At 72.1% G+C, this 54,864-nt stretch carries 58 protein-coding genes, 1 pseudogene and 1 riboswitch (1 of these 60 only partly in view); of the genes and pseudogenes, 16 read left to right on the forward strand and 43 right to left on the reverse strand.

Annotated elements, in window-relative coordinates:
* The 3 genes and pseudogenes from ACWEOZ_RS14220 to ACWEOZ_RS14230 all read left to right on the forward strand — a co-directional run.
* Positions 1–369 (forward strand): annotated as a pseudogene (locus ACWEOZ_RS14220) (sugar ABC transporter ATP-binding protein); the annotation flags it as partial.
* Positions 366–1,622 carry a sugar ABC transporter permease gene (locus tag ACWEOZ_RS14225; protein ID WP_451911137.1) on the forward strand — a complete coding sequence of 419 codons (1,257 nt, stop codon included), beginning with the start codon at positions 366–368 and terminating at the stop codon, positions 1,620–1,622. The pseudogene ACWEOZ_RS14220 and the gene ACWEOZ_RS14225, both read left to right, overlap by 4 nt.
* Positions 1,623–1,659: 37 nt before the next feature.
* A complete protein-coding gene (locus tag ACWEOZ_RS14230; protein ID WP_451911138.1) occupies positions 1,660–2,835 on the forward strand; it encodes an ROK family transcriptional regulator in 1,176 nt (391 codons plus the stop codon).
* 9 nt (positions 2,836–2,844) lie between these two features.
* On the opposite strand, the gene ACWEOZ_RS14235 is transcribed toward ACWEOZ_RS14230, so the two are convergent.
* The 12 genes from ACWEOZ_RS14235 to ACWEOZ_RS14290 form a co-directional block, all read right to left on the reverse strand.
* On the reverse strand, positions 2,845–4,623 hold the full coding sequence (locus ACWEOZ_RS14235; protein WP_451911139.1) for an ABC transporter ATP-binding protein: 1,779 nt from the start codon (positions 4,621–4,623) through the stop codon (positions 2,845–2,847).
* Complete coding sequence (locus ACWEOZ_RS14240) at positions 4,620–6,317, reverse strand: ABC transporter transmembrane domain-containing protein (protein WP_451911140.1); 1,698 nt, start codon at positions 6,315–6,317, stop codon at positions 4,620–4,622. The genes ACWEOZ_RS14235 and ACWEOZ_RS14240 overlap by 4 nt, the downstream gene beginning before the upstream one ends.
* A gap of 43 nt (positions 6,318–6,360) precedes the next feature.
* Entirely contained in the window at positions 6,361–6,615 is a 255-nt protein-coding gene (locus ACWEOZ_RS14245; protein WP_451911141.1) for a hypothetical protein, read from the reverse strand.
* A gap of 8 nt (positions 6,616–6,623) precedes the next feature.
* Entirely contained in the window at positions 6,624–7,676 is a 1,053-nt protein-coding gene (tsaD, locus tag ACWEOZ_RS14250) for a tRNA (adenosine(37)-N6)-threonylcarbamoyltransferase complex transferase subunit TsaD (RefSeq protein WP_360551905.1), read from the reverse strand.
* Positions 7,669–8,097 carry a ribosomal protein S18-alanine N-acetyltransferase gene (gene rimI / locus ACWEOZ_RS14255; RefSeq protein ID WP_451911142.1) on the reverse strand — a complete coding sequence of 143 codons (429 nt, stop codon included), beginning with the start codon at positions 8,095–8,097 and terminating at the stop codon, positions 7,669–7,671. The genes tsaD and rimI overlap by 8 nt, the downstream gene beginning before the upstream one ends.
* On the reverse strand, positions 8,097–8,753 hold the full coding sequence (tsaB, locus tag ACWEOZ_RS14260) for a tRNA (adenosine(37)-N6)-threonylcarbamoyltransferase complex dimerization subunit type 1 TsaB (RefSeq protein WP_451911143.1): 657 nt from the start codon (positions 8,751–8,753) through the stop codon (positions 8,097–8,099). Before tsaB ends, rimI begins: the two co-directional genes overlap by 1 nt.
* A gap of 127 nt (positions 8,754–8,880) precedes the next feature.
* Positions 8,881–9,543, reverse strand: coding sequence for a uracil-DNA glycosylase (gene ung / locus ACWEOZ_RS14265; protein ID WP_451911286.1), 663 nt, complete (start codon positions 9,541–9,543; stop codon positions 8,881–8,883).
* Positions 9,544–9,554: 11 nt separating this feature from the next.
* Positions 9,555–10,031, reverse strand: a complete 477-nt coding sequence (tsaE, locus tag ACWEOZ_RS14270; RefSeq protein ID WP_451911144.1) for a tRNA (adenosine(37)-N6)-threonylcarbamoyltransferase complex ATPase subunit type 1 TsaE — start codon at positions 10,029–10,031, stop codon at positions 9,555–9,557.
* The gene (locus ACWEOZ_RS14275) at positions 10,028–11,146 is read right to left on the reverse strand and encodes an alpha/beta fold hydrolase (RefSeq protein WP_451911145.1); all 1,119 of its coding nucleotides are present in this window, start codon (positions 11,144–11,146) and stop codon (positions 10,028–10,030) included. The genes tsaE and ACWEOZ_RS14275 overlap by 4 nt, the downstream gene beginning before the upstream one ends.
* Positions 11,143–12,297, reverse strand: a complete 1,155-nt coding sequence (alr, locus tag ACWEOZ_RS14280; RefSeq protein ID WP_451911146.1) for an alanine racemase — start codon at positions 12,295–12,297, stop codon at positions 11,143–11,145. Before alr ends, ACWEOZ_RS14275 begins: the two co-directional genes overlap by 4 nt.
* Positions 12,298–12,334: 37 nt before the next feature.
* Positions 12,335–13,783 carry an NAD(P)H-hydrate dehydratase gene (locus ACWEOZ_RS14285; RefSeq protein WP_451911147.1) on the reverse strand — a complete coding sequence of 483 codons (1,449 nt, stop codon included), beginning with the start codon at positions 13,781–13,783 and terminating at the stop codon, positions 12,335–12,337.
* A 19-nt stretch (positions 13,784–13,802) separates the two neighbouring features.
* Positions 13,803–14,171 carry a holo-ACP synthase gene (locus ACWEOZ_RS14290; RefSeq protein WP_360834870.1) on the reverse strand — a complete coding sequence of 123 codons (369 nt, stop codon included), beginning with the start codon at positions 14,169–14,171 and terminating at the stop codon, positions 13,803–13,805.
* Between the two features lie 159 nt (positions 14,172–14,330).
* Here ACWEOZ_RS14290 and ACWEOZ_RS14295 point away from each other — a divergent pair, with 159 nt between their 5' ends.
* Positions 14,331–14,609 carry a hypothetical protein gene (locus tag ACWEOZ_RS14295; RefSeq protein WP_451911148.1) on the forward strand — a complete coding sequence of 93 codons (279 nt, stop codon included), beginning with the start codon at positions 14,331–14,333 and terminating at the stop codon, positions 14,607–14,609.
* The gene (locus ACWEOZ_RS14300; protein ID WP_451911149.1) at positions 14,606–16,084 is read left to right on the forward strand and encodes an alpha/beta hydrolase; all 1,479 of its coding nucleotides are present in this window, start codon (positions 14,606–14,608) and stop codon (positions 16,082–16,084) included. Before ACWEOZ_RS14295 ends, ACWEOZ_RS14300 begins: the two co-directional genes overlap by 4 nt.
* Here the strand turns inward: ACWEOZ_RS14300 and glmS are convergent.
* The gene (gene glmS / locus ACWEOZ_RS14305; protein WP_360551889.1) at positions 16,071–17,954 is read right to left on the reverse strand and encodes a glutamine--fructose-6-phosphate transaminase (isomerizing); all 1,884 of its coding nucleotides are present in this window, start codon (positions 17,952–17,954) and stop codon (positions 16,071–16,073) included. The two genes, ACWEOZ_RS14300 and glmS, sit on opposite strands and share 14 nt — an antisense overlap.
* A gap of 564 nt (positions 17,955–18,518) precedes the next feature.
* A complete protein-coding gene (locus ACWEOZ_RS14310; protein WP_451911150.1) occupies positions 18,519–18,689 on the reverse strand; it encodes a hypothetical protein in 171 nt (56 codons plus the stop codon).
* 63 nt (positions 18,690–18,752) lie between these two features.
* Here ACWEOZ_RS14310 and ACWEOZ_RS14315 point away from each other — a divergent pair, with 63 nt between their 5' ends.
* Positions 18,753–19,265 carry an MmpS family transport accessory protein gene (locus ACWEOZ_RS14315; protein ID WP_451911151.1) on the forward strand — a complete coding sequence of 171 codons (513 nt, stop codon included), beginning with the start codon at positions 18,753–18,755 and terminating at the stop codon, positions 19,263–19,265.
* A gap of 47 nt (positions 19,266–19,312) precedes the next feature.
* Entirely contained in the window at positions 19,313–20,500 is a 1,188-nt protein-coding gene (locus ACWEOZ_RS14320; protein ID WP_451911152.1) for a pyridoxal phosphate-dependent aminotransferase, read from the forward strand.
* A 37-nt stretch (positions 20,501–20,537) separates the two neighbouring features.
* Here ACWEOZ_RS14320 and glmM read toward each other — a convergent pair whose 3' ends face one another.
* The 3 genes from glmM to rplM form a co-directional block, all read right to left on the reverse strand.
* Positions 20,538–21,890, reverse strand: coding sequence for a phosphoglucosamine mutase (glmM, locus tag ACWEOZ_RS14325; RefSeq protein ID WP_360551883.1), 1,353 nt, complete (start codon positions 21,888–21,890; stop codon positions 20,538–20,540).
* 149 nt (positions 21,891–22,039) lie between these two features.
* A complete protein-coding gene (rpsI, locus tag ACWEOZ_RS14330; RefSeq protein ID WP_451911287.1) occupies positions 22,040–22,474 on the reverse strand; it encodes a 30S ribosomal protein S9 in 435 nt (144 codons plus the stop codon).
* A 170-nt stretch (positions 22,475–22,644) separates the two neighbouring features.
* Positions 22,645–23,088 carry a 50S ribosomal protein L13 gene (gene rplM / locus ACWEOZ_RS14335; protein ID WP_203776528.1) on the reverse strand — a complete coding sequence of 148 codons (444 nt, stop codon included), beginning with the start codon at positions 23,086–23,088 and terminating at the stop codon, positions 22,645–22,647.
* 650 nt (positions 23,089–23,738) lie between these two features.
* On the opposite strand from rplM, the gene ACWEOZ_RS14340 reads away from it, so the two are divergent.
* Positions 23,739–24,884 carry a uroporphyrinogen-III synthase gene (locus ACWEOZ_RS14340; protein WP_451911153.1) on the forward strand — a complete coding sequence of 382 codons (1,146 nt, stop codon included), beginning with the start codon at positions 23,739–23,741 and terminating at the stop codon, positions 24,882–24,884.
* 120 nt (positions 24,885–25,004) lie between these two features.
* On the opposite strand, the gene ACWEOZ_RS14345 is transcribed toward ACWEOZ_RS14340, so the two are convergent.
* The 4 genes from ACWEOZ_RS14345 to ACWEOZ_RS14360 are packed head-to-tail and all read right to left on the reverse strand — an operon-like array spanning position 25,005 to position 29,677.
* Positions 25,005–25,625, reverse strand: coding sequence for a GTP-binding protein (locus ACWEOZ_RS14345; protein ID WP_203776533.1), 621 nt, complete (start codon positions 25,623–25,625; stop codon positions 25,005–25,007).
* Positions 25,606–25,968 carry a DUF742 domain-containing protein gene (locus ACWEOZ_RS14350; RefSeq protein WP_360551876.1) on the reverse strand — a complete coding sequence of 121 codons (363 nt, stop codon included), beginning with the start codon at positions 25,966–25,968 and terminating at the stop codon, positions 25,606–25,608. The genes ACWEOZ_RS14345 and ACWEOZ_RS14350 overlap by 20 nt, the downstream gene beginning before the upstream one ends.
* A gap of 53 nt (positions 25,969–26,021) precedes the next feature.
* Positions 26,022–26,435, reverse strand: coding sequence for a roadblock/LC7 domain-containing protein (locus ACWEOZ_RS14355; RefSeq protein ID WP_199515804.1), 414 nt, complete (start codon positions 26,433–26,435; stop codon positions 26,022–26,024).
* A 2-nt stretch (positions 26,436–26,437) separates the two neighbouring features.
* Positions 26,438–29,677, reverse strand: coding sequence for a nitrate- and nitrite sensing domain-containing protein (locus ACWEOZ_RS14360; protein WP_451911288.1), 3,240 nt, complete (start codon positions 29,675–29,677; stop codon positions 26,438–26,440).
* A 532-nt stretch (positions 29,678–30,209) separates the two neighbouring features.
* Here ACWEOZ_RS14360 and ACWEOZ_RS14365 point away from each other — a divergent pair.
* Positions 30,210–31,373, forward strand: coding sequence for an ABC transporter substrate-binding protein (locus ACWEOZ_RS14365; protein ID WP_451911154.1), 1,164 nt, complete (start codon positions 30,210–30,212; stop codon positions 31,371–31,373).
* Positions 31,374–31,438: 65 nt separating this feature from the next.
* On the opposite strand, the gene ACWEOZ_RS14370 is transcribed toward ACWEOZ_RS14365, so the two are convergent.
* Complete coding sequence (locus tag ACWEOZ_RS14370) at positions 31,439–32,263, reverse strand: ABC transporter permease (RefSeq protein WP_451911155.1); 825 nt, start codon at positions 32,261–32,263, stop codon at positions 31,439–31,441.
* Positions 32,264–32,332: 69 nt separating this feature from the next.
* Positions 32,333–33,325 carry an ABC transporter substrate-binding protein gene (locus ACWEOZ_RS14375; protein ID WP_451911289.1) on the reverse strand — a complete coding sequence of 331 codons (993 nt, stop codon included), beginning with the start codon at positions 33,323–33,325 and terminating at the stop codon, positions 32,333–32,335.
* Positions 33,326–33,598: 273 nt separating this feature from the next.
* Here ACWEOZ_RS14375 and ACWEOZ_RS14380 point away from each other — a divergent pair, with 273 nt between their 5' ends.
* The 5 genes from ACWEOZ_RS14380 to ACWEOZ_RS14400 all read left to right on the forward strand — a co-directional run bounded on the left by ACWEOZ_RS14380 (position 33,599) and on the right by ACWEOZ_RS14400 (position 38,218).
* Positions 33,599–34,348, forward strand: a complete 750-nt coding sequence (locus tag ACWEOZ_RS14380; RefSeq protein ID WP_451911156.1) for an ABC transporter ATP-binding protein — start codon at positions 33,599–33,601, stop codon at positions 34,346–34,348.
* 11 nt (positions 34,349–34,359) lie between these two features.
* Positions 34,360–35,289, forward strand: coding sequence for an LLM class F420-dependent oxidoreductase (locus tag ACWEOZ_RS14385; RefSeq protein WP_451911157.1), 930 nt, complete (start codon positions 34,360–34,362; stop codon positions 35,287–35,289).
* Positions 35,286–35,600 carry a cupin gene (locus ACWEOZ_RS14390; protein WP_451911158.1) on the forward strand — a complete coding sequence of 105 codons (315 nt, stop codon included), beginning with the start codon at positions 35,286–35,288 and terminating at the stop codon, positions 35,598–35,600. Before ACWEOZ_RS14385 ends, ACWEOZ_RS14390 begins: the two co-directional genes overlap by 4 nt.
* Positions 35,601–35,674: 74 nt before the next feature.
* A complete protein-coding gene (locus ACWEOZ_RS14395) occupies positions 35,675–37,642 on the forward strand; it encodes a hypothetical protein (RefSeq protein WP_451911159.1) in 1,968 nt (655 codons plus the stop codon).
* Between the two features lie 135 nt (positions 37,643–37,777).
* The gene (locus ACWEOZ_RS14400) at positions 37,778–38,218 is read left to right on the forward strand and encodes a ribonuclease domain-containing protein (RefSeq protein WP_451911160.1); all 441 of its coding nucleotides are present in this window, start codon (positions 37,778–37,780) and stop codon (positions 38,216–38,218) included.
* Here the strand turns inward: ACWEOZ_RS14400 and thiC are convergent.
* The 7 genes from thiC to thiE form a co-directional block, all read right to left on the reverse strand.
* Entirely contained in the window at positions 38,206–39,792 is a 1,587-nt protein-coding gene (gene thiC, locus ACWEOZ_RS14405; protein WP_451911161.1) for a phosphomethylpyrimidine synthase ThiC, read from the reverse strand. The genes ACWEOZ_RS14400 and thiC overlap by 13 nt on opposite strands.
* A gap of 82 nt (positions 39,793–39,874) precedes the next feature.
* A complete protein-coding gene (gene thiD / locus ACWEOZ_RS14410) occupies positions 39,875–40,642 on the reverse strand; it encodes a bifunctional hydroxymethylpyrimidine kinase/phosphomethylpyrimidine kinase (protein ID WP_451911162.1) in 768 nt (255 codons plus the stop codon).
* Entirely contained in the window at positions 40,639–41,223 is a 585-nt protein-coding gene (locus tag ACWEOZ_RS14415; protein ID WP_451911163.1) for a thiamine phosphate synthase, read from the reverse strand. Before ACWEOZ_RS14415 ends, thiD begins: the two co-directional genes overlap by 4 nt.
* Positions 41,217–41,957: a thiazole synthase gene (locus ACWEOZ_RS14420; RefSeq protein WP_451911164.1), complete on the reverse strand. Its 741-nt coding sequence runs from the start codon at positions 41,955–41,957 to the stop codon at positions 41,217–41,219. Before ACWEOZ_RS14420 ends, ACWEOZ_RS14415 begins: the two co-directional genes overlap by 7 nt.
* Position 41,958: 1 nt before the next feature.
* The gene (gene thiS / locus ACWEOZ_RS14425; protein WP_451911165.1) at positions 41,959–42,156 is read right to left on the reverse strand and encodes a sulfur carrier protein ThiS; all 198 of its coding nucleotides are present in this window, start codon (positions 42,154–42,156) and stop codon (positions 41,959–41,961) included.
* A complete protein-coding gene (gene thiO, locus ACWEOZ_RS14430) occupies positions 42,153–43,190 on the reverse strand; it encodes a glycine oxidase ThiO (protein ID WP_451911166.1) in 1,038 nt (345 codons plus the stop codon). The genes thiS and thiO overlap by 4 nt, the downstream gene beginning before the upstream one ends.
* On the reverse strand, positions 43,187–43,810 hold the full coding sequence (gene thiE, locus ACWEOZ_RS14435) for a thiamine phosphate synthase (protein WP_451911290.1): 624 nt from the start codon (positions 43,808–43,810) through the stop codon (positions 43,187–43,189). Before thiE ends, thiO begins: the two co-directional genes overlap by 4 nt.
* Before the next feature lie 14 nt (positions 43,811–43,824).
* Positions 43,825–43,936, reverse strand: a riboswitch (TPP riboswitch).
* Positions 43,937–44,089: 153 nt separating this feature from the next.
* Here thiE and ACWEOZ_RS14440 point away from each other — a divergent pair.
* The gene (locus ACWEOZ_RS14440) at positions 44,090–44,593 is read left to right on the forward strand and encodes a DinB family protein (RefSeq protein ID WP_451911167.1); all 504 of its coding nucleotides are present in this window, start codon (positions 44,090–44,092) and stop codon (positions 44,591–44,593) included.
* Between the two features lie 10 nt (positions 44,594–44,603).
* Here the strand turns inward: ACWEOZ_RS14440 and ACWEOZ_RS14445 are convergent, their stop codons facing one another.
* Both ACWEOZ_RS14445 and ACWEOZ_RS14450 read right to left on the reverse strand, forming a co-directional pair.
* Positions 44,604–46,259, reverse strand: coding sequence for an ABC-F family ATP-binding cassette domain-containing protein (locus ACWEOZ_RS14445; RefSeq protein WP_451911168.1), 1,656 nt, complete (start codon positions 46,257–46,259; stop codon positions 44,604–44,606).
* Positions 46,260–46,290: 31 nt separating this feature from the next.
* Positions 46,291–46,905 (reverse strand): class I SAM-dependent methyltransferase, encoded by a 615-nt coding sequence (locus ACWEOZ_RS14450; protein WP_451911169.1) that lies wholly within the window; start codon positions 46,903–46,905, stop codon positions 46,291–46,293.
* A gap of 108 nt (positions 46,906–47,013) precedes the next feature.
* Between ACWEOZ_RS14450 and ACWEOZ_RS14455 the strand changes: the two genes are divergently transcribed.
* Positions 47,014–48,417, forward strand: a complete 1,404-nt coding sequence (locus ACWEOZ_RS14455; protein ID WP_451911170.1) for a hypothetical protein — start codon at positions 47,014–47,016, stop codon at positions 48,415–48,417.
* Here ACWEOZ_RS14455 and truA read toward each other — a convergent pair.
* From truA to map, 11 genes are all read right to left on the reverse strand, one after another.
* On the reverse strand, positions 48,406–49,221 hold the full coding sequence (gene truA / locus ACWEOZ_RS14460) for a tRNA pseudouridine(38-40) synthase TruA (RefSeq protein ID WP_433724882.1): 816 nt from the start codon (positions 49,219–49,221) through the stop codon (positions 48,406–48,408). The two genes, ACWEOZ_RS14455 and truA, sit on opposite strands and share 12 nt — an antisense overlap.
* Before the next feature lie 102 nt (positions 49,222–49,323).
* Positions 49,324–49,929: a 50S ribosomal protein L17 gene (gene rplQ / locus ACWEOZ_RS14465; RefSeq protein WP_451911171.1), complete on the reverse strand. Its 606-nt coding sequence runs from the start codon at positions 49,927–49,929 to the stop codon at positions 49,324–49,326.
* Between the two features lie 65 nt (positions 49,930–49,994).
* Complete coding sequence (locus tag ACWEOZ_RS14470) at positions 49,995–51,017, reverse strand: DNA-directed RNA polymerase subunit alpha (RefSeq protein ID WP_023358222.1); 1,023 nt, start codon at positions 51,015–51,017, stop codon at positions 49,995–49,997.
* A gap of 96 nt (positions 51,018–51,113) precedes the next feature.
* Positions 51,114–51,740, reverse strand: coding sequence for a 30S ribosomal protein S4 (gene rpsD / locus ACWEOZ_RS14475; protein ID WP_203776576.1), 627 nt, complete (start codon positions 51,738–51,740; stop codon positions 51,114–51,116).
* A gap of 15 nt (positions 51,741–51,755) precedes the next feature.
* Positions 51,756–52,163: a 30S ribosomal protein S11 gene (gene rpsK, locus ACWEOZ_RS14480; protein ID WP_015619020.1), complete on the reverse strand. Its 408-nt coding sequence runs from the start codon at positions 52,161–52,163 to the stop codon at positions 51,756–51,758.
* Between the two features lie 17 nt (positions 52,164–52,180).
* Positions 52,181–52,561, reverse strand: coding sequence for a 30S ribosomal protein S13 (gene rpsM / locus ACWEOZ_RS14485; protein ID WP_203776578.1), 381 nt, complete (start codon positions 52,559–52,561; stop codon positions 52,181–52,183).
* 169 nt (positions 52,562–52,730) lie between these two features.
* Entirely contained in the window at positions 52,731–52,847 is a 117-nt protein-coding gene (rpmJ, locus tag ACWEOZ_RS14490) for a 50S ribosomal protein L36 (RefSeq protein WP_015619018.1), read from the reverse strand.
* Positions 52,848–52,899: 52 nt separating this feature from the next.
* A complete protein-coding gene (gene infA / locus ACWEOZ_RS14495) occupies positions 52,900–53,121 on the reverse strand; it encodes a translation initiation factor IF-1 (RefSeq protein WP_007073013.1) in 222 nt (73 codons plus the stop codon).
* A gap of 217 nt (positions 53,122–53,338) precedes the next feature.
* Complete coding sequence (locus tag ACWEOZ_RS14500; RefSeq protein WP_451911172.1) at positions 53,339–53,914, reverse strand: DUF1707 SHOCT-like domain-containing protein; 576 nt, start codon at positions 53,912–53,914, stop codon at positions 53,339–53,341.
* 38 nt (positions 53,915–53,952) lie between these two features.
* On the reverse strand, positions 53,953–54,363 hold the full coding sequence (locus ACWEOZ_RS14505; protein WP_451911291.1) for a DUF1707 SHOCT-like domain-containing protein: 411 nt from the start codon (positions 54,361–54,363) through the stop codon (positions 53,953–53,955).
* A 22-nt stretch (positions 54,364–54,385) separates the two neighbouring features.
* A protein-coding gene (gene map / locus ACWEOZ_RS14510) for a type I methionyl aminopeptidase (RefSeq protein ID WP_451911173.1) crosses the window boundary here: on the reverse strand, positions 54,386–54,864 show its 3' portion. The gene runs 376 nt beyond the window's last position; only the last 479 of its 855 coding nucleotides appear in the window; its start codon lies beyond the right edge, outside the window; the stop codon is at positions 54,386–54,388.

Here is a 54,864-nt window from a genome sequence, read left to right on the forward strand (position 1 = left end):
CGCCAGACCGTCGCCATCGCCAAAGCCGTCCTCTGGAACAGCCGCGTGGTCATCCTCGACGAACCCACCGCCGCCCTCGGCGTCGCCCAGACCGCACAAGTCCTCGAACTCGTCCGCCGCCTCGCCGACAACGGCCTCGGCGTCGTCCTCATCTCCCACAACATGAACGACGTCTTCGCCGTCTCCGACCGCGTCGCCGCCCTCTACCTCGGCCGCACCGCCGCCCAGGTCAAAACCACCGACGTCACCCACTCCCAGATCGTCGAACTCATCACCTCCGGACGCAGCGGCAACCTCGGCCTGCCGCCCGAGAAGCCGGCCGCCTCCGGCTTCGCCGACATCACGCCTGCGGGAGAAGCGGACCGATGACAACAACCACCACCACGAGTGCCGGCGTCCAGGTGGTCAAGCCCACGGTCGCCAGCCACCTGCACGACTACTGGGGCCGCGTACGCGGCGGCGACATCGGCAGCCTGCCGGCCATCCTCGGCCTGATCGTGCTGTGCCTGATCTTCGGTATCGCCCGTCCCACGTTCTTCAGCGCGGTCAACTTCGCCAACCTGTTCTCGCAAGGCGCGGCGGTCATCTTCATCGCCATGGGCCTGGTCTTCGTGCTGCTGCTGGGCGAGATCGACCTGTCGGCCGGCTTCGCCAGCGGCGTCTGCGGCGCGGTCATGGCCATCCTGCTGACCACCCACGGCTGGCACTGGGCCCCCGCGATCCTCGTCTCCCTGGTCACCGGGCTGGCCATCGGCTTCGTACTGGGCTTCCTGGTGTCGAAGGTCGGCATCCCGTCCTTCGTCGTCACGCTGGCGGCGTTCCTGGCCTTCCAGGGCATCCTGCTGGTGCTGCTCAGCGGCGGCAAGAACATCTCCATCCGGGAGACGTTCGTGCTCTCGCTGGCCAACAAGAACATGTCGGTCGTGGTGAGCTGGGCGCTCGCGATCCTGGCCGTGGCCGGGTACGCCGCCCTGCAGTTCGCCCGGCTCCGCGGGCGCGCCGTCCGCGGCCTGGTCACCGACCCGGTGGGCATCGTGCTGGGCCGGATCATCGCGCTGGCGGTCATCCTGTTCGCCGCCGTCGCGGTGCTGACCACTGAGCGCAGCATCAACCCGCTGATCAGCGGGTCGGTCAAGGGCGTGCCGATCGTGGCCCCGATCATCGCGGTCTTCCTGATCATCTGGACCTTCGTGCTGGGCCGGACGGCCTACGGCCGGCACGTGTACGCCGTGGGCGGCAACACCGAGGCGGCCCGGCGCGCCGGCATCCCGGTCGACCGGATCCGCATCTCGGTCTTCGTGATCGGCTCGTTCATGGCCTCGATCGGCGGCATCATCGCCGCCAGCCGGGCCAACTCGGTCGACCCGAACTCCGGTGGCAGCAACGTGCTGCTGTACGCGGTCGGCGCGGCCGTCATCGGCGGCACGAGCCTCTTCGGCGGCAAGGGCCGGGTGCTCGACGCGGTCATCGGCGGGGCCGTCATCGCGGTGATCGACAACGGCATGGGCCTGATGGGGTACAGCGCCGGTACCAAGTTCGTCGTCACAGGTCTTATCCTGCTTCTGGCCGCCAGCGTGGACGCGTTGTCGCGGCGGAGAGCGGCAGCCACCGGGAACCGATGAGCGAGCCTCACGGTCACGGTAAGGGGGCAGCCACCTGATGCGAGCGGGCCCCAGCCAGGAGGAGGTACGCCGGCACAACCTGGGGACGTTGCTGCGGTACGTCCACATTCACGGCGCTACGTCCCGAGCGGAGCTGACCACCAAGCTCGGCCTGAACCGCAGCACCATCGGCGCGCTGACCACCGATCTGGCCGCCGCCGGGCTGGTCACCGAGCGCCCGCCGCAGCAGACCCGCCGGGCCGGACGACCTTCGCTGGTCGTCCGGCCCGAGTCGTCCCAGGTCTACGCGTACGCGCTGGCGATCGAGGTGGACCGGCTGCGGGCCGCCCGGGTCGGGCTGGGCGGCAAGATCCTGGACCGGCGCGAGACCGACCGTCCGCGCGGCATGCAGGTCATCGACGCGATCCAGCCGCTGGCCGGCTTCATCCACGAGATGCGGCTGGACGTCCCCGAGGGCGCCCGTTACGTGGGCGGTGGCCTGGCCGTGGCCGGCATGGTCCGCCGCGACGACGGCATGGTCCGGCTGGCCCCGACCATCGGCTGGGTCGAGGAACCGGTCGGTGAGGCCCTGAGCGAGGAGATCGGTGACGTCGGCCCGCTGATCGTCGGCAACATCGCCGACGTCTCGGCGCTGGTCGAGCACAGCCGGGGCGCGGCGGCGGGCCGCGACAATGTCATCTACCTGTACGGCGACGTGGGCGTCGGCGGCGGCATCATCGCGGGCGGCCGGCGCGTCACCGGCCACGGCGGCTACGGCGGCGAGGTCGGCCACATGGTCGTCAACCCGAAGGGCCGGCCGTGCAGTTGCGGGTCGCGGGGCTGCTGGGAGACCGAGATCGGCGAGTTCGCGCTGCTGGAGCTGGCCGGGCGCGGTCACCTGAGCGGGCGCGAGGCGGTGCTGGACGTGGTGGACGCGGCGATGCGCGGTGACTGGGAGGCCCAGCAGGCGGTCCGGCACGTCGGCGACTGGATCGGACTCGGCGTGGGCAACCTGATCAACATCTTCAACCCGGAGGCGGTGATCTTCGGTGGCACCCTGCGCGACGTCTACCTGGTCGCCGCGGCCCAGATCCGCAGCCGCCTCAACGAGGTCGCCCTGCCCGCCTGCCGCGAGCACGTCCGGCTGCGCACCCCCGAGCTGGGCACGGACGCGGCCCTGATCGGCGCGGCCGAACTCGCCTTCGAACGGCTGCTGGCCGATCCACTGTTGTGAGCTGTCTGATCACCCTGGCGCTGCCCGGGGTGGCGCTGCGGTGACCGGTGGCGCGCCGTGCCACGAGGCCCACAGCGCCGCGTAGGAGCCACCCGCCGCCACCAGGTCGTCGTGCGAGCCCAGCTCGGTGATCCGGCCGTCCTCCACCACCGCCACCCGGTCCGCGTCGTGGGCCGAGAAGAGCCGGTGCGCGATCGCCACCACCGTACGGCCGCGCAGCACCGCGGCCAGCGACCGTTCCAGGTCGCGGGCGGCCCGCGGGTCCAGCAGTGACGTCGCCTCGTCGAGCACCAGCGTGTGCGGGTCGGCCAGGACCAGCCGGGCCAGCGCCACCTGCTGCTCCTGCGCCGCCGACAGCGTCACCCCGCCGGTGCCGACCTCCGTGTCCAGCCCCGCCGGCAGAGCGTCGGCCCAGCTCAGCGCGTGCACGGCGGCGAGCGCGTCGCGGACCTCGTGCGGCCGGCAACCGGGCCGGACCATGGCGACGTTGTCGCGCAGCGTACCCATGAAGACGTGGTGTTCCTGGCTGACCAGCGCGACCTCGGTGCGCAGCCGGTGCAGCGGCAGGCCGGCGAGCGGCACGCCGCCGACCGTGATCGAGCCGGCGCCGGGCGCGTAGACACCGGCCAGCAACCGGCCCAGGGTCGACTTGCCGGCGCCGGACGGTCCGACGATCGCCAGCCGCTCCCCCGGCTCGATGGTCAACGAGATGCCGTGCAGCACCTCCCGCCCCGCGACGTAGGAGAACCGCACGTCGTCGGCGACGATCCGGGCGCCGCGCGGAACCGCGTCCTCCTCCGGTGCCGCTCCCGGTGTCTCGGCCACACCGAGCAGGCGGGCCAGCGAGGCGGCGCCGACCTGCAGCTCGTCCAGCCAGCCGAGGAAGCGGTCGAGCGGGTCGATCAGCAGCTGGGCGTAGAGCACGGCCGCGGTGACCTGGCCCAGGCTGACCCAGCCCCGCAGGCAGAACCAGCCGCCGATGAGCAGCGTGCCGACGACCGGCAGCACGTATCCGGTCTCCACGATGGGCGACCAGACAGTGCGCAGGAACAGCGTGTACTTCTCGGTGCGGAAGGAGCGGCGCAGGTCGGCGTCCGTACGCCGGATCCGATCGTCCTGCCGCCGCAGCGCGTCCACCGTCCGGGCACCCTCGACGGTCTCCGCGAGACCGTCGGTCACCTGCGAATACGCGGCATTCTGACGCAGGTAGCCCGGACCGGCCCGGCGCAGGTACCAGCGGGCGGAGAGCCCGATCACCGGTACGGCGGTCAGCAGCGGCAGCGCCAGCAACGGGCTCACCACAATGAGCGCGCCCACGGTCAGCACCGTGGTGAGCAGCGCGATCATCGTCTCCGGCACCGCCAGCCGCACACACCGCGACAGCGCGTCGACGTCCCGCGACGTACGGGTCAGCAGGTCACCGGTCCCCGCCCGCTCCACGGTGGACAGCGGCACGGCCAGCACCCGGTCCACGAACTCCTCCCGCAGCTCGGCCAGCACCCCCTCGCCGAGCCGGGCCGAGGCCAGGTACGCGAACCGGACCAGCACCGCCTGCACCACGATGAACCCGGCGATGGTCAGCGCGATCCGGTCGACGGTGCCGACGCCGGCGCCGTGCTGCAACGACTCGACCAGCTCACCGAGCAGCCGCGGCCCGGCCAGTCCGGCGATCGCGGCGACGGCGTGCAGCGACACGGCGAGCAGCAGGGGGCGTGGGTGCCGGCGAAACAGGGTGCGGGCGTACCGGCGGACCTGGCGGGTGTCCGCCACGGGCAGCGCGTTGCTCACTCCCGCAACACCGTCCTCGCGTAGCCGGGGTGGCCGGCCAGCAGCTCCCGGTGGGTGCCCTCGGCGACCACCACCCCGTCCTCGACGTACAGGACGACGTCGGCCCGGTCCAGCACCAGCGGGCTGGTGGAGCAGACGACCGTGGTGCGCCCGCGGCGGGCGGGTCCGAGCCGGGCGGCGATCCGGGCCTCGGTGTGCGCGTCGACCGCGCTGGTCGGTTCGACCAGCACCAGCACCTCGGGGTCGGCGATCAGCGCGCGGGCCAGCCGCAGCCGCTGCTGCTGGCCACCGGAGAAGGTGCGGCCCCGTTCGGCGACCTCGGTGCGCAGCCCGGCGGGCAGCGCGGCGACGATCTCGTCCGCGCCGGCCGCCGCCAGTGCGTCGGCCAGCGGCGCGGTGCCGGTCGGATCCAGATCGTCCCGGAGCGGCCCGGAGAACAGGCGGGCTTCGTTGTCGGCCACCAGGATCCGTTCGCGCACGGTCGCCAGATCAAGATCATTGAGCGGTACGCCGGCCAGCGTCGCCGCCGCACCCGGTGCACTGCCGACGTAGCGGCCGAGCCGATCGGTGATGGCGACGGCGTCGGCCGGCACGGCCGCGGCGATCGCGGTGACCGTTCCCGGCCGCACCACCACCCCGGACACGCTGTCGACCAGCTCTCCCGGGCCCGGCGCGGGTGCCGGGCGTACGGGGTCGGGCAGGTCGGTGCGGGCCCGCAGCATCCGCACCACGCGCCGGCCGGAGACGTGACCGCGGGCGAGCTTGTCCAGCGTCTCGGTGAGCTGCCGCAGTGGCGCGACGAGGAACGCCGCGTACCCGTAGAAGGAGACCAGCTGCCCGAGGGTGATCTGCCCGGACAGGGCGAAGCGGGCCCCCAGCCAGGTCACCAGCACCAGGAAGATGCCCGGGAGCAGCACCTGGGCCGCCTCCAGCAACGCCTCCACGGACGCCACCCGCAGGCCCGCCGCCCGGAGCCGCTGCGACTCGGTCCGGTAGCGGCCGGACATGACCGGCTCGCCGCCGACCCCGCGCAGCACCCGCAGCCCACCGACCAGGTCGCCGGCCCGGCCGGTCAGCCGGCCCTGCTGCTCCCGGTACGCCTGCTGGCGGTGGTGCAGTGGCCGGATGAGCAGGCCGACCACTGCCATCAGCAGCGGCACCCCGAGCACCACGACCAGCCCCAGCGGCAGCGAGGTGGACAGCAGGATCACCGTCACGGTGATGATTGCCACGAGGGAGCCGGCCCCGCGGGCGGTGATGTCCAACGCTCCGCCGATGTGGCTGATGTCGGCCGTGCCGATGGCGACGACCTCGCCCGCCTGCAGCCGGCGCGGCAGGGCCGACCCGAGCCGGTTCGATTGCCGGACAGCCACCTGGACGGTGCGGTAGGCGCCGGCCAGCCAGTTGAAGACGGCCAGCCGGTGCCGGGTGACGCCGGTGGCGGCCTGCACCACGCCGATGCCGAGCAGCAGCAGGCTCCAGGTGAGCAGGGCGTCGCCGTCCCGGTGGGTCAGCCCGGCGTCGATGGCCCGGCCGATGACCGCCGGGACCAGCGCCTGGCAGGTCATCCAGATGATGCCGAAGATCGCGCCCCCGGTGGTGGATGGCCAGGTGCGCCGGGCGAGCCAGCCCAGGTAGCGGGTGGCGGACCGGTCGTCGGGAATGCCGGGGTCGGCAGGCGGCAGCTCGCGCATTCTCCCCTGACGGTACGAAACTGCGCCGTCACGGGGAAGCACGTTATCTATCGACGGGCGTGAAATCCCAGGCGTGCGGTGCGCGGGCGGTCAGGTGCGCCGGCGGCGTGGGCAGGTCGGCCGGGGTGTGCCGCCAGCGGGAGATGACCACGATGCGGTGGTCGGTCGACGAGTAGACCTCGCTCGACACGTGCGACGGCAGGACCTCGACCTGCGGCAGGGCCACGTCGCAGACCCAGCTGAGCAGCTCGTCGAAGCCGCTGCCCAGGGCCCGTACCTCCCACATGCGAGCAATCATGCTGATTCCTACCCCGCCACAGTGACCGAGGTCAATGACATGGCGGAATCGGCCGGCAGGTCGAGCCGGCTGGGCGCGACACCGGCGGCGACGAGATGCGAACCGAGGGCGGCGACCATGGCGCCGTTGTCGGTGCACAGGCCGGGGCGCGGCACCCGCACCCGGATGCCGAGCTTCGCGGCGCGCTCCTCGGCCAGCACCCGCAGCCGCGAGTTGGCGGCGACTCCACCGCCGATGATCAGCGTCTCGACGCCGTGCTCCCGGCAGGCGTCCAGGGCCTTGCTGGTCAGCACGTCACAGACGGCGTCCTGGAAGCTGGCCGCGACGTCGGCGACCGGCACCGGCTCACCGCTGCGCTCGCGGGCCTCGACCCAGCGCGCCACGGCGGTCTTCAGCCCGGAGAAGGAGAAGTCGAACCGGTGCTTGAGCTGGTCCTTGGGCGACGTGAGGCCGCGCGGGAAGGCGATCGCGGCGGGGTCGCCGTCGCGGGCCGTCCGGTCGATCACCGGGCCGCCGGGGAAACCCATCCCGAGCAGCCGGGCAACCTTGTCGAAGGCCTCCCCCGCGGCGTCGTCGATGGTCGCGCCGAGCGGCGTGACCCCGGCGGTGAGATCGTCGACCAGCAGCAGCGACGAGTGGCCGCCGGAGACGAGCATGGCGATGGCCGGCTCGGGCAGCGGTCCGTGCTCGAGGGTGTCGACGGCGACGTGGGCCGCGAGGTGGTTGACGCCGTAGATGGGCTTGTCGGCGGCCAGCGCGTACCCCTTGGCGGCGGCGACCCCGACGAGCAGTGCCCCCGCGAGACCGGGACCGGCGGTCACGGCGATCGCGTCGATGTCGGCCAGGGTGACCCCGGCGTCGTCGAGCGCCCGCTGCATGGTCGGCACCATCGCCTCGAGATGGGCCCGGCTGGCGACCTCGGGCACCACCCCGCCGAAGCGGGCATGCTGGTCGACGCTGGAGGCGAGCGCATCGGCGAGCAGGGTGTGCCCGCGGACGATGCCGACGCCGGTCTCGTCGCAGGAGGTCTCGATCCCGAGAACAAGGGGCTCGTCAGGCATTGCGCATCATCACCACGGCGTCGGTGTTGCTGGGCTGGTAGTAGCCGCGCCGCAGACCGACGGGCTCGAAGTCATAGCCGGCATAAAGCCGCTGAGCAGGCGCATTGTCGACGGCGACCTCCAGCAGCACCTTGCGCTGACCGGCCTCGGCGAGCAGCGCCTCCAGCAGCTGCCGCCCGATGCCACCACGCTGGGCCCGCCGGTCGACGGCGATGTTCTGCACCCAGCACTCCTGCTGGTCGACGATGGCGAGACCGGCATAACCGGCGACCTTCTCGTCCTCCTCGGCGACAAGATAGAAATGCCGCTGCGCCAGCTCGTTCCAGAACATGGCAGCCGACCACTTCTCGGCGCCGAACAGGTCCTCCTCGATGGGCAGCACCTCGGCGATGTGCCACCACCGGAACCGGGTGAGACGCATCAGGGCAGCACAGCCTTGCGCACGGAGGGCTCGACGGCATCCGGCCGGCGAAGGTAGAGAGGGGTCAGCGGATCCCCCGGCGCCCCCTGCCGGACCTGCTCCGCGGCCAAGGCGATAAGCGCCTCCCCGGAGGGAAAAAGAAGCCGGTCGTCGATCGGGATCCCGAAGATCTCGCTGTACTTGAGAGCGCCCTCACCGACGGCCCGATCGGCCGCGACCAGGACGTCAGCGGGCTTGGCAACATCAGGACCGGTGACCCGGACGCCGTCGGCATAGGTGGCGAAATACACCTCGCGGCGGCGGGCGTCGGTGGCGACCAGGACCCGGCCCGGCCCGGCGGCCCGGCCGAGAGCATCCAAGGAGCAGATCCCGTACGTGGGGATGCCCAGCGCCTGCCCCATGGCGGCGGCGGTCGCCAGCCCCACCCGCAGGCCGGTGAACGGGCCGGGGCCGACACCGGCGACGATGGCGACAAGCTCACGCGGCCGGACACCGGCGTCGTCGAGCACCAGCTGGATCTGGGGGGCGAGGCGCTCACCGTGGGCCCGGGGGTCGACGGTGCGGCGCTCGGCGATCCCCTTCATGCCACTGTCGGAAACCTCCCCGAGAGCGGCGGTGACCGCGGGGGTGGAGGTGTCCAGAGCGAGTACGAGCACCTGAGAACCCTAACTGCCTGGGACGGCATGAGCGGAGCCGGGCGCGGCCCGGCACGCCAGCTGCCGCCCGGCCCGGCACGCCGGCCGGCGCACCGGTGAGCGCATCGACGGCCGGACGGACGGCGGGTCAGGCTCGGGGGTTCCAGTCGATGAGCGGGCGGCCCGCGTCGGCCAGCGCTTTGTTCGCCGCGCTGAAGGGACGGGAGCCGCGGAAGCCCTTCGGGTTCAGCGGGCTCGGGTGACCCGCCTCCAGCACCACGTGCGCGGGGTTGCTGACCAGCGCCGCCTTCTTCCGGGCATAGCTGCCCCAGAGCAGGAACACCACCCGCTCGTCGCGGGCGTTCAGCGCCTGGATCGTCGCGTCGGTGAACGCCTCCCAGCCCTTGTTCGCGTGGGACGCCGCCGCTCCCGCGCGTACGGTCAGAACCGCGTTGAGCAGCAGCACCCCCTGCCGCGCCCAGCCGGTGAGGTCGCCGCTGGTGGCCGGCGGCACGGCGACGTCCTCGGCCAGCTCCTTGAACACGTTGCGCAGCGACGGCGGGATCCGCACCCCTTCCCGGACGCTGAAGCTGAGGCCGTGCGCCTGCCCCGGCCCGTGATAGGGGTCCTGACCGAGGATCAGCACCTTGGCCTGCTCGGGCGGGCACAGGCGGTACGCCGCGAAAAGGTCCTCGACAGGCGGATAGACCGTGTTGGTCGCGTACTGCTCGCCGACGTAGGCGCCGAGCGCTGCCGTGGCCGTTTCGTCGAGGAACGGCCGGAGCTCCGTACGCCAGGCGGGCGGGAGCATGTCGGGCAGGTTCACATCTTCTCCAGTCGGGCGGCCCAGTCGCCGCCGTGGGGGACGAGGTCGATGACCCGGGTGTCGTCGTCGAGCCGGTCGATCCGGACGGCCAGGTATTCGTCGTTGAGCTGCTCCACCAGGCCGGCACCCCACTCGACCACCGTGACGGCGTCGTCGGCCGACGCGTCCAGGTCGAGGTCGTCGATCTCGGCGCGCGGATCGGTCGCGTCACCCAGCCTGTACGCGTCCGCGTGCACCAGCGGAACCGAACCGCCCCGCGCAGGCTCGGGCCGGTGCACCCGAGCGATGACGAACGTCGGCGACGTGATGGCCCCATGCACGCCGAGCCCCGCGCCGATGCCCTGCACCAACGCGGTCTTGCCCGCGCCGAGGGGGCCGGTGAGCAGCAGCAGATCCCCGGGGCGCAGCACCGCGGCGAGACGGCGCCCGAAGGCCTGGGTGTCCTCCACTGTGGTCAGCCGGGTCGCCGTCACGAGATCTTCTCCAGGAAGGGGATCAGCGCGGCGTTGACCTCGGCGGCCTTCTCCAGCATGACCACGTGCCCACTGTTTTCGATCTTCACCAGCGATGCCTCGGGCAGGTGCCGCAGGATCTCCTCGGAGTGGGCCACCGGGGTCAGGTAGTCCTTGGTGCCCACCAGCACCAGCACTGGCACGCCCCGCAACGCGGACAGCGCCGGGAAGCGGTTGTGCGAGTAGAGCGTGTGCAGATATTTGGTGAGGGTCTCGACGGAGGTCTTCGAGTTCATCTGCTCCACGAAGGTCACCAGCGCCGGGCTGGGCCGGGCGTCGCCGAAGCCGTACCGGCGGGTGAGCAGCCAGGCCAGGTCACCGACCGCGATCCGGGCCTTGTCGATGGCGCCGCCGCCGATGCGGGCGGCCCCGCCCCAGATCGGGAAGAATGGGGCACTGGCCCGTGCGACCAGCGACGGAATGCCGAGCTTGCTCTTGTCGATCAGGCCGGCCGAGGTGGACATCAGCACGACACCGGTGACCCGCTCACCGAACCACTCCGGATACTGCTCCGCGAACGCCATGATCGTCATGCCGCCCATCGAGTGTCCGACGAGGATGATGTGCCCGTCCGGCACGGTCTCGTCGAGCACGGCGGCGAGCGACTTGCCCAGCGCGGCGATGTCGTAGTCACCGGACTGCAGCCGGCTGGACCGGCCGTGCCCGGGCTGGTCGTAGAAGACGAGCCTGTTCTCACCCAGCTCGGTCAGCGCCTGCCGCTGGAAGTAGAAGGTGCCCATGTCGAGCGCGAAGCCGTGCACGAAGACGACGGTGGGCTTGGCCCCGGCGACCTTGGGCTCGACGATCTCGACGTGCAGATCGGTGCCGTCGGCGGCGGTGACGATGAGCTGACGGTCGAACGGCTGGTCGCCGAACTCCTCCTCGGAGTGGGGGTCCCCGGGAGCGTTCAGCGACTTGCGCACGAGGGCGCGCTCGATGGCGAAGGCGGTGGCGAGACCGGCCGCGGCGAGACCGATGGCGGCCCCGACGATCCCGACCTGCTTGGCGCGTCGCCGCGGAGCGACCTTCCCGGACGGCTTTGCGGACGGCTTCGCCGACGGCTTTGCGGGACTCACGCACCCTCCCCTGTCTCGCCGGCCGTCGGGACGCCGGCCGTGCCGTCGTAGACGCGAGGAACACGCGTGCCGCCGAAGCGGGTCACGATCTCATAGTTGATCGTGCCGATCGCCTCGGCCCAGTCAGTGGCTGTGGGCATGCCGTCATCTCCGGGCCCGAACAGCACCGCCACGTCACCCGCCGCCACCGGGTCGTCCCCGCAGTCCAGGATGATCTGGTCCATGCACACCCGGCCGGCGATCGTACGAGTGCGCCCACCCAGCGAAACCGGCCCCACATTGGACGCATGCCGGGGCACCCCGTCGCCGTAGCCGAGCGGCACCAGAGCCAGCGTCGTCTCCTTCGACGTGTGGTACGCGTGCCCGTACGAGACGCCCTGCCCCGCCGGCACCCGCTTGGTCAGCGTGACCCGGGCCCGAGCAGTCATCGCCGGACGCAGTCCCGTCTCGTGCTCGGGCGGCAACGGCGACAGCCCATAGATCGCCACCCCCGGCCGGACCAGGTCGTAGTGCGCGTCGGGCCGGGTCAGCGTGGCCGCCGAGTTGGCGATGTGCCGGTATCGGGGCTCGATGCCGTACTGCTCCGCGGTTGCCAGGCCCTCGGCGAACACAGCGAGCTGATGATCAACGGTCTCGTGGCCGGGAGCGTCCGCGTACACGAAGTGGCTCCAGACGCCGACGATCTCCACCTCGCCGTCGGCCTGCGCTTTCGCCGCCGCCTCCAGGAGGGCGGGCCACTCTGCCGGAGTGGCACCGCCGCGCGCGAGCCCGGTGTCGAGCTTGAGGTGCACCCGGGCCGGTCGCTGCGCCCGCCGGGCCGCCGTGACCAACTCGTCGAGCTGACCCAGGCTGCCCGCGTTGAGGTCGACATCAGCCGAAACGCCGTCGTGCAGCGGCAGCCCGGGAGCCAGCAGCCAGGCCAGCACCGGCACGGTCAGCCCGGCCCGGCGCAGCGTCAACGCCTCGTCCAGGGTGGCGACGCCCAGCCACGTCGCCCCGCCCGCCAGCGCGGCCCGGGCCACCGGCAGCATCCCGTGGCCGTAGCCGTCGGCTTTGACCACGGCCATGACCTCGGCGGTGGTGCCGGCGCGCAGCGTCGCGACGTTGTCCCGGATAGCGTCCAGATCAACCCGGACCTCGGCCTGCCACATGTTCACCAGCCTACTGAGCGGTATGACAAAACCTGTGTCACAGGAGGTCCGCCAGGACCGGCCGCAGTGCCGCGGCCACATCCTGCGACGTCACGGGGCCCTCGCGCTCGGCCCGGCGCCCGGCCAGCCCGTGCACGTACGCCGCCATGATCGCCGCTCGTTCCGCGGGCAGACCGGCGGCGAGCAGCGAGCCGAGCAGACCGGCCAGCACGTCTCCGCTGCCGGCGGTGGCCAGCGCCGCCGTGCCGGTCGGGTTGGCCCAGGCCTCGCCGGCCGGCGTGGCCACGATCGTCCGGTCGCCCTTGAGCAGCACCACGGCGTTCGTCCAGGACGCCAGCCGGCAGGCTGCCGCGATCCGGTCGGCTCCGGGGCGTTCGCCGGCCAGCCGCGCGAACTCGCCGTCGTGCGGTGTGAGCACAAGCGGCGCGTCCCGGCGCAGGTCAGCCGCGTGCTGGCCGTCGACGAGCAGGGTCAACGCGTCGGCGTCCAACAGGACCGGCAGGGAGGTGGCGAGCACACTGCGCAGCTCTGTGCGGGCCGCGTCGTCGGTGCCCAGGCCGGATCCGCAGACCCAGGCCTGCACCCGGCCCGCCTCGGCCACCCGCTTGGCGGCCACCACGGACGGGTGCTGGCGCAGGACTTCCCGGTCGGCGCTGCCCGCGTAACGCACCATGCCGGTCGGGCCGGCGAGGGCACCGGTGACGGACAGCACAGCAGCCCCCGGGTACGTCGCAGAACCGGTGGCCACCCCCACGACACCCCGGCTGTACTTGTCGGAGGTGGCGTTCGGCCTGGGCCACCAGGCGGCGATGTCAGCGGCGTCGGGCACCCGTACCGCCGGGTCGGCGTGCAGCGTCGCACCCAGGCCGATGTCGACCAGCTCGACCTGACCCGCCAGGGTCGCGGCCGGGCCGACGACGTGCGCGGGCTTCAGGCAGCCGAAAGTGACGGTGACGTCGGCGTGCACGGCGTCACCGGGCACGTCACCGGTGTCGACCGCGACCCCGCTGGGCACGTCCACGGCGACGACCGGCGGCCGCACCCCGTCCCGGCCGCGCAGCTCGGGCAGGCGCTCGACCAGCGCGGTCGCCTCCGGCCGCAGACCGCCGCTGGCGCCGATGCCGACGATGCCGTCGACCACCAGATCCACCCGGCCGGGCAGGTCGGTGACCGTGACGCCACCCGCGCGGCGCAGGGCGGCGAGGCCGGCGAGGTGCACCCGGTCGGGCCGCAGCAGCACGGCTCGGACACCCGCACCGCGCGCGGCGAGCGTGGCACCCGCGTAGAGCGCGTCGCCGCCGTTGTCACCACTGCCGACCAGCAGCAGCACCGTGGCGCCGTAGACCCCGCCGGACTCCTGCAGCAGCAGGGCACACCGGCGGGCCAGACCGGCCGCCGCGCGCTGCATGAGCGTGCCCGACGGCAGAGTCGCCATCAGGGCTTTCTCCGCCGCGCGGACGTCTGCCACGCGCCAGGCCTGCCGCATGCTCCAACCCCCAGGTAAGTCAGGCCTCCGCGACGACCATCGCGGAAGCGATGCCGCCGTCGTGCGACAGCGACAAGTGCCAGCGGCTGACGCCCCGTTCGGCCGCCACCGCCGCGACCGTACCGGAGACGGTCAGCCAGGGCCGTCCGTCGGGATCGGTGACCACTTCACAGTCGTGCCAGCGCAGCCCGGCCGGCGCACCGAGCGCCTTGGCGACGGCCTCCTTGGCCGCGAACCGCGCCGCCAGCGACTCGGGCGACCGCGGGTTGCCGGAGGACGTCATGCGCTCCGAGTCGGTGAAGAGCCGGTCGGCGAGCAGCGGCGTGCGCTCCAGCGCCTTGGCGAACCGGTCCACCAGCACGACGTCGATCCCCACAGACACGATCACACGAGCAACCCTATCGGCCCGCGATCCCCGGCGGCCGGTCGTGCGCCAGGCCTGTGGACAACCCGGGTACGCCGCGACGGCTTGTCCACAGGGGCGAATCCGAGGGGCCGAACTCCCCTAACGTCGTCGGCCGTACCCGTTGCGATCTGGAGGTTGCCGATGACGTCCGAGCTCGAGGTTGATGCCGCCGCGGTCCGCGCCTGGGCCCGGGCGCTGTCCGCGACAGCCGCGCGGATCAGTACTGATCGGCCCCCACCGCCGACCGGTCCGCCCTGGTCAGCCACCGAAGCCGCAGCGGCCGCCGCCGACGCCGCTCAGGTGCAGCTCAGGGCGCTCGCGGACGACATCTCGGCGGCGGCCCGGCAGGCAGCCGCGGCAGCGGACGACTACGACGACGCGGACGACCGGGGCGCGGCGCGACTCCGAGCCGTCCGATGACCGTGACCTTTCCCCAGCTGCGGGCCACCGATCCCGGTCGCTGGCGCGACACAGCCACCGCGTGGCGGGCCTGGGCCGCGACGGCCGGGCGCTGGGCCGCCGAACTGCGCGCCCACGCCACCTGCCTGCGCACGATCTGGGCCGGCTCGGCCGCCGACGCCGCCACGGCGCACCTCGCCACGCTGATCCGCCGGCTGAACCTGTTCCGGCTGGGTTGCTGGGTCGCCGACCAGGCGCTGAGCGAGTTCGCCGCGGCTCTGGCCAGGAGCAGGTCAATGCTGGAAGGCATCCCGGCGGGCGTCACGGTCGCCGACAACGGCACGGTGAGCGGAGATCCAGCATCAGCCGTACGCGACACCGCGGCGGCCATCACCACGGCGCTGGCCATCGCGGCGGAGGCGGACGGCGCAGCCACGAGCAGGCTCACTGAGCTGGACACGAGCGGGACAGCAAGCCCGCCGACGGGTGATCCGCCGTCCTGCACCGCCACGCCGGCCCAGGTGCGGCAGTGGTGGGAGGCGCTGACTCCGGCGCAGCGCCGTTGGCTGCTCGCCACCGAGCCGGGCCGGCTGGGTCCGCTGGACGGCATACCGGCCGGCCTCCGGGACCTGGCGAACAGGCTGACCCTCGACGAGCTGCCGCCCCGAATCCCCGGCCTCGATGCGCTACGGGACCGGCTCGCCGATGGCGACGGGCCGCGCGCCTATCTCCTGCAGATCGATCCGGCGGGCGAGGGCCGGGCCGTGGTCGCGCTGGGCGATCCGGACCGGGCCCGGCACGTGCTGACCCAGGTGCCCGGCATGACCGCCGACCTGGCCTCGTACGGCGGTGAGCTGGCCCGCGCCGAGCGGATCGCCACCCGCGCGACCGAAGTGGCCCCGCAGAACGCCACCAGCACCGTCATGTGGCTGGGCTACGACGCTCCGGACTTCGTGCACGAGGCCGCGAGCCGGTCCCAGGCCACCGCCGGGGCCATCGGGCTACGACAGTTCCAGGACGGGTTGCGGGCCACTCACCTCGGCGCACCGGCGCACCAGACCGTGCTCGGGCACAGCTACGGATCGCTGGTCGTGGGCACCGCGGCAGCGCAGCCCGGCCTGGCCACCGACGACGTGGTCTTCGTCGGCTCACCCGGCGTGGGCGTGGACTCCGCGGCTGAGCTGGGAGTGCCGGCGGACCGGGTGTGGTCCTCGACCTCGCGTTCCGACGTCATCCAATGGGCCGCCGTCTCCCCGCGGAGCCTGGTCGAGGACCTGACCCTCAGCCAGGCCGTGCCGGGTGGCGCCTTGCTGGCCTTCACCCGGCCGGAGGACGACCTGTTCTTCGGCACCAATCCGAGCGACCCGGCGTTCGGCGCCCGCGTGTTCGCGAGCGAGCCGGACGCCGGGCACCTCGGCTACTGGGAGCCCGGCAGCGCGGCGCTGGACGCGCTCGCGGGCATCGCGGTGGGGCGGGGCGATGTCATTCCACGGTGACGGACTTGGCCAGGTTGCGGGGCTGGTCGACGTCGTGACCGCGGGCCGCGGCGATCTCGCAGGCGAGGATCTGCAACGGCACGGTGGTCATGAGCGGGGCCAGCAGGGTGGGCGTACGCGGCACGGTGATGAGGTGGTCGGCGTAGGCACCCACCGCGTCGTCGCCCTCTTCGGCGATGACGATGGTGCGGGCACCGCGGGCGCGTACCTCCTGGATGTTGGAGACGACCTTGTCCCGCAGCACGCCGCGGCCGGCCGGCGACGGCACCACGCACACCACCGGGGTGCCGTCGTCGATCAGCGAGATCGGGCCGTGCTTGAGCTCACCGGCGGCGAAGCCCTCGGCGTGCATGTACGCCAGCTCCTTGAGCTTCAGCGCCCCCTCCAGGGCGACCGGGAAGCCCACGTGCCGGCCGATGAACAGGATCGTCGGAGCGGCCTTGAGCTCACGGGCCAGCGCCCGCACGTCCTCCATGTCGGCGAGCAGCTCCCGCAGGTTGTCCGGGGTGCGGCGCAGCCGGGAGACGACCGCCGCGACCTCGTCGGCGTACATCACGCCGCGGACCTGGGCCAGGTGCAGCCCGATCAGGTAGCAGGCGACCAGCTGGGTCAGGAACGCCTTGGTCGAGGCGACGGCGATCTCGGGGCCACCGTGGGTGTAGAGCACCGCGTCGGACTCGCGGGGGATGGTCGAGCCGTTGGTGTTGCAGATGGCCAGCACCCGGGCCTTCTGCTCCTTCGCGTGGCGCAGGGCCATCAGCGTGTCCATCGTCTCGCCCGACTGGCTGATCACGATCACCAGCGTGGAGCGGTCCAGGATCGGGTCGCGGTAGCGGAACTCGCTGGCCAGCTCTACCTCGCAGGGCAGCCGGGTCCAGTGCTCAATGGCGTACTTGGCGACCATGCCCGCGTGGTACGACGTGCCGCACGCGATGACGAAGACCTTGTCCACGTCGCGCAGGTCCTGGTCGGTGAGGCGGACCTCGTCCAGGACGATCTCGCCGCGCTCGGAGAGCCGGCCGAGCAGGGTGTCCGCGATCGCCTGGGGCTGCTCGGCGATCTCCTTGAGCATGAAGTAGTCGTAGCCGCCCTTCTCCGCGGCGGAGGCGTCCCAGTCGATGTGGAATTCCTTGCCGGTCGCGGGGGCACCGGCGAAGTCGGTGATCTCGATGCCGGCCGGCGTGATCAGCACGACCTGGTCCTGGCCCAGCTCCACGGCCTCGCGGGTGTGCTCGATGAACGCGGACACGTCGCTGGCCAGGAAGTTCTCCCCGTCGCCGCGGCCGACGACCAGCGGCGAGTTACGCCGGGCGGCGACGACCGCGTCGGGCACGTCGACGTCCATCGCGAGCAGGGTGAAGGCACCCTCGAGCCGGCGGACGACGCGGCGCATGCCCTCGGCGAGCAGCTGCGGGCCCTCCTCGGCACCGGCGGCGCGCAGGGCCCGCATCTCGGCGGCGAGCATGTGCGCGGCGCACTCGGTGTCGGTGTCGCTGACGAACTCGACGCCGGTCGCCTCGAGCTCGGCCCGCAGGCGGGCGAAGTTCTCGATGATGCCGTTGTGGATCACCGCGACCCGGCCGTCGGCCGACAGGTGCGGGTGGGCGTTGCGATCGGTGGGGCCACCGTGGGTGGCCCAGCGGGTGTGCCCAATCGCGGTCGAGCCGACCGAGATGCCGTCACCGGCCCGCTCGACCAGCGCCTTTTCCAGATTCGCCAGCTTGCCGGCCTTCTTCTCGGTCAGGATGACCGAGTCGTCGATGACGGCGATGCCGGCGGAGTCATAACCGCGGTACTCCAGCCGGCGGAGCCCGTCGAGGACGATTTGCAGAGCCGGCCGACTGCCGACGTAACCCACGATCCCACACATGGGGGGCAGCGTAGCGGACTTCCGCTCACGGCCGCTGCGCAAGAACCATACTTTCGCGCATCGGACGTGATCGAAAGAGCCGTTCGGCCGGTCGCGCCCGAACCCTCGGCCAGGTCAGGCGTACGGCTGACACGACCGGGTGATCCGATCCTGGCGTCGAGGGCGTACCGTCGGGCGGACGCCTGCTCTGGAGAGACGATTGAGCTACCCACCGCCTTCTGACCCGACGCGGCCGTACCCCGCGGAAGAACCCGTATCCGGTCAGCCTTGGTCGTCCCCGTCGGGCGATTCCCTGTCGGCCGAGCCACCGCGCCCGCCGGCGCCGTCGTTCCAGCCGGGCTACGCCCCGCTGCCGCAGCCGAACGCGCAGAGCAGCGGACCGCCGGACGGCTATCCGCCGACCTCACAGTTCCCGGCCCAGCCGGGTCAGCCTCAGCCGGGCCAGCCCCAGTCCGGCCAGCCGCAGCCGCACTACGACGCGCAGGCCGGCTACCCGCCGCCGGATCAGCAGGGCCAGTTCCCGCCGCCGGCCTACCAGCCGCCCGGCTACGCCCCTCCGGGTGGCTACGCCCCTCCCCCGGCTACGGCCAGCCCGAGTACGGCCAGGCCGGCTACGGACAGCCCGGCCAGGGCCAGCCCGAGTACAGCCAGGCCGGCTACGGCCAGCCCGGATACGGCCCGGGCCAGCCCGGATACGGCCCACCCGGCCCACCCGGCCCAGGGCAGCCCGGCCACGGCCAGCCGGGATACGGCGCCACTCCTCCGCCGCCCAAGCGCAGCAACGTCCCGCTGATCGCCGTGCTCGTGGCAGTGGTGCTGCTGCTGTGCGCGGGCGGCGTGACCTCGGCCGTGCTGCTGGTGAACCGGGCCACCGACAAGGCCCAGGAGAAGATCGACTCGCTGCCGGACTTCCCGACCGAGGTGCCGGACCTGCCGACCGACGTGCCCGGCCTGCCCACGGAACTGCCCACCGATCTCCCGACCGAGCTGCCCACCGGGCTGCCGAACCTGCCGGACGTGGACCCGGACCAGGAACTCAAGGTCGAGTACGAGGTCACCGGCGACGGACCGGCCGAGATCGTGTACGTGGAGAAGCTCGGCGGCGACCCGCAGCGGGTCCGCAACGCCACGCTGCCGTGGCGCAAGACGGTGACGATGAAGGGCTCCTCGCTGGTCTCGGTCATCGCCGTCCGGGGCGCGACCTCGGAGGGCAAGCTGAGCTGCAGCGCCAAGGTCGACGGCCAGAAAGTGGCCCAGAAGACGAGCCAGGGCAGCTTCATCACCGCCGCCTGCACCAAGTTGATGTTCTGACCCGCGGCGGGCAGCGGCACCCGAGCGGACGGTCGTAGGCTGGCGTCGTGACGACGTCGACCCCGGCCGATCCGCTCGTCGGGCGCATGCGCCCGTTCGGCACCACCATCTTCTCGGAGATGTCCGCGCTGGCCGTGCGCACCGGTTCGGTCAACCTCGGGCAGGGCTTCCCGGACACCGACGGGCCACCGGAGATGCTGGCCGCGGCCGCCGCCGCCCTCGGCTCGGGCGCGAACCAGTACCCGCCGCTGCCGGGCATCCCCGCGCTGCGGGCCGCGATCGTGGCGCACGAGCAGCGGTTCTGGGGCCTCGACCGGGACCCGGACACCGACGTGGTGGTCACCGCCGGCGCCACCGAGGCGATCGCCGCGAGCATTCTGGGGCTGTGCGAGCCCGGCGACGAGGTTGTGTGCTTCGAGCCGTACTACGACTCGTACGCGGCTTCGATCGCCCTGGCCGGCGCGGTCCGGCGGCCGGTCACGCTGCGGCCCGGCCCGGACGGGCGGTACGGCTTCGACGAGGGTGAACTGCGCGCCGCGTTCGGGCCGCGCACCCGGATGATCCTGCTGAACACGCCGCACAACCCGACCGGCAAGGTCTTCACCGGCGACGAGCTCACGCTGATCGCGGGACTCTGCCAAGAGCACGACGTGTACGCCGTCACGGACGAGGTCTACGAGCACCTGGTCTTCACCGACGCCGCCGCGCCGCACATCCCGCTCGCCACACTGCCGGGCATGCTGGAGCGCACCCTGCGGATCTCCTCGGCGGGCAAGAGTTTCTCCTGCACGGGCTGGAAGGTCGGCTGGGCGACCGGCCCGGCGCCGCTGGTGTCGACGGCGATGCGCGTGAAGCAGTTCCTGACGTTCGTGAACGCGGGACCCCTCCAGCCGGCGGTGGCCGTCGCCCTCGCCCTGCCGGACTCCTACTTCACCGTCTTCCGCGACGGCCTGCAGGCCCGGCGGGACCGGCTCGTGGCCGGCCTCACGGATGCGGGCTTCGGCGTCCTGCCGTCCGAGGGCACCTACTTCGTGACCGCCGACATCACCCCGCTGGGCGGCACGGACGGCGTCGACTTCTGCCGCTCGCTGCCGGAGCGCTGCGGCGTCGTGGCCGTGCCCACGCAGGTCTTCTACGACCACAAGGAGCAGGGCCGGCGGCTCATCCGCTTCGCGTTCTGCAAACGCGAGGACGTCATCGACGAAGCCGCCAAGCGCCTCCGCACCCTCGCCTGAGAAGCGGCGGGCCCGAGGCCCGCCGCTCGTCGACAACTCAAGCCGGGCTGGCCGACCGGACCTCGTCCGCCACCCGCTCCGCGATCGTCCGCGCCTGCTCCTCGGTGACGGCCTCGACCATCACCCGCACCAGGTGCTCGGTGCCCGACGGGCGCAGCAGCACCCGTCCGGTCTCCCCCAGCTCGTCCTCCGCCAGCGCCACCGCCGCCTGCACGGTCGGGGCCGCCGCGCCCGCCTGCCGGTCCTTGACCGGGACGTTGATCAGCACCTGCGGCAGCTTGTGCAGCACCGACGCCAGGTCGGCCAGGGACTTGCCGGTCTTGGCGATCGTCGCCATCAGGTGCAGGCCGGTCAGCACGCCGTCGCCGGTCGTCGCGTACGCCGGCATCACGATGTGCCCGCTCTGCTCGCCGCCCAGCGCGTAGCCGCCCGCCGCCAGCTCCTCCAGCACGTAACGGTCGCCGACCTTGGTCTCCAGCAGCTTGATGCCCGCGTCCTTCATGGCCAGGCGCAGGCCCAGGTTGCTCATCACCGTGGCGACCAGGGTGTCCTCGGTGAGGGTGCCCGCCTCGCGCATGGCCAGGGCCAGGATGGCCATGATCTGGTCGCCGTCGACCACGTCGCCGGCGGCGGTCACCGCGAGGCAGCGGTCGGCGTCGCCGTCGTGGGCCAGGCCCAGGTCGGCGCCGTGCTCCAGGACGGCCTCGCGGACCGCCTCCAGGTGGGTGGAGCCGCAGTTGTCGTTGATGTTGAGGCCGTCGGGGTCGGCGTGGATCGCGATGACCTCCGCGCCGGCCTCCTCGTACGCCGTCGGGCCGACCTCACTCGCCGCGCCGTTCGCGCAGTCGACCACGACCTTCACCCCGGCCAGCGGGTGCGGGGTCGACTCGAGCAGGTGCTTGACGTAGTGCTCGGCGCCGTCCAGCAGGTCGTGCACCCGGCCCACGCCGGCCCCGGTCGGGCGTCCGACCAGGCCGTGCCCGTCGGCGATGGCCGCCTCGATCTTCTCCTCCAGCTCGTCCGGGAGCTTCTGGCCGCCCGGGGCGAAGAGCTTGATGCCGTTGTCCGGCATCGGGTTGTGCGACGCCGACAGCATCACGCCGAGGTCCGCGCCGGCCTGGCCGACCAGGTACGCGACCGCGGGCGTGGGCAGCACGCCGACCCGGACGACGTTGGCGCCGGCGCTGGTCAGACCGGCCACGACCGCCGCTTCCAGCATCTCGCCGCTGGCCCGCGGGTCGCGCCCGACGATCGCCAGCGGCTGATGGCTGGCGTCGCTCTCGATGAGCACCCGGGCAGCCGCGACCGCGACCGACAGGGCCAGTTCCGGGGTGAGCAGGTCACCGTTCGCCAGCCCGCGTACGCCGTCAGTGCCGAAGAGTCGCCCCATGGCGGTCGTTCCTTTCGCCGGTCCGCCCCTGTCCGGGTGCGGTGGGCCGGTGCCGTGTTGTGAGAGAGGGAAACGCGAACGGCCGGGCACGCCCTACGAGGGGCGCACCCGGCCGTCCGGTCAGACGTGGTGCAAGACGAGCGCTGCGATCAGCGCTTCGAGTACTGCGGAGCCTTGCGGGCCTTCTTGAGGCCGTACTTCTTGCTTTCCTTGACCCGCGAGTCACGGGTGAGGAAGCCGGCCTTCTTGAGGGCCGGGCGGTCGTCCGGGTCGTTCGTGATGAGGGCCCGGGCGATGCCGAGGCGCAGCGCGCCGGCCTGGCCGGTGATGCCGCCGCCACGCAGGTTGGCGATCACGTCGAACTGCTCGGGCTTCTCGGCGGTGGCCAGCGGCTCGCGGATGAGCTGCTGGTGCACCTTGCTCGGGAAGTACGCCTCGAGGTCACGGCCGTTGCAGGTGATCTTGCCGGTGCCGGGGATGAGACGCACCCGGACGATGGCCTCCTTGCGGCGGCCGACGGTCTGGATCGGACGGTCACCCGGGCGCGGGGCACGCACCGCGGCGGGGGCGGCCTCGACGACCACGACGGTCTCGGCGGGAACCTCGGCGGCCGGAACCTCAGCGGCGGGGGCCTCGGCGGTGGGCTCCTCGGCGGGAACCTCAGCGGTGGGCTCCTCGGCGGCGGCGGGCTCCGCGACGGTCTCGGCGACCTCGGGCTCGACGATGTCGGTCATGCTGTTTCCTTCGCCCGCGCTCACTGCGCGATCTGCTTGATTTCGAACGGCACCGGCTGCTGCGCGGCGTGCGGGTGCTCGGCGCCCGGGTAGACCTTCAGCTTCTTGATGATCTGGCGGGCCAGCTTGTTGTGCGGGAGCATGCCCTTGACGGCCAGCTCGACCGCGTGCTCGGGGCGCTTGCTCAGCAGCTCCTCGTAGCCGACCTGCTTCAGACCACCCGGGTAGCCGGAGTGCCGGTAGGCGACCTTGGTCTGCCGCTTGTTGCCGGTCAGCGCGACCTTGCCCGCGTTGATGATCACCACGAAGTCGCCGGTGTCGACGTGCGGGGCGAACGTGGGCTTGTGCTTGCCACGCAGGAGGGTGGCGGTGTGGGTGGCGAGCCGGCCCAGAACGACGTCGGAAGCGTCGATGATGTGCCACTGACGCTCGATCTCACCCGGCTTCGGGCTGTACGTACGCACAGAATTACCTTGTCTCGTCGTCGGTCTGGGGGCGCGCGCTGGCCGCGTCAAGCACGAACATCGAGCCTACCCGAACGGGCGTGCTCGCAGCTGTCGCACAACAGCAGGCAACAATACCCGCCTGTGCGGCGCGCGGTCAAAACGGGCGGTGGGCCCGTCGTGCAGACGGGACCGGATAACGTAGCGCTCCTAGTTTAGGCGGTCGCCCGCGGCGCGCCGACATGGGGCCGGGTGATTCCACCCACGGTGATGACCCGCTGACGTGAATGCCTCTTAGCAGGCTCGAAACATACGGGACGCAGAGCCGAAATTACCCCCCGGCAGGCTTCGGACATGGCAAGTGGTGCGGGCACCCCGACGATGCGGCCAGGGCTCCGGCCCGGCGGCGCGCCCGGGCGCACCACCCATGAACCACCGCCAGGGTTGAGGACGGACCTGGCGGTGCCCGCTGAGCCGGTTGACCGGCTCGGCACCGGGAAGCCGCGGCGTGTGCCGGTCGGAGGTACGGCGGAGAACGCAGGCGTGACATGGGAGCGGGTCGACGCTGAGGACGGCGGTCTCCGAGCGTGCCCTTCGGTGGACCGGCCGGCCACGCCGCGGCTTTCTGGCAACCCTCCCCGCACCTCAGTGTGGGGAGGGCGGGCCGCCGGATGACGGAACGGGCCGGCAGCGCGCGAAGGACCGTGATCACCGCAGCAGCGCTCGCGGAGCCCACGGCGTCGCTGTCCGGCTACACGATAGGCGTGACTTCCGACCGCCGCCGGGACGAGCTGGCCGGCCTCCTGGAGAACAGGGGCGCCCGGGTGGTGATCGCCCCCGCGCTGCGCATCGTCCCGATCGCCGACGACGCGGAGCTGCGCGCGGCGACCCGGGCCTGCCTGGCCCAGTCCCCGGACATCGTGCTGGTCAACACGGGGATAGGCATGCGTGGCTGGCTGGAGGCGGCGGAGGGCTGGGGGCTGGCCGAGCCGCTGCGGGCGGTGCTCTCCCGGGCGTACCTGGTCGCCCGCGGCCCGAAGGCCCGGGCCGCGATCCGGTCCGCCGGCCTGCAGGACCAGTGGTCGCCCGAGGGTGAGAGCTACGAAGAGGTCGTGGCGCACCTGACCGCCCGCGGCCTCGCGGGTCTGACGGTGGCGATGCAGCTGCACGGCGAGAGTCAGCCGGAATACACCGAGGCGCTGCAGGCGGCCGGTGGGCAGGTGATCGAGGTCCCGGTCTACCGCTGGGCGCCTCCGGTGGACCCCGCGCCCCTGCACCGCCTGGTCGACCTCATCACCGGACGCCTGGTGGACGCGGTGACGTTCACCTCGGCGCCGGCGGTCGCGGCGCTGCTGCGGGCGGCCGGCCCGAGCACCGAGCCGCTGCTGGAGAGTCTGCGCGTCGACGTCCTGTCGGCCTGCGTGGGCCCGGTGACCGCGGCGCCGCTGCGCCGGCACGACATCCCGGTGGTCACCCCGGCCCGCGCCCGGCTGAGCGCCCTGGTCCGCACGATCGTGGACGAGCTCCCCCGCCGGGCGCTGTCGCTGGAGGTGGCCGGGCACAAGCTCACGCTGCGCGGCCACGCGGCGATCGTCGACGGCGACCTGAAGCCGCTGGCGCCGGCGCCGATGGCGGTGCTGAGAGCGCTTGCCGCCACGCCGGGCCGGGTCCTGTCCCGGGCGGCCCTGCTGCGCACCCTGCCCCGGGGCGCGGACGAGCACGCGGTGGAGATGGCGGTGGCCCGCCTGCGTGCGGGCCTGGGCACGCCGGGCGTCATCCAGACGGTCGTCAAACGCGGCTACCGCCTGCCCGCCTGAGCGGTTCCCTCCCCGGCGGAGCAAAACAAGCTCCCCGGCAGCGCGGAACGAGCCGGCCCGGGAGCAGAACGCGGCGGCCCGCACACCCAGACGGACCGCCACGCGGAAGAAGATGCCGGGTCACCCCACCGTCGCGGGGAACCCTCTGCCCTGCTCGGCGACCAGGGTCGCCATCGCGTGCTCCACGACCCCGACCAGCACGGACTTCACCGAGTCGCGGTGCCGGGCGTCACACATGAGCAGCGGTACGTGCGGCGCGATCGCCAGGGCCTCGCGAACCTCCTCGGGTTCGTACCGGGGAGCGCCGTCGAAGCAGTTCAAAGCCACCAGGTACGGCAGGTGACGGTTCTCGAAATAGTCGAGCGGCGCGAAGGCGTCGGAGATCCGCCTGGTGTCCACCAGGACCGCCGCACCCACCGCACCCCGGATCAGCTCGTCCCACATGAACCAGAACCTGGTCTGGCCGGGCGTGCCGAAGAGGTACAGGATCAGGTCGTCGGCCATGGTGATGCGGCCGAAGTCCATGGCGACCGTGGTGGTCTCCTTGCCGGGCACCTTGGACGCGTCGTCGATCCCCTGTCCCGCCGAGGTCATCACAGCCTCGGTGGTCAGCGGCTCGATCTCGGAGACCGCACCGACCAGGGTCGTCTTGCCCACGCCGAAGCCGCCGGCTATGACGATCTTCGCGGAGGTGATCTCCTTGGGTTGCGCCCCCGCCCGCTCAGAGCTTGCGAAGTCCACTCAACACCCTTTCCAGCAGATCCATCCGCTCCGTGAAGCCTTCCTTGGGAGCGGCACTGTGCAGCGTCAACAGCCCGTCGGCGACCATGTCGGCGACGAGCACCCGGGCGACTCCCAGCGGGAGCCGGCTGTAGGCCGCGATCTCGGCCAACGACTGCGCCCGCGGCTCGCACAGCACGGCGATGCGGTACTTGTCATGCCCGGCGAACCGGGATTCCTGCACGGCGGCCTGGCTGGCGACCAGGACCGCCTCGATGGGGATGTCGCGACGCGGCTCGGTCCGGCCCCGGGTGACCGCGTACGGGCGGACCAGGTTGCCCCGGGGGTCACTGGGCTGTCCCATCGTGCGGTCACCTCCTTCCGGCACACATCAGCAGCGTTGCGGGGTCGTACGGGTCAGACCTGGTGCGCGACGGCCTCACGGGGTGCGGGCACCAGGGCGGCACCCACCCGTTCGACCAGCAGAGCCATCTCGTAGCCGACCTGGCCGACGTCGCAGCTGCGCGCGGCCAGCACGGCCATCGACGACCCGTCGCTGATGGACATCAGGAAGAGGTACCCGCTGTCCATCTCGATGATCGTCTGCTGCACCGCGCCGGCGTTGAACATCCGCGACGCACCGTCGGTGAGGCTGACGACACCGGAGGTGATCGCGGCGAGCTGGTCGGCGCGGTCCGCCGGCAGGTCCCGCGACGAGGCCAGCAGCAGGCCGTCGGCGGAGACCGCGACGACGTGCGCGATGCCGGCCACGCTGTCGGCGAAGTTGCTGAGCAGCCAGCCCATGTCCTGCATGGTGGGGGGCCTGGTCACTGTTAGTTCTCCTTCGGAGCAGGGGCGCCCGCGGCAGCTTCTTCACTGCCGGCCGTACGCCCACGTTGCACACCGCGGTGGTACGCGGAGAGGAGGCCACGTACCTCATCCGGGCTGCGACGGTTCTGGTTGCGCGGGCTGCTCTGCACGCCACCGGGGACGAGCTGGGCCTGGGGCACCCGCTTGGGTAGTCCGGAACGGGTGGTGTCGGTGACGGAGGGTTCCGCCGCGGCCATCGCCCGCTGCCATCCTTCGTCGGCGGCGGTACGCCAGGCATCCTCGGCCGACTTGCGTGGCCGGGGCACCTGGGCACCGCTGTCCGGACCGGCGTCCGCCGGTCGCGAACCATTCTGCCTCGCGTTCGGGGCGTGGGAAGTCGTCGTTTCGGCTCGGGCCGGCGGCGACACCGGTGCCGGTGGGGACACCGGGGCCGATGGTGCCGGTGGGGCGACCGGCGCCGTCGGAGCCGCCGGGGTGGGAGCCGGGACCGCCGTGGCCGGGGCCGCCGTCGCGCTCGCGGCGGGCACCGCGGCGGGCGGCTGGTTCGGCGGAGGCGCGTAGCCCGCGGTCGGCATGCTCCACTCCTCGGAGATCGGCCCGGCGTGTCCCTTGAACCAGCTCTGCTGCATCTCGAGGAAGATCGGCGAGGTCTCGCCGCGATCCTCGGTCTGGGCGGCCGGCGGCGGGGGCGGCGGCGGCATCGCGGCGAGCGCGGCACCCCAGCCGTTCGGGTTCGGGCTGGCCGGTTGCCGCGGGGCCGGCACCGTGCCACCGTCCGGCGTCGCGAAGCCCGAGGCCGGTGCGTAGTTCTGCTGCATCTGCCGGTCGGGCGCCGCGGCCTTCATGGTCGGGTACGCCATCGTCGGCGAACTCGGGGAGCCGAAACCCGAACCGGCGACCGGCGCGGACTCGGCCGGCTGCGTGACCCGGGTGGGCAGCGGCGGCCGGTCGGTGCTCGGCGGCGCTTCGCCACGCTTGGGTAGCGTCGGACGATCCGGGGTGGGCGTGCCTTCACTGCGCCCCGGCAGCTGCGAGGGCTGCCGCGGGAGCTGCGGGTGGGCCGGCTGCTGCGGCTGCTGCGGGTTGCTGATGCTCGAGAAGCCGCCGGCACCGGCCCGGATCAGGCCGTCGTCGGAGCGCTGCTGCCCCCAGGGCTCGGGCGCGATGGCCGGCAGGGTCGCCGTCGCCGCGCTGCCCCGGCCGAGCGGCATCGGGTCGTTCCAGTTGGCCGGGGCCGCGTCGAGCTGGCGGTTGCCGCGGCTCGGCGGGTCCAGCGGGCGGTTGCTGGGCAGCACCACGATGTGGTTCGGCAGGATCACCTGGGCGACCGTGCCGCCCTCGATGTTGGCCCGCAGCTCCACCCGGATGCCGTAGCGGTTGGCCAGCCGGCTGACCACGGCCAGGCCCATCAGCCGGAACGCGGCCACGTCGACGTCCGGGGTCTCGGCCAGCCGCCGGTTCAGGGAGTCCATCTGTTCCTCGGACATGCCCAGCCCGCGGTCCTCGACCTGGATCACCACGTAGTCGCGGATGCGCCGGCCGTCGGCGACCACCACCGTGTTCGGCGGCGAGAAGCGGGTCGCGTTGTCGAGCAGCTCGGCGACCAGGCGGACCACGTCGTTGACGGCCACGGCCGTGATCGAGATGTCGGTGTCGACGGTGCCGAACTCGATGCGGTTGTAGAGCTCGACCTCGGACTGCGCGGCGCGCAGCGCGTCCACCACGAGGGCGTCCTCGCGGCGCGGCGGGCTGGAGTCGGCGCCGGCCAGGACCAGCAGGTTCTCGTCGTTGCGGCGCATCCGGGTGGCGAGGTGGTCGAGCTCGAAGAGCTGCGCGAGCCGCTTCGGGTCCTCCTCGCCGCGCTCGATCTGGTCGAGCTCGCCGATCATCCGGTCGACCAGGCTCTGCGAGCGGCGGGCCAGGTTGAGGAACATCGCCGAGACGCTGGTCCGCAGGGCGGCCTGCTCGGCGGCGATCCGGACCGCTTCGCGGTGCACGACGTTGAACGCCTGCGCCACCTGGCCGACCTCGTCGCGGTTGCTGAGCCGGATCGGGTCGCGAACCTGCCGGACGATGTCGTCGGCGCCGCCGTCGCCGAGGTTGCGCACGTCGCGCAGCCGGGCGACCGCCTCGGGCAGGTCCCGGTTGGCCACGGCCAGGGCGCCTTCCCGCAGCCGGCGCAGCGAGAGGTTGAGCGAGCGGGCCAGCACGACGGCCAGGGCGATGGCGATGATCAGGGTCAGCAGCACCAGGCCGGCCTCCATCGCGGCCTGGCGGCCCACCGCGGAGCTCTCGTCGGACGCCTGCTGCAGCGCCTGGGTCTCGAGCCGCTGCTCGGCCCAGCGCATCAGGTCGACGACCGCGCCGAAGGACTGGGTGAGCTCGACCGGCGCGATCGGGTCGGAGCGGTTGAGCCGGGTGGCGTACTGGTCGGCGAGGTTGATCGCGTCGCCGGTGACCGTGTTGTCCACCAGGGCGCGCTGCTGCGGGGTGGCCACCAGCGCGAAGCTCTCGAGCGCCTCCTGCTGGCTGGTCTCCGTGGCGGTCAGGACCGAGAGCTGCTCGACGCTGACGTCACCGGAGGCGCGGGAGGCGAACGCGACTGCTTCCTGCTCGGCGGTGCCGGCCTTGGCCCGGGCGAACGCGGAGACCGCGCGCAGGCTGTCGGCGACCGTGCCCTCACCGGCGTACTGGCTGAGCACCTCGCCGTAGCCGACCAGGTCGGTGAGCACGACGCCGTACCGCAGCACGACCTCGGAGACGGCGATCTCGTCGCGGTCGGTCACCTTCTTACGGGTGGCGTCCATCGTCTGCAGGTGCTGGTCGATGCGGTTGAGCCGGTCCTGCACCGCGGGGGGCGGCTCGTCGAGCTCGCGGCGGTCGGCCGTGTACCGCTGGATGCGCTGATCACTGAGGGCGATCGCGGCGTTGTAACCGTCCGCTTTGGTGTCCGGAGCCGCGAGATACTGCGCCGCGGCCATCCGCTCCTTGTGGAGGTACTGCGTCAGGTCGGAGACGTCGGTGGAGAGCTCGGTCAGGTCCTCGACCTGCCGGGCGTCGAGCGCCGAGCCACCGACGTCGACGAGCCGGACCGTGGCGAGCGCGAGCACGGCCACCAGCGGCACGAAGAGGATCAGCGCGAGCTTGGACCGGATCCGGGCGTCACGCAGGCGCGGAATGCGCCCGCGCCGCTCCCGGGTCCCCGAGCCGCTCGGCCGGCCCGCGTCCGCGCTGGGTCCCACCGGGTTTCCGGCGGCACGAGCGGGGTAGGTCGAAGCCTGGGTCGAAGAACCGGTGCTCACGACATCTCCTCGCTGGTCATCCCCGCATCTCTTCGCCCACCCCGATACTGCCGCCCGGGAATAGCCGATCCACGCGACAGGGCTCGTGCCACACGCGGCACGGCCGCGATTTCATCAGAGACGGCAACGGTTTGGGAAGTCTGCGACGTTCCGGAAACACTGTTCACGGCGCGCTGACAATCAACCGTTCGGCTCGACAATCGACACTGCGTAGGCGTTGACGTGCACGAATGTAACCATGGCAACGTTCCGTGTCGGTGCAGTGACGCTGATCCATCAAGATTCCAACCACTATGTGGGAAAGTCATCCCGTGGGCCGTCTGCGGCGCAGCTTGACCAGGGACCTTCACGTTGGCAAGGTTTGGCGCGATCGAACGGACGGACTGTCCGTGTTCGCGCGGTCCACACCGGACAACGTTGCGTTCACCGGGATGGTTCAATCCCGGGCTCCGCCCCCTAGGAGGCACCCGCAGTGAGGCTCCCCCGCCGTCTGACGGCGTCCGTGGCTGCATCGACGCTCGCCGTCGCCGCGCTGACGGGCTGCGACTCGGACCCCGAGACCGGCGACAAGACGCAGATCGTGATCGGCGCCGACCTGGACGCCTCGGGCTCCGCGGTCGACTACGCGTACACCCGGGCCCTGCAGCTGAAGATCGACCAGGTGAACGCCTCGGGCGTGCTCGGCTCCCGCGAGCTGGTGCTGCGCACTCAGGACAACCGGTCGGACCCGACCGCCTCGCTGCGCAACATCAGCACCTTCGCCGCGGACCCGGCGGTCGCCGCCGTGATCGCCGGCTCCTGCGGCCAGTGCGCCGTCGACTCGGCCAAGACGATCAACGACCAGCGGATCCCGACCATCGCGCTCGCCGCCGCCGACGAGGTGACCACGCCGGTGCAGAGCCGCCGGTACGTCTTCAAGCTCGGTCCGAACTCGACCGACAGCGTGGCCGCCGTGGTGGCCGAGCTGACCCGCAAGAAGACCAAGTCCGCCGCCCTGCTCTACGCCGACGACCTCTACGGCCGGGCCGCGCAGAAGAAGATGGTCGACCAGCTCAAGGCGGCCAAGATCACGCTGTCCGGCAACCGCGCCGTCAAGCCGACGGCCACCGAGATCAGCCAGACGGTCGGCACGCTGACCGACGCCGACCCCGAGGCCCTCGTCGTGCTGGCCGGCTCGGACCTGGCCACGCTGGCGGCCACCAGCGCCAAGGCGGCCGGCTTCACCGGCAGCGTCTACTTCGACGCCGCCGCCGCCGGTGACCTCTTCCTGCCGCAGGCGGCCGCGGCCGCCACCGACAAGACCACCATGGTCTTCACCCAGATCCTGGCCATCGACGACGTGATCGCCACGACGCCGGCCAAGGCGGCCCGCAAGCAGTGGTTCCGCGACTACACCGCGCGCTACGGCAGCTATTCGGGAGTGGCGGCGTTCGCGGCCGACGCGGTCGACCTGATCGCCGACGCGGTGGCCAAGGTCGGCGGCGACCGCCAGCGGATCCGCGACGTGCTGGAGACCTCGCAGACCGACGGCCTGGCCGGCCCGATCCGGCTCACCCCGGACAACCACTCCGGACTGATGCCGCAGGCGCTGACCCTGCTGGTGGCCCGCAGTGGCCGCTGGCGGCTCCTGAGCTGATCTCCACCCGGGCACAGAGAAGCCGGCCGACTCACGCGAGTCGGCCGGCTTCTTCGTACGCGGAATCAGCGCTGCGAGGTCGTGGCGCGCACCCAGGGCAGCGCGAGCCGTTCCACCAGGACCAGCACGTAGTAGAGGACGATGCTGATCAGGGCCAGCAGGGTGATGGCCGCGAACGCCGTCGAGGTGTCCCCCTGGCCACTGGTCTGCACGATGATGGTGCCGAGGCCGCTCTCGCCGTACTGCATCTCGCCGACCACCACGCCGATGACCGCGAGGGGCATCGCCACCTTGAGCCCGACGAAGATCTGCGGCAGTGCGGCGGGCAGCCGGATCCGGGCGAAGGTCTGCACCCGGGACGCGTCCATCGAGCGGGCCAGCTCCACCAGGTCGGCCGGGGTGCTGGTCAGGCCGGTCGCGGTGGACAGCACGATCGGGAAGAAGCAGACCATGAACGCCATCGCCAGGATCGGCGTGCGCCCGTAGCCGAACCAGATGAGCACCAGCGGCGCGAGGGCCACCTTGGGCACCGCGTTGAAGGCCACCAGCAGCGGGGAGAACATCCGCTCGAACGGACCCCACGCGGCGATGGCCACCCCGAGCAGCACGCCGACGGCCACCGAGAGCAGGAAGCCCTCCACCGTCGCCGCGGTGGTGTGCCCGGCCTCGTCGACGAGGAACTGGCGGTAGCGGTTGAAGCCGTCGATCACCGCGGGCGGTGAGGGCAGCACGACCGTGTTGATCGCGAAGAGGGTCGTGCCGGCCCACCAGAGGCCGATCGCGACGGCCAGGCCGAGCAGCGGCCAGGCCACGGCCGCGAGGGTACGGCGGCGGGTGGATCCCGCCCGGTCCGCCGGCGCCGGTGCGGGCGCTGTCGCCACGTCAGTCATCAGTCTTTCTCGCTCCCCTGGTCGGGGCCCGGGGCCTGCCGGCTATGACCGGCCCCGGGCCCGGCCGGATCAGGCGTTCGGCACCAGGTCGAAGCTGATGACCTGCTCGGGCGTCAGTCCGGCCTGGATCTGGCCGGAGCCCTGCAGGATGGCGATGCTGCGCGCGACCCGCTGGCTGTCCAGGGCGCCCACCGGCACGCCGGAGGCCTCGGACCGCACGAACGGCGCCATCAGCGTCAGTTCCGCCGCGGCCGACTTGGGGTCGGCGGTCGGCACGTTCTTCTTGAGCAGGGTGCCGGCCTCGTCCGGGTTGGTGATGGAGTCCTCGAGGCCCTTGAGCAGAGCCGCGGTGAACTTCTTGACCTTCTCGGGGTTGTCCTTGGCGTACTTGGTGCTGGTGATCAGCACGTTGCCGTAGAGGTCCTGCAGGTAGTCGCTGTACGGCAGCAGCACGGCCGGCTTCTTGGCGATGCCCTCGATGGTGGGCTTGCCGACCACGAACTGGCCGATGCCGTCCACCTTGTGCGAGGCCAGCGTGCCGAACAGCGTCTGCGGGTTGCCGTTGACGAAGTTGACCTTGGACGCGTCCACGTTGGCCAGCTTGGCGTACGTGGGGAACAGGTTGCGCACCACGGAGCCGGGGGTGTCGGCGAGCGTCTTGCCCTCGAGGTCCTTGGGCGAGGCGATGCCGTAGCCGTCGAGCGACATGATCGCGGCCATCGTGCGCTGCTGCACGGCGCCCACGGCGGTGAAGCCGGTGGCCTTGGCCGCGCCGCCCGCGGCGAGCAGGCCGCCGGTCAGGTCGATGGGCGTGAACTGCGCGGTGCCGGCGACGATCTGCTTGATGCCCTCACCGCTGCCGCCGCCGGGCTTGATCTCGACGTCGAAGCCGGCGTCGCGGAAGTAGCCCTTCTCCTTGGCCACATATGCGTACGAGTCGCGGCCGAAGGTGCCGAACGACGTCAGGTAGGTGATCTTCTCCAGCGTCTGCGTGCCGCCGGACGCGCTCTTGTCATCCCCGTCGTCGCTGCAACCGGCTGCGGCGGCGAGGGTCGTGGCCAGCGCGGCGGCCACGAGCGTGCGGGTGAACGTTCTTCTGTGCACCGTGTTCCTTCCCAACCGAGGGGGTGTCGAGGCAGTCGGCGTCGGGCGGAGGGTGCACCGGCGCCGCATGGTGGTGTGCGCGAACTCGGGCGTTAGCGTAGGGGACCCCGGGCCGATCATCGATGACAGGTATGTCTCAGAAGCCCTTGTGGACGGGGTGGTCGCGGCAATGAGGCAACGGCTGGCTACAGTGTCAGCGCATCGATCCGAAACTATCGGGAGCACCCGACGATGATCCGTCTCACCGGCGTCTCCCGGACTTTCGCGGGCCGATCCGGCACGGTGGAGGCCCTGCGCGGCATCGACCTGGCGGTCGGTGACGGCGAGTTCGTCGCCGTGCTCGGCCGCTCTGGCTGCGGAAAGTCCACACTGCTGCGATTGATCTCGGGCCTGCTGCCGGTGAGCGCGGGCGAGGTCCAGGTGTCAGGCGAACGGGTGACCAAGCCCCGCCGGGACATCGCGATGATGTTCCAGAAGCCGGCCCTGCTGCCGTGGCGCACGGTGCTCGACAACGTGCTGCTCCCGATGCAGATCTTCGGCGCCAAGAAAGCGGAGCACCGTGACCGCGCTCAGCAGCTGCTGAGCATGACCGGGCTGTCCGGCTTCGAGAAGCGGCTGCCGCACGAGCTCTCCGGCGGCATGCAGCAGCGGGTCGCCCTGTGCCGGTCGATGATCGCCGAGCCGCGGGTCATGCTCATGGACGAGCCGTTCTCCGCGCTGGACGCACTGACCCGTGAGGAGCTCTCCGGCGAGCTCCAGCGGGTGCACATGGAGCTCGGCACCACGATCGTCTTCGTGACCCACTCGATCGACGAGGCGGTGCTGCTGGCCGACCGGGTGGTCGTGCTGAGCCCGCGCCCGGGCCGGATCCGGGAGATCATCGACATCGACATCCCGCGGCCCCGCACGCTGGGCCGGGGCGCGCACCTCGAAGAGGTCGCCCGGTGCAGCGCCGAGCTGCACGAACTCCTGATGGCCTGAAGGATCCGCCGATGCGCGTCAGCCTGTTCACCGAGCCGCACCGCGGCGCCACCTACGACGACCAGCTGCGGCTGGCCCGGCACGCCGAGGACGGCGGCTTCGAGGGCTTCCTGCGCGCCGACCACTACCAGTCGATGGGCGCCGACCCGGGCCTGCCCGGCCCGACCGACGCCTGGCTGACCCTGGCCGGGCTGGCCCGCGAGACCTCCCGGCTGCGGCTGGGCACCCTGGTCAGCTCGGCGACGTTCCGGCTGCCCGGACCACTGGCCATCATGGTGGCCCAGGTGGACGCGATGAGCGGGGGCCGGATCGAGCTCGGACTCGGCGCCGGCTGGCTGGAACGCGAGCACACCTCCTACGGCATCCCGTTCCCGCCGCTGGGCGAGCGCTTCGACCGCCTGGAGGAGCAGCTGGCGATCATCTCCGGCCTGTGGTCGACTCCGGACGGTGCCCGGTTCTCCTACGAGGGCAAGCACTACCAGCTGCTCGACGCGCCGGCGCTGCCCAAGCCGGTGCAACGGCCCGGGCCGCCGATCATCGTCGGCGGCCGCGGCGCGAAACGCACCCCGGAGCTGGCCGGCCGCTACGCGGACGAGTTCAACATGCCGTTCAAGACGGTGGCGGAGACGGCGGCGGCCTTCGACCGGGTCCGGGCCGCGAGCAAGCGGTACGGGCGCAGCGTCACGCTGTCAGCCGGGATCGTCGTGGCCCTCGGCCGCACCGACGAGGAAGCCCAGCGCCGGGCCGCTCCCCTGCACGTGCCCAGCGCACTACCGCCGGAGGACCCGGTGGTCGGCTCGCCGGACGCCCTGGTCCAGCGCATCGGGGAGTTCGCCGCGATCGGCGCCACCCGGGTGCACCTGCGGGTCATCGACATGTCCGACCTGGAGCACGTGGAGCTGATCGCGTCCCGGGTCCTGCCTCAGGTGGGAGAGCTATGACAGAGCAGGTGCTGGGCCAGGTCGGCCAGGAGATTCTGCTGGAGAACGACCGGGTGCGCGTCTGGCACATCACGCTGGCGCCGGGCGAGACGCAGCCACTGCACCACCACGGCCTGGCGTACGTGGTGATCGCCGTGCAGGGCGCCAAGAACGTGATCCACACCGCGGCGGGCGAGCGCATCGACGTCGAGGAGGAGACCGGCAGCGTGGTCTACCGCGAGCCCGGCCAGACGCACATGCTGACCAACGCCGGTGACACTGTGTATGTCGGTCGCATCGTTGAGTTGAAGACCGGCGCCGAGGCCGGCTGAGCGGAATTTTGGCCTGCCTTAAGAAGCAGGCTCTGGACTGGCCGCGGCACGGACCATTCCGTACCCTGCCCGGCATGGCATTTCGGACGTGGGCCAAGCTGCTGGCCGCCACCCTCGGCGTGGGCGCGCTGGCCGGGGCGAGCCAGCTGGGACTGGCGTACGGCCTCGGCATCGTACGGCTCACCCGCGTCCTGGACGTGACCACGCGTGATCAGTGGACGGCCCAGCTGGCCTGGGTCGCCTGGGTGCCGATGCTGGCCGCCGTGGTGGGCGCCCTGACCGGGGCCGCGCTGCTGCGACGCTGGTCGCCGGTCACACCGGTCGTCGGTCCGGGCACTGAGCTGGCGCTGGCCATCTCGGCCGCGATCGGCGCGGGTGTGGTGGTGCCGCTGACCATGCAGCCGGCCCGGACCGCGCAGGTCGCAGGCGTGAACCCGGTGGTCGTGATCGCCATCTGCGCCGGCCTGGGCACGCTGGTCGGCGTGTTCGCCGCGTGGGCCGCGCTGGCCCAGACGGTCGCCCGGTGGAGTCTCGTGACGATGAGCGCGGCGGTGTGGGCGATCGCGCTGGTGTCGGTGGCGCCGTCGCTGGCGCCGAGCGATCCGCTGCCCGCGATCCGGCTGGGTGTCTTCGACGCCGGCTTCCTGTCCCCCGCGGTGACCCAGCGGACGGCCCTGGCCACGATGCCCGCGCTGGCCCTGGTGATCGGCGCGCTGCTGGGCTGGACGGCCCGGCGGCGCGAGCTGCCGACGCTGACGATCGCGCTGGCCGGGCTGCCCGGACCGGCGCTGCTGACCATCGCCTACCTGATCGCGGGTCCCGGTGGCGGCAACGACCGCTACCAGGTGGTGCCGTACTGGGCGGCGATGACCGCCACGGGCGCCGGGGTGCTCGGGTCGGTGCTGGCCGCGGTGCTGCGCCGCGGCCCCGAGCCGGAGGACGACGGCGAGCTGGACGGCCAGGAGCCGGAGAAGCCACCCCTGCCCAGAAGGACCAACCAGCCGGAGTCGGCGATCGCGGCGGCAGGTGGCGGGCCGGCGGTCGATCAGCCGCTGCGCCCGGTCGACACCGGCGTCTTCGACCTGCCCCCGCGCGGCCGCCCCGGCGACGCGCCCACGCCCGCCTTCCCCGCGGCCGACCCCGCCGGCCCTTCCCACAGCGCCGGTCCCTCCGTCGGCGCCGGTCCCTTTTTCGGGGGCCGGGCTGATCACGGTCCGGGGCCCGATCGTGATGGACCGGAGCCGGGCCACGGCTCCGGGCCCGGCAACAGCTCGGGGCCCGGTCACGGCTCAGCGCCCGGCCACAGCTCAGGATCCGGGCACGGCTCGGGATCCGCTCACACGTCAGCGCCCGGCCGGGGTTCAGATCACGGTTCCGGGTCGACCGCGGCCGCCCCCGCGGATCTCGGCGCCGGCCTCGGCGGACCGCCACCGATCGCGACCAAGCCGGAGAAGCCCCGTCGCCGCGGACGCCGTTCCAGCTTCGCCGACGCCTTCACCGGCCGCACCGGCGAGTTCCCCGCCGCCCCACCGAGCGGCCCTTCGGCCCCCGATGCCGCCCGGCCCGGGGATACCGCCGGCCGGTCCCGGTCCGACGACCAGGGGCCGGCCCCGTTCGACGCTTTCAGCCGGCCCGAGCCGGCGACGGCTCCCCGGTCCGGCGGCGCCCCGTGGTCCCCGGCCGCCCAGGCACCCCGCCCCGAGCCGAAGCCGTACGTCCCCGAGCCCGCCACCCGGCCGCTGCCGCCCGGTGTCGGCACCTCTGTCCCGGAGCAGCCGCGCAGTGCCGGCGGCCGGCTGGGTCGTGGCCTGCGCCCGTTCGGCCGCGGCAAGTCCGCCGAGCCGCTGACCCCGGAACCGACGCCGATCAGCGCGCCGCTGCCGCAGCCCGATCCGGTCAGCCCGCCGCTGCCGGTCACCCCGGCCCCGCGGACCGGGACGGCACCGAGCCCGGTCGACGGGACCCCGGACGGCAAGCGCCGGCCCAAGGGCGGCGGCAAGGACGAGGACTACGTGGACTGGGTCAGCGGCCTGGGCAAATAGCCGGCGAGCACGGGCCGACGCATAGCCGAACGCCGATGGAATGATGCGTCGGGGATGTACCGCGGCCCGGCCCGGCGGCTCCAGGATGGGGGCACGGCCCGGCCTGGACGGGCCCCCGACGCTACGGAGTCCGCCATGCCCGTTGACGCACCCCGCCCGTCCCGTCTGCGCCGCCTGCTGTCGGCGGTCGCCATCGCTTTCGCCCTCACCGGCGGCAGCCTCGTCGCCCCCGCTGTGGTCGCGCCGACGCACACCGCCGCCGCCGCGGCCACGGTCTATTCGACCTGCACCTCGTCCCGGTGCTCGGCGGCCCGGACCGCGCGCACCGGCTGGAGCTCGCTCGGCTGGCCGACCGGCGCGGGCTGGTACAGCTGGCCGTACGGGCAGTACAACTACACCGGTGGCACGTTCCAGAACCGTGAGCGCCAGTTGCCGGCCAACGCCACCTACAGCGAGTACGACGTGTACCCGCGGGCACGGGGCGCCGCGCGGGACGCGTACCGGATCGTGGTGAACCGGTCCACCCGGGAGACCTGGTTCACCCCCGACCACTACGTCAACTTCTACAAGCTCTGAGTGATCGGCAAGTAGACCTTGCCGCCGGCGGAGACGAACTCCTCACTCTTGTCCTGCATGCCGCGGGCCGCGTACTCCTTGAGCTCCTGGGTGATCTTCATGGAGCAGAACTTGGGGCCGCACATCGAGCAGAAGTGGGCCGTCTTCGCCGGCGCCGCCGGCAGCGTCGCGTCGTGGTACGCCCGCGCGGTCTCCGGATCGAGGGCCAGGTTGAACTGGTCCTCCCAGCGGAACTCGAACCGGGCCTTGCTCAGCGCGTCGTCCCACTCCTGCGCACCCGGGTGCCCCTTGGCCAGGTCGGCGGCGTGCGCGGCGATCTTGTACGCGATCACCCCGGCCTTCACGTCGTTCCGGTCGGGCAGTCCGAGGTGTTCCTTGGGCGTGACGTAACAGAGCATCGCGGTGCCGAACATGCCGATCATCGCCGCCCCGATGGCCGAGGTGATGTGGTCGTACGCGGGCGCGATGTCGGTCGTCAGCGGGCCGAGCGTGTAGAACGGGGCCCCGCCGCACAGCTCCTGTTGCAGGTCGACGTTCTCCTTGATCTTGTGCATGGGCACGTGACCCGGCCCCTCGATCATCACCTGCACCCCGTGCTCCCAGGCGACGTGCGTCAGCTCCCCGAGCGTGCGCAGCTCGGCGAACTGCGCCGCGTCGTTGGCGTCCGCGATGGACCCGGGGCGCAGCCCGTCCCCCAGCGAGAACGTCACGTCGTAGCGGGCCAACAGCGAGCACAGCTCCGCGAAGTTCTCGTAGAGGAAGTTCTCCCGGTGGTGGGCCAGGCACCAGGCCGCCATGATCGACCCTCCGCGCGACACGATGCCGGTGACCCGGTCCACCGCCAGCGGCACGTACGGCAGCAGCACCCCGGCGTGCACGGTCATGTAGTCGACGCCCTGTTCGGCCTGCTCGATCACGGTCTCCCGGAACACCTCCCAGGAGAGCTTCACCGGGTCGCCGTCCACCTTCTCCAGGGCCTGGTAGATCGGGACCGTGCCGATCGGCACCGCGGAGTTGCGCACGATCGCCTCGCGGGTCTCGTGGATGCGCTTGCCGGTGGACAGGTCCATGACGGTGTCGGCGCCCCACCGGGTGGCCCAGGTGAGCTTCTCGACCTCCTCGGCCACGGACGAGGTCACCGCGGACGTACCGATGTTGGCGTTGATCTTCACCAGGAAGCGCGACCCGATGATCATCGGCTCGATCTCCGGGTGGTTGACGTTGGCCGGCAGCACCGCGCGCCCGGCCGCGATCTCCTCGCGGACGACCTCGGGCTCGACGTTCTCCCGGATCGCGACGAACTCCATCTCCGGCGTGACGATCCCGGCCCGGGCGTACGCGAGCTGGGTGGGCCGGGTGCCGGCCAGCGGCGTGCCTGGACCGGCCACCGGGGCCACGTCACCACGCTCGGCGATCCACGGCCCGCGCAGCGGCGGCAGGCCGACCTCCGGGTCGCTGCCGGGACCGGACGTGTCGTACAGCCGGACCGGCGGGTTGTCCCCGGTCAGGTCGATCTCGGCGAACGGCACCCGCAGGTCCGGACGGGAGCCCTCGACGTACACCTTGCGCCTCATGGTTCCTCCTATATAGGGGCAAACAGGGCGGCATTCGGCAGCACGGAACCGCCGATCGCCGGTACAGCCGGTCAGTCGTCTGTCAGTGGGAGAAGCCGAAATGGTCCAGGGGGCCCGGTCCCGCGCCGAGCTTCCAGTCGCGCGAGCCGGCGAGGGCCCGCCCCACGTAGTCCTTCGCGGCGCGCACGGCGACCGGCAGCGGATCGCCCTGGGCCAGCCGCACCGCGATCGCCGACGAGAAGGTGCACCCCGAGCCGTGGTTGTTGCCGCTGGGCACCGGGTCACCGTCGAGCACGGTGGTCACCCCGTCCGCGTGCAGCACGTCCACGGCGGATTCGCTGCCGGTGACCACGACGGCCCCCGGACCGCGGGCCGCCAGCTCGGCGGCCGCGCCGGCCGCCTCGGCCACCGTCGTCACCCGGTGACCGAGCAGGGCGCCGGCTTCCTGCCGGTTCGGCGTCAGAACGCAGCGGTACGGCAGCAGCGGCGTGACCGCGTCCACTCCGGACAAGCGACTCCCGCTGGTGGCCACCAGCACCGGATCGACGACGAGGTTGGGCAGCTCACCGACCCGGGACGCGATGAGCTCGGCCACCGCGGGGTCCCCGATCATGCCCACCTTCACCGCATCGGGCGCCAGATCCATCAGCACCGCGTCCAGCTGGGCCGCCACCACGTCCACCGGCACCGGATGGATGGCCGTGACGCCGAGCGTGTTCTGGGCGGTGACCGCCGTCAGCACCGAAACGCCGTAGACCCCGAGCGCGGCGAACGTCTTGAGGTCGGCCTGAATCCCGGCCCCACCCCCACTGTCAGAGCCCGCGATGGTCAGCACCACCCGCGGCGTCATGCCCGCACCCCTGCCGACGCCTGCGCGAAGGCCCGGGCCAGGCCCCGCGTGACGGACTCGGGATCTTCTGCGCCCATCACCGCACCCAGCACCGCGATTCCGCGCGCCCCGGCAGCCGCGCAAGCAGCGGCCCGCTGCGCCGAGTGCACCCCACCGAGGGCCAGCCACGGCACCTCACCGGCCAGGGCCGCCGCCCGATCCGGCCCCAGCGCGGGCCCATAGCCGGGCTTGGTGGGCGTGGGATACATCGGCGACAACGTCACGTAGTCCTCAGTGGACAGCTCGGGCACGCCATGGCAGGAGCGGCCGACCAGGCTGACACCCGGCGGCACGAAATCGGTGGCCGACAGGTGCACGGCGTCGCCACCGAGCGGATCGGGGCCCGCGATCACGAGTCGTCCCACCGGAACCACCGCGCGCAGGCTCTCCGCGAGGGCGTACCTCTCGCCGTACCCCAGGTCTTTGTCGCGGAGGATGACCCACTCGGCGCCGCCGCGGACCGCGGCCGCGACCACCTCGACGAGCGGCCGCGCCGCGAGCCGGCGGTCGGTGAGCACGACGACGCCCGACGGGATCACCATGCCGGCCGCCCTTCGTCCGATGTGGACGCGAGCGCGTGGTAGCGCTTGGGGATCCGGCCGGCGCCGAAGGCCAGTCGCCCGGCCTCGACGGCGTGCCGCATCGCCGCGGCCATCCGCGCCGGATCGACGGCCCGGGTGACCGCACTGGCGATCAGTACGGCGTCACAGCCCAGCTCCATGGCCAGCGCCGCGTCCGAGGCGGTGCCGATGCCCGCGTCCAGCACCACCGGCACGTCCACGCTGTCGCGGATGAGCCGGATGTGATGGGGGTTGGAGATGCCCAGTCCCGACCCGATCGGCGCCCCGGCCGGCATCACCGCCGCGCATCCGACGTCGGCGAGCCGGCGCGCGAGGATGGGATCGTCGCTCGTGTACGGCAACACCTGGAACCCGTCCGCGACCAGCCTCTCGGCCGCCCGCAACAGCTCGACGCCGTCCGGCAGCAGGGTCCGCTCGTCCCCGATGACCTCCAGCTTCACCAGATCCGTCTCGAACGCGTCGCGGGCCAGGTGGGCGGCCTTCACAGCGTCGGTCGCGGTGTAACAGCCGGCCGTGTTGGGCAGGATACGCAGGCCCAGCCGGTCGAGCATCGGCAGCAGACCGGGACCCGCGGCGTCGACCCGGCGCAGCGCGACGGTGACCATTTCGGTGCCCGAGGCGACGATCGCCGCCTCGAGCGCGGCGAGGCTCTCCGCCCCGCCGGTGCCCAGGATCAGCCGGGATTCGCCGAACATCTCAGCCTCCCTGCGCCGCGGTGAGAACCTCGACCCGGTCGCCGTCCCGCAGCCGGGCGGCCGGCCACGACGAACGCGGCACGACCTCCCCGTTGACGGCGACCGCGACGCCGCGCCGGGCAGCGGTCAGCTGCTCGACCAGCCCCTCGACGCTGACCACATCGACGTCGCGGGCGGTGCCGTTGACGATGACCTTCATCCGAACCTCCCCGGTGCGAACGCGTCCAGCTGTGGCGCCGACTTCCCGGTCGCCACCAGTTCGGCGATCAGATCGGCGGTGACCGGGGCGAGCAGCACCCCGTTGCGGTGGTGCCCGGCCGCGACGACCACGCCCGGCCCGTACGCGCCCAGCAGCGGCGCGTTGTCGGGGGTGGCCGGCCGGTGCCGGACGAGCGTCTCGACCAGCTCGCACTCGCCCAGGTCGGGCACGAGATCGGTGGCGGCGCGCAGCAGGTCGAGCACCTGCCCGGCGGTCACCGTGGCGTCCACCCGTTCCTCCTGGGTGGCGCCGACGACCACCTCACCGTCGGCGCGCGGCACGAGGTAGACGTGCCGTCCGTCGGCCCAGCCGCTGACCACGTGCCGCAACAGTCCGGGCTCGCCACGCAGCCGCAGCACCAGCCCTTTCACCGGCCGCACGGGCAGCCGGGTCAGTGCCGCCGTACCGGATCCCGCCGCGACCACCACGGGTCGCGAGGCCGGGAGGTCCACCACTCGCTCGCGCACGATCGCCGGGCCCAGGGCGACCCGCAGCGCTGCGACGACCCGCCGCGGATCGACCTGCCGGTCGTCGGGAGCGTGGGCACCGCCGCGCAGCCGCGGTGATAAAGCCGGTTCCAGCTCGCGGATGGCGCTGGGCAGCAGCGGGCTCACCCCGAGGCCGTGCTGACGGCGGTATTCCCACAGCCGTCGCGCCTCGGCGAGGTCGTCGGCGGTCAGGGCGACGCTCAGGGTGCCGACGGTGTCGTAGCCGACGTCGATGCCGGTCTCGCGCCCCAGCTCAGCGGCGAAGTCCGGCCACCGCGCGGCCGAGTCGACCAGGAGCCCGGTCAGCGCCTCCTGACCGAATCCGGCCTCGCCGGCCGGGGCCAGCATGCCCGCGGCCGCGTACCAGGCGCCGTCGTCGCCGCCGCTGTCGTGGACGGTCACCGTCAGCCCGCGCTGCGCGCACCGCCACGCGATCGAGAGCCCGATGATGCCGCCACCGACGACCGTGACCTCGGTGCTGCTCATGCCAGCGCCCGCAGCAGATCCTCGGTCGCCCGGCCCGGGTCGGCCGCGGCGGCGACGGCGCCGACCACCGCGACCGCGGCGGCTCCGGCGCCGAGCAGCGACCGCGCGTTGCCGGCGGTCACTCCCCCGATGGCGACGATCGGGGTGTCCGGTACGGCCGCGGCAACCGCCCCCACCGCGTCCGGCCCGAGCGGAGCCGGCAGTCCGGTCTTGGTGGTGGTGGCGAAGGCGGGACCGACCCCGAGATACGAGGCGCCGGCCCGCCGCGCCGCGCGGGCCGCAGCGACGTCCCGACAGGTCGCGCCGAGCACGCCCACCGGCCCGAGGACCTTGCGGGCCACCGCCACCGGCAGATCGGCGGCGCCCACGTGCCCACCGTCCGCGCCGACCGCCAAGGCCACGTGCAGCCGATCGTTGACCAGGCACAACACCCCGTACGGGCGGCACAGCTCCAGGACGGCGTCAGCCAGGTCGTACGCGTCCCGGTCGCTGACGTCGTCCTCGACCCGGACCTGGATCGCCAGGCGGTGGCCGGCGTCCAGCCGCCGCGCGGCAGCAATGGCGGCGGCCACGACGGTCAGCGGCTGCCGGCCGGGGCGGGCGTCCGTGATGACGTGCAGGTGCGGAAAGGCAGGGCCCACAACACACTCCTCCCTGCGCCGGCATGACCCGGATCAGGTTCGACGGTCGGGGGCCGCGACAGCCCCCCTCTCAGCCCGGTGCACCGGACTCCCGTGGGGTTGGTTCCGAGCAGACCGTAACCCCGCGGCCCGCCGCCCGTAAACCCCTGCGTCGCTCCACTGTGGGTGGTCGCGTCGTGACTCAGAGCCCGCACGCTGCGAGAAAGGGCCCAGAAAATTCATTTCCGCCGAGTTCCCCGCGTGGGCAGGATCACCGTCGTGACCATCGATACCCGAAGTGAACCGCCGCAGGTGGCGGACGAGCGGGCCACCCTGACCGGCTTCCTGCAACGCCAGCGCGAAACTCTCGCGATGAAGTGCGCCGGGCTGACCCCGGCCCAGCTCCGCGAGCGGGCCGTCGCGCCGTCCGGGCTCTCCCTGCTCGGCCTGGTGCGGCACCTCACGCAGGTCGAGCGCAGCTGGTTCCGGGCCGTGGTGAACGGCGAGGACTGCGCGCCACTCTGGGCTCGCCCCGGGTCCGGCGTCGTGGATTTCGACGCCGATGACGCCGACCCCGGGGAGACGTTCGCGGCCTGGCGGGCGGAATGTGCCCGCTCCCGGTCCATCGTGGACGCCGCCGGATCACTCGACGACGTGGGCCACCACGGCACGGAACCGTTCTCGCTGCGCTACGTCCTCACCCACATGATCGAGGAGTACGCCCGCCACAACGGCCACGCCGACCTGCTCCGGGAACGCCTCGACGGCGCTACCGGCGAGTGATCGCCGGTGGCTAGCGGACGTCCCAGACCGGTTCGGGAGTCTCGACGACCTCGCCGTCGCCCTGGAAGAGGATGAAACGGTCGAAGCCCCGGGTGAACCAGCGGTCGTGGGTCACCGCGATCACCGTGCCCTCGAACGCCTGCAGCCCCTCCTCCAGCGCCTCGGCCGACGCCAGGTCCAGGTTGTCCGTGGGCTCGTCGAGCAGCAGCACGGTCGCGCCGGACAGCTCCAGCAGCAGCACCAGGAAACGGGCCTGCTGGCCGCCGGAGAGGGTGCCGAAGAGCTGATCGCCCTGGGCCGCCAGCTCGTAGCGGTTCAGGGCCTTCATGGCCCCCGCCCGGTCCATCCCGGAACGGTGGTCGTCACCCCGCCAGAGAATCTCCACCAGGGTACGTTTCAGCAGCTCCGGCCGGTCGTGCGTCTGCGAGAAGTGACCCGGCCGGACCCGCGCACCGAGCCGCGCGACACCGTTGTGGGCCACGTGGGCCAGCGGTGCCCCGTCGACCGGCTTGTTGTCCACGTCAGGGGCGGTGCCGCCGGCCGCCAGCAGCCGCAGGAAGTGCGACTTGCCCGTGCCGTTGGCGCCCAGCACCGCCACCCGGTCGCCGTACCAGATCTCCAGGTCGAACGGGAACGTCAGATTTTCCAGCTCGAGCCCGGTGCACATCACCGCGCGCTTGCCCGTACGCCCGCCGCGCAGGTTCATCCGCAGCGACTGCTCCTTGGGTGGCAACGGCGGTGGCCCGGCCTCCTCGAACTTGCGCAGCCGCGTCTGCGCCGCCTGATACCGCGACGCCAGCCCGTCGTTGTACGCCGCCTTGTTCTTCAGCGTGAAGACCAGCTCGCGCAGCTTCTCGTGCTCCTCGTCCCAGCGTCGGCGCAGCTCCAGCAGCCGTTCGTGGCGGTCGGAGCGGGCCTCGTGCCAGGACGCGAAGCCACCGGGATGCGTCCATGCGCTGCCACCCTCGACGGCCACCACCCGGCTCGCCGTCTGGGCCAGCAGCTCCCGGTCGTGCGAGACGTAGAGCACCGACTTCGTCGACTCCTTGAGCCGCGCCTCGAGCCAGCGCTTGCCGGGCACGTCGAGGAAGTTGTCCGGCTCGTCGAGCAGCAGCACCTCGTCGCCTCCGCGCAGCAGCAGGTCGAGCGCGAAGCGTTTCTGCTGGCCGCCGGAGAGCGTGCGCACCGGCCGGTGCCGGACCTCCTCCCACGGCTTGCCGAGGATGGCCACGGCCACGACGTCGAAGAGCACTTCGGCGTCGTAGCCACCGGCCTCGCCCCAGCCGGCGATCGCGTTGGCGTAGGCCAGCTGCGCCTTCTCGGCGTCGGGGTTGCTCTCCAGCGCGGACTGGGCCGCGGCCAGGACCGCGCCGGCGGCCCGCAGCGGCGGCGCGACCAGCGACAGGGCCAGGTCCTCGAGGGTACGGTCGTCGCCGATCATCCCGATGAACTGGCGCATCACCCCGAGCCCGCCGGCCCGCGCGATGGTGCCGATCGGGGTCGAGGTGTCCCCGGCGACCATCCGCAACAGCGTCGTCTTGCCGGCCCCGTTCGGCCCGACGAGCGCCACCTTCGCACCCTCGCCGACCCGGAACGACACGTCGGAGAAGAGCTCCCGGCCGTCCGGCAGCACGAATCCGACCCCTGACACGTCTACGTAACCCACGTGGGCATCCTCCCCGACGACCCGCCGGTGGTCAGCCGGTTTTTCCGGTCACCCGCAGCACCCGGAAGCCGCGCTGGCTGGCCGTACGCGTCACTTCCCAGCCCAGCGAGACGAGCCAGGTGTGCAGCGAATCACCACCGAGGTTGCGGTTGATCACCAGCCAGGCGACCCCGCCGGGCGCGAGCCGGGGCAGCCAGCGTTCCATCAGCGCGCGCAGCTCGGCCTTGCCGACGTGGGTCGGCGGGTTGCTCCAGATCTGCGTGAAGGTGACGTCGTCGGGCACCTCGTCGGGGGCGGCGACCCGCACCCGGCCGGCCAGCCCCAGGGCGGCGGCGTTCTCCGCGGTCAGCTCCCGGGCCCGGGCGTTGACGTCGATCGCGTAGACGGTGGTCTCCGGCGCCTCGCTGGCGAGCACACACGCGATCGGGCCGTAGCCGCAGCCGAGGTCGAGCAGGGTGCCGGTGGTCGCGGCCGTCGGCAGATCGCCCTTGCGCAGCAGGACGGCGGTCCCCGGGTCGAGCCGCCCGGCGGAGAACACCCCGCCCGCGACGACCAGGTCGTAGGCCCGGCCGGCGGCGGTGAACTCGATACGGCTCCGCTTGGCGGGCGCGGCGGGCTCGGCGCTGAAGTAATGGTCGGCGGTCACACCGCCCATCCTCCCCCAACGCCCGCGCCCGCAACGACGGGAGGCCACGGGAGGGTGCCGCACACGCTGTGCGTCCATCGATCAGGGTGCCCTCCTACCGTGGCCTGCATGCCTGGCGATCCGCACCCCCGCTCCGCCCACCGCGCCGGCCCGGCGGGCGGACTCGCGTCGCTGACCCCGCAGGGCCTGGTCCGCCAGGCGCAGGCGGGACACGCCCGCGCCCGGCAGGCGATCATCAGGCAGGCCCTGGCCCGCCGGACCCGAGGCGGCCGAGCAGCCGACCACCACGCCCCGGGGCGGACGGCTGGCGTCGCCGGCCCCTTCGGGGGCGAGGACCTGTCGCACCCGGCCCTGCAGTTCCCAGGTCGGCATTGCTCGGACCCGCAGCGCTCGGGCCGGCCGTCCTCCGGGCGGCTCTGCCCGGATCCGCGGCACGCGGACCGGCATCCGTCGGATCCGCGGCACGCCGGCCGACAGCACCCGGGCCGGGACACCGCGGGATTGCGGACGGTCCGGTTGCGGCAGGTCGGACTGCAGACCGTGGTGCGGCTGGCCGCCGAGTTCCAGGCCGCCCAGGTCCGGGCGGCCGGACTTCCGGCGACCCGCATCCCCGGGGCCCGGATTCCGGGAGCCCGCTTCCTCGGGACCCGCCTTCGGGCGAGCGACCTGTCCCCGGCCGATGCTCCAGCCGTCGAATGGCTGGGATCGGACCCCGTGGTCACCGACCGGCCGGCGACACCGCAACACCGGCAGCATCGCAGCGGGCAGTGGCCGGCCCCCGCCGCCCATCAGCGGCACACGCCGCAACGGCGGCGGGCGCCCCGGGAACCCCAGCAGGCCCTGCAGACGCTGATGCGCGGGCTCGCCGCGTTGATCGTCCTGGCCATCGTCGGACTGAGCGCGTTCTTCATCGTCGCCGAGCAGCGCCGCGGGGACGGACGGGAATCCGCCGTCGCCCCCGGCTCCGAGCCGGCCATCGCCTCCCGGGCGGTCGACGCCGAGCCGCTGACCCAGCGCGAGGTGTTCCCGGACCCCACGGTCCGGCTCGCCGCCGGCGATACGGGTTACCGGGTCGACCTCACCCACAGCGACAGCGTGTGCCGGACCGCCACGACGGGTGACCTCGGCGCGCTCCTCGACGACTACGGCTGCGAGCACGTCGTCCGGGCCCGGATGCTGGCTCCGTACGGCGGCTACCAGGTCACCGCGGGCATCTTCAACCTCACCGACGAGCAGGGTGCGGCGCAGGTCAGCGAGCTGACCGGCACTCTGGTGGAGAACGGCCGGGGCACCTTCGCCATGCTGGGCGGCACGGCCGGCGACCCGCTCGGCGAGCCCCTGGCCCAGGTGGGCTGGCACAGCCGCGGTCACTATCTGTTGTACTGCGCCATCGCCCGGCCCGACGGTCAGCTCGTCACCGACGACGACCCGTACGCGGCCCGGATCACCACCGAGCTGGTCGAGCGCTACCTGGGTGAGCAGGTCATCGGGAAGCGGGCGCTAGACCCGTAGCCGGCGGGTGGCGTCGGCGCGGTCCGCGTACTCGGTCTCGTCGGGATAGCCGACCGCGATCAGGGTGAGCCCGTGTGCCGGCGCGACGGTGACCTCGCTGGACCGCTCCCGCAGGGTCAGCAGCTTGGCCGGCCAGTCCGGGTCCCGGCGGCCGTCGCCGACGCTCAGCATGGCCCCAACCAAGCTGCGCACCATCGCCTGGCAGAACGCGTCGGCCTGCACGGTGGCCACTGCCACCCCGTCGGGCTCGCGGCGCCACTCCAGCCGGGTGATGGCCCGCACGGTGGTGGCGTGCTCCTTGCGCTTGCAGAACGCCGCGAAGTCGTGCAGCCCGACCAGCCCGGCCGCCGCCTCCTGCAGCCGTCCCAGATCGAGGGGCCGCATCCAGCCGATGGTGTCGTAACGCCGCAGCGGCTCCGGCCCGAAAACGGTGTCGGCCACCCGGTATTCGTACCGCCGGAACGTGGCGGAGAACCGGGCGTCGAAAGTCGACGGTACGGGCGTGACGGCCCGCACGCGCGCGTCCGGCGGCATCAACCCGGCGAGCCGCCGCACCAGCGAATCCGCCAGCGACTCCCACACAGCCGTCGGCAGGTCGATGTGGCACACCTGGCCGGTCGCGTGCACGCCGGCGTCGGTCCGGCCCGCCACGGTCAGGCCCAGGTCGTGATCAGCGCCGACCAGCCGCTCCAGCGCCTCGACGAGCACGCCGGCGACGGTACGCCGGGACGGCTGCACGGCCCAGCCCGAGAACTCCCGGCCGTCGTAGGAGACGTCCAGGCGCAGGCGGGTCGCGTCGGTCATGTGGGGGCAGTCCTCCGCTGATTCGTGGACAAGGAAGCCGTACGGGAAAAGGAAAGCCCGGCACCCACGAAGGGTGCCGGGCCTTTCCTACCTAGCTGAAGATCAGGCCTTGGCGTCGGCGGGGTCTTCGCCCTCGGCCTGGTCGCCCGGGCCCTCGGCACCCTTGTCGCCGGAAGCGTTCACCGGCGGCTCGGAGTCCTGGTCGGCCGTGGAGTCCTGGCCGGCAACGGTGTCAGTCGAGGCCGCGGTGGCCGGGGCCTCGTCCTCGCGGGCGAGGGCCTCCACCTTGTCCTGCTGCGCGACGGCCTTGCGGGCCGCCTTCTTGGCCGGCGCGGTGGTGGCCGCGACCTGCAGCTCCTCGACCAGCTCGATGACGGCCATGGGAGCGGCGTCGCCCTTGCGGATACCGACCTTGGTGATCCGGGTGTAGCCACCCGGGCGGTTGGTGTACCGGGGCGCGATCTGCTCGAACAGCGAGTAGACGACGTCCTTGTCCTTGACGACACCCAGGACCCGGCGGCGGGCGTGCAGGTCGCCGCGCTTGGCCTTGGTGATGAGCTGCTCCGCCAAGGGGCGCAGGCGCTTCGCCTTGGTCTCGGTGGTCTTGATCTTCCCGTGCCGGAAGAGCTCCGTGGCCAGGTTGGCCAGCAGCAGCTTCTCGTGCGCCGGGCTGCCGCCGAGGCGGGGACCCTTGGTGGGCGTGGGCATCTTCTTGCTCCTCGTTGAAATTCCTGCCGGGCGGCTCAGCCGCCCAGCTCACGCGGCAGCCGGGATTAGAGCTGCTCGGTCTCGCGGTAGTCGTCGGTGTCGTAGTCCACGTCGCCGAACGAGTCGACCACGTGCGCGGGGTCGAAGGACGGCGCGCTGTCCTTGAGGCCCAGGCCCATGCCGGCGAGCTTCATCTTGACCTCGTCGATCGACTTCTGACCGAAATTCCTTATATCCAGAAGGTCGGCCTCCGTCCGCCCGATGAGTTCACCGACGGTGTTGATGCCCTCGCGCTTGAGGCAGTTGTACGACCGGACGGTGAGGTCCAGCTCCTCGATCGGCAGCGCCAGATCGGCGGCCAGCTGCGCGTCCTGCGGGGACGGGCCGATGTCGATGCCCTCGGCGGTCTCGTCCAGCTCGCGGCAGAGACCGAACAGCTCGACCAGGGTCGAACCGGCGGAAGCCAGCGCGGTACGGGGCGAGATCGACGCCTTCGACTCGACGTCGATGATCAGGCGGTCGAAGTCGGTGCGCTGCTCGACACGGGTCGCCTCGACGCGGTAGGTCACCTTCATGACCGGCGAGTAGATGGAGTCGACCGGGATGCGGCCGATCTCGGCGCCGGCGCTCTTGTTCTGCGCGGCCGTGACGTAGCCACGACCCCGCTCGACGGTGAGCTCCATGTCGAGCCGGCCCTTGCTGTTGAGCGTGGCCAGCTTCAGGTCGGGGTTGTGCACGGAGACGCCGGCCGGGGGCTGGATGTCGCCCGCGGTGACGTCGCCCGGGCCCTGCTTGCGCAGGTACATGCTGACGGGCTCGTCGTGCTCGGAGCTGACGGTGAGCTCCTTGACGTTCATGACGAGCTCGACCACGTCCTCCTTGACACCGGGGATCGTGGTGAACTCGTGCAGCACGCCGTCGATCTTGATGCTGGTGACCGCCGCGCCCGGGATGGACGACAGCAGGGTCCGGCGCAGCGAGTTGCCGAGGGTGTAGCCGAAGCCCGGCTCCAGGGGCTCGATGGTGAACCGGGAGCGGGTCTCGCTGAGCGACTCTTCCGAGAGGCTCGGGCGCTGGCTGATGAGCACGCGTTTCTTCTTTCGTTCGGGGCTTCCGCTATATGAAGCCCGTCCTGTGGTGGTGCAGTCCCGGCACCCTCCGCGGAGGGTGCCGGGACCAGAGCGCTACTTGGAGTAGAGCTCGACGATCAGCTGCTCCTGGACCTGGGTGTCGATAACCTGGCGGGCCGGGAGCGAGTGGATCAGGATCTTCATCTCGCTCGGGATCGGCTCCAGCCACGCCGGCACCGGGCGGGAACCCGCCTGGGCCTGCGCGACGACGAACGGCGTCATCTCGCGGGACTTCTCGCGGACCTGCACGATGTCGTGGTCCTTCACCCGGTACGACGGGATGTCGACCTTGACTCCGTTGACCAGCAGGTGGCCGTGCTTGACCAGCTGACGGGCCATGTCGCGGGACGCGGCGTAGCCGGCCCGGTAGACGACGTTGTCGAGACGCGACTCGAGGATCTGCAGCAGCACCTCACCGGTCTTGCCGGGCTTGGTGACAGCCTCCTCGTAGTAACCGCGGAACTGCTTCTCGAGCACGCCGTAGGTGCGGCGGGCCTTCTGCTTCTCGCGGTGCTGGAGCAGGTACTCGGTCTCCTTGGTCCGACCGCGGCCGTGCTGGCCGGGCGGGAAGGGACGCGACTCGAACGGGCACTTCGGCCCGTCGCACTTGCTGCCCTTGAGGAACAGCTTCATCTTCTCGCGGCGGCAGCGCTTGCAGTCCGCCCCTGTGTAACGAGCCATGCTTCGATCTCTCCCTTAGACCCGGCGACGCTTAGGCGGACGGCAACCGTTGTGCGGCTGCGGCGTGACGTCGGAGATCTGACCGACCTCGAGGCCCGCGGCCTGCAGCGAACGGATGGCGGTCTCCCGGCCGGAGCCGGGGCCCTTGACGAACACGTCGACCTTGCGCATGCCGTGCTCCATGGCCCGACGGGCGGCGGCCTCGGCGGCCAGCTGCGCGGCGAACGGAGTCGACTTGCGGGAGCCCTTGAAGCCCACCTGGCCGGACGAGGCCCAGGAGATCACAGCACCGGTCGGGTCGGTGATCGACACGATGGTGTTGTTGAAGGTGCTCTTGATGTGCGCCTGCCCGTGGGCGACGTTCTTGCGTTCCTTGCGCCGGACCTTCTTGACGGGTGCTCCGGCGCGTGCCTTCGGTGGCATAAGTCAGTGCGCTCCTATTACTTCCGACCGGGCTTCTTCTTGCCAGCGACCGTGCGCTTCGGACCCTTGCGGGTACGAGCGTTGGTCCGCGTCCGCTGTCCGCGGACGGGGAGACCCCGGCGGTGGCGGATGCCGGCGTAGCAGCCGATCTCGACCTTGCGGCGGATGTCGGCGGCGACCTCGCGGCGCAGGTCGCCTTCAACCTTGAAATTGGCCTCGATGTAGTCGCGGAGCTGGACCAGCTCCTCGTCCGTGAGGTCCTTGGCGCGCTTGTTCAGGTCAATGCCGGTCGAGGTGAGCGCCTCCACGGCGCGGGTCCGACCGACCCCGAAGATGTAGGTGAGCGCGATCTCCATCCGCTTCTCGCGGGGAAGATCGACGCCGACGAGTCGAGCCATAAGTGGGCGTACTCCTCAGGTGTCTCACGGAGGTCTGTGCCCGGCCCATCCCCGCCTGCCCGGGCGGGGCCCCGGCCTCCGACCGGGGGTGAAACCGCGTTTCATCGCGAGATGACGCCGCGGCTGGGACGAGCTTGTTCAGTGGTACGGACCTGGCAGCGAGGTTGAACTAACCCTGGCGCTGCTTGTGGCGCGCGTCGGTCTTGCAGATGACCATGACGCGGCCGTGCCGCCGGATGACCCGGCAGTTGTTGCAGATCCGCTTGACGCTCGGCTTGACCTTCACGGTTGTGCCTTGACTCTCTGTCAGACGGGACTAGGCAAAGCCCCCGCGACCCTTACTTGTAGCGGTAGACGATTCGCCCGCGGGTCAGGTCGTACGGCGAAAGCTCGACGACGACCCTGTCCTCCGGGAGGATGCGGATGTAGTGCTGCCGCATCTTGCCGCTGATATGAGCCAATACCTTGTGACCATTCGCAAGCTCCACACGGAACATTGCGTTCGGCAGAGGCTCGATCACTCGGCCTTCGATCTCGATGGCTCCGTCTTTCTTTGGCATGTCCTCCGCTACCTGACATCGGGTTCTGGGGCGGGCTCACAACGTTCATCCCGGGTTGAGGGTTCGCACCGGGACCAGCCGCGGCTCCTCCGCCACCGAAGCGCTGGTGGACATGGAAGAGTGGACGCTGCGCGCCAGCTAGCCAGTGTACGCGCGAGGAGCATTGACACCAAACCGAGGTCCCCGTAACCCGGGGTCGGGTGTGTCGGACGGCCGGTCAGCCCGTCGTTTTGTCCGTCTTCGGGCGCTCCTGGAGAGTTTCGCCCGGCCGAATCGGGTCCGCCGCCAAGGCCCGGCGCTCCCGTTTGAGCTGCTTCGCCTGGCGCTTGCGGGCCTTCTTGTCGGCCTGCTTGCGCGGCTCGCCACCGACCAGCCCGGCCACAGTGACGAAGACGAGCACGACACCCCACGGGCCGGCCACCCAGACGGGCCAGAAGTAGATCAGCTCGGTGCTGCCGATGCTGACCATCAGCCACACCACGGTGTTGATCCCGACGACCAGGATCCAGCTGGACCACACCGCCAGCAGCCAGCGGCGGGTCACCTCGGCGTCGGAGGCGTCCCGGTCGACGCCGGAGCCGGCAGGCTCGCGCTGGGCGGGCACGGGCACCTTGGCCGACGGCAGGTCATCGAGCAGCGGACGCAGCTCCCCGTAGGTCTTCGCGGCGTAGGCCTGCTGCAATCGCTCGTCGTACTCGTGCAGGTCCAGCCGGCCCTCGCCGAGCGCGGCCTTCAACTGGTCCGCGACCGCCTGCCGATCGGCGTCGGCCGCTCTCATGTCGTCCCGGCCCATGCCCTCCAGCATGCCAGCAGCGGGCCAGGGAGGGGAGGTCAGCGTTTGCGCCGGCCGAGCAGCCCGAACAGCAGCGGGATGAGCATCCAGAGCGGCCACGGGTAGCGGAAGTCAGCCGAGGCGATGCAGGTTATGCCCCAGATCAGGAAGCAGACCGCCACCACACCGCCGTAGGAGGCCCAGAACGGCGGACCACCCTGCCTGGTCGTCTCCTCCCGGCCGGTGGCCACGGACGGCGCAGCGGGCGGCTGAAAGGGCTGCACGCGTGACTGCTGGGCCGGGACGGTGCCGGGCAGATCGGTCACCAGAGGGTCGAGCTCACCGAAGGTCTTGGCGGCGTACGTCCGCTGCAACCGCTCGTCGTACTCGTGCAGATCCAGCCGGCCCTCGTCGAGCGCGGTCTTGAGCTTGTCGGCGACGGCCTGGCGGTCGCTGTCCCCCGCCCGCATCTCGTCTCGGCTCATCGGACTTCTACTCCGCCAGGGAGTCGACGGCCGGCTGGCGGGCGGTGACCAGCTCGCCCAACCGGGCCCGGCCGCCGTCGGGCGCGGTGGTGACCCAGACGCCGTCGTCGAGCAGGCACATCGTGTGCTCCACGTGCGCGGCCATCGAGCCGTCCCGGGTGACCACGGTCCAGCCGTCGTCGAGCTCCACCGTGCGGGGCGAGCCCATGGTGATCATCGGCTCGATCGCCAGGCACAGGCCGGGCACCAGGCGCGGGCCCTTGCCGGGCTTGCCGTGGTTGAGCACGTGCGGATCCTGGTGCATCTCGGTGCCGATGCCGTGCCCGCCGTAGCCGTCCACGATGCCGTAGCGGCCCGCCTTGCGGACGGCCTTCTCGACGTTGAACGAGATGTCGGTCAGCCGGCCCCGGCCGTTGGTGGCACCGCGGGCGGCGGCGGCGATGCCGGCCCACATGGCGTCCTCGGCCACCTGGGCCATGGTCAGCA

This window comes from Actinoplanes sp. NPDC004185, assembly GCF_053603475.1.

Excerpts from the sequence above, each read along its gene's own strand:
- ACWEOZ_RS14400 (WP_451911160.1), top strand. The coding sequence starts at position 37,778 with ATGCCCGTTGACGCACCCCGCCCGTCCCGTCTGCGCCGCCTGCTGTCG.
- ACWEOZ_RS14385 (WP_451911157.1), top strand. The coding sequence starts at position 34,360 with ATGCGCGTCAGCCTGTTCACCGAGCCGCACCGCGGCGCCACCTACGAC.
- ACWEOZ_RS14245 (WP_451911141.1), bottom strand. The coding sequence starts at position 6,615 with ATGATTGCTCGCATGTGGGAGGTACGGGCCCTGGGCAGCGGCTTCGAC.
- ACWEOZ_RS14455 (WP_451911170.1), top strand. The coding sequence starts at position 47,014 with ATGCCTGGCGATCCGCACCCCCGCTCCGCCCACCGCGCCGGCCCGGCG.
- ACWEOZ_RS14370 (WP_451911155.1), bottom strand. The coding sequence starts at position 32,263 with ATGACTGACGTGGCGACAGCGCCCGCACCGGCGCCGGCGGACCGGGCG.
- ACWEOZ_RS14350 (WP_360551876.1), bottom strand. The coding sequence starts at position 25,968 with ATGGGACAGCCCAGTGACCCCCGGGGCAACCTGGTCCGCCCGTACGCG.
- thiS (WP_451911165.1), bottom strand. The coding sequence starts at position 42,156 with ATGAAGGTCATCGTCAACGGCACCGCCCGCGACGTCGATGTGGTCAGC.
- ACWEOZ_RS14240 (WP_451911140.1), bottom strand. The coding sequence starts at position 6,317 with ATGCGCGAGCTGCCGCCTGCCGACCCCGGCATTCCCGACGACCGGTCC.
- tsaD (WP_360551905.1), bottom strand. The coding sequence starts at position 7,676 with ATGCCTGACGAGCCCCTTGTTCTCGGGATCGAGACCTCCTGCGACGAG.
- ACWEOZ_RS14225 (WP_451911137.1), top strand. The coding sequence starts at position 366 with ATGACAACAACCACCACCACGAGTGCCGGCGTCCAGGTGGTCAAGCCC.
- thiC (WP_451911161.1), bottom strand. The coding sequence starts at position 39,792 with ATGAGGCGCAAGGTGTACGTCGAGGGCTCCCGTCCGGACCTGCGGGTG.
- ung (WP_451911286.1), bottom strand. The coding sequence starts at position 9,543 with ATGCTCCCGCCCGCCTGGCGTACGGAGCTCCGGCCGTTCCTCGACGAA.
- rpsD (WP_203776576.1), bottom strand. The coding sequence starts at position 51,740 with ATGGCTCGTTACACAGGGGCGGACTGCAAGCGCTGCCGCCGCGAGAAG.
- ACWEOZ_RS14230 (WP_451911138.1), top strand. The coding sequence starts at position 1,660 with ATGCGAGCGGGCCCCAGCCAGGAGGAGGTACGCCGGCACAACCTGGGG.
- ACWEOZ_RS14295 (WP_451911148.1), top strand. The coding sequence starts at position 14,331 with ATGACGTCCGAGCTCGAGGTTGATGCCGCCGCGGTCCGCGCCTGGGCC.
- ACWEOZ_RS14285 (WP_451911147.1), bottom strand. The coding sequence starts at position 13,783 with ATGCGGCAGGCCTGGCGCGTGGCAGACGTCCGCGCGGCGGAGAAAGCC.
- glmS (WP_360551889.1), bottom strand. The coding sequence starts at position 17,954 with ATGTGTGGGATCGTGGGTTACGTCGGCAGTCGGCCGGCTCTGCAAATC.
- alr (WP_451911146.1), bottom strand. The coding sequence starts at position 12,297 with ATGTGGCAGGCCGAGGTCCGGGTTGATCTGGACGCTATCCGGGACAAC.
- ACWEOZ_RS14420 (WP_451911164.1), bottom strand. The coding sequence starts at position 41,957 with ATGTTCGGCGAATCCCGGCTGATCCTGGGCACCGGCGGGGCGGAGAGC.
- glmM (WP_360551883.1), bottom strand. The coding sequence starts at position 21,890 with ATGGGGCGACTCTTCGGCACTGACGGCGTACGCGGGCTGGCGAACGGT.
- truA (WP_433724882.1), bottom strand. The coding sequence starts at position 49,221 with ATGACCGACGCGACCCGCCTGCGCCTGGACGTCTCCTACGACGGCCGG.
- ACWEOZ_RS14500 (WP_451911172.1), bottom strand. The coding sequence starts at position 53,914 with ATGGGCCGGGACGACATGAGAGCGGCCGACGCCGATCGGCAGGCGGTC.
- rplQ (WP_451911171.1), bottom strand. The coding sequence starts at position 49,929 with ATGCCCACGCCCACCAAGGGTCCCCGCCTCGGCGGCAGCCCGGCGCAC.
- ACWEOZ_RS14340 (WP_451911153.1), top strand. The coding sequence starts at position 23,739 with ATGACGGAACGGGCCGGCAGCGCGCGAAGGACCGTGATCACCGCAGCA.
- rimI (WP_451911142.1), bottom strand. The coding sequence starts at position 8,097 with ATGCGTCTCACCCGGTTCCGGTGGTGGCACATCGCCGAGGTGCTGCCC.
- thiO (WP_451911166.1), bottom strand. The coding sequence starts at position 43,190 with ATGAGCAGCACCGAGGTCACGGTCGTCGGTGGCGGCATCATCGGGCTC.
- rpsM (WP_203776578.1), bottom strand. The coding sequence starts at position 52,561 with ATGGCTCGACTCGTCGGCGTCGATCTTCCCCGCGAGAAGCGGATGGAG.
- ACWEOZ_RS14380 (WP_451911156.1), top strand. The coding sequence starts at position 33,599 with ATGATCCGTCTCACCGGCGTCTCCCGGACTTTCGCGGGCCGATCCGGC.
- infA (WP_007073013.1), bottom strand. The coding sequence starts at position 53,121 with ATGCCAAAGAAAGACGGAGCCATCGAGATCGAAGGCCGAGTGATCGAG.
- rpsK (WP_015619020.1), bottom strand. The coding sequence starts at position 52,163 with ATGCCACCGAAGGCACGCGCCGGAGCACCCGTCAAGAAGGTCCGGCGC.
- ACWEOZ_RS14300 (WP_451911149.1), top strand. The coding sequence starts at position 14,606 with ATGACCGTGACCTTTCCCCAGCTGCGGGCCACCGATCCCGGTCGCTGG.
- ACWEOZ_RS14390 (WP_451911158.1), top strand. The coding sequence starts at position 35,286 with ATGACAGAGCAGGTGCTGGGCCAGGTCGGCCAGGAGATTCTGCTGGAG.
- ACWEOZ_RS14505 (WP_451911291.1), bottom strand. The coding sequence starts at position 54,363 with ATGCGGGCGGGGGACAGCGACCGCCAGGCCGTCGCCGACAAGCTCAAG.
- thiD (WP_451911162.1), bottom strand. The coding sequence starts at position 40,642 with ATGACGCCGCGGGTGGTGCTGACCATCGCGGGCTCTGACAGTGGGGGT.
- ACWEOZ_RS14415 (WP_451911163.1), bottom strand. The coding sequence starts at position 41,223 with ATGGTGATCCCGTCGGGCGTCGTCGTGCTCACCGACCGCCGGCTCGCG.
- ACWEOZ_RS14395 (WP_451911159.1), top strand. The coding sequence starts at position 35,675 with ATGGCATTTCGGACGTGGGCCAAGCTGCTGGCCGCCACCCTCGGCGTG.